This window comes from Leeuwenhoekiella aestuarii, assembly GCF_004104055.1.
Classification (GTDB): Bacteria; Bacteroidota; Bacteroidia; order Flavobacteriales; family Flavobacteriaceae; genus Leeuwenhoekiella; species Leeuwenhoekiella aestuarii.
The window spans coordinates 1,095,100-1,152,770 of sequence record NZ_QOVJ01000001.1; the positions used below are offsets into that span (position 1 = coordinate 1,095,100).

At 42.9% G+C, this 57,671-nt stretch carries 38 protein-coding genes (2 of these 38 only partly in view); 18 read left to right on the plus strand and 20 right to left on the minus strand.

The window, feature by feature from the left end; genetic code table 11:
• The 4 genes from DSM03_RS04910 to DSM03_RS04925 all read right to left on the minus strand — a co-directional run.
• Positions 1-224: the beginning of a TlpA family protein disulfide reductase gene (locus DSM03_RS04910; RefSeq protein ID WP_201740405.1), read on the minus strand. The gene continues 460 nt to the left of window position 1, outside the view; the window shows 224 of its 684 coding nt (coding positions 1-224); it begins with the start codon at positions 222-224; its stop codon lies beyond the left edge, outside the window.
• A gap of 131 nt (positions 225-355) precedes the next feature.
• Positions 356-1,537: an aldose epimerase family protein gene (locus DSM03_RS04915; RefSeq protein ID WP_420813113.1), complete on the minus strand. Its 1,182-nt coding sequence runs from the start codon at positions 1,535-1,537 to the stop codon at positions 356-358.
• Positions 1,524-2,591, minus strand: a complete 1,068-nt coding sequence (locus tag DSM03_RS04920; protein WP_128759878.1) for a glycoside hydrolase family 2 TIM barrel-domain containing protein — start codon at positions 2,589-2,591, stop codon at positions 1,524-1,526. Before DSM03_RS04920 ends, DSM03_RS04915 begins: the two co-directional genes overlap by 14 nt.
• Before the next feature lie 26 nt (positions 2,592-2,617).
• Positions 2,618-3,649, minus strand: a complete 1,032-nt coding sequence (locus DSM03_RS04925) for a glycoside hydrolase family 43 protein (protein ID WP_128759879.1) — start codon at positions 3,647-3,649, stop codon at positions 2,618-2,620.
• 273 nt (positions 3,650-3,922) lie between these two features.
• Here DSM03_RS04925 and DSM03_RS04930 point away from each other — a divergent pair, with 273 nt between their 5' ends.
• Positions 3,923-4,207: a hypothetical protein gene (locus DSM03_RS04930; RefSeq protein ID WP_128759880.1), complete on the plus strand. Its 285-nt coding sequence runs from the start codon at positions 3,923-3,925 to the stop codon at positions 4,205-4,207.
• A 113-nt stretch (positions 4,208-4,320) separates the two neighbouring features.
• The gene (gene hemN / locus DSM03_RS04935; protein WP_128759881.1) at positions 4,321-5,685 is read left to right on the plus strand and encodes an oxygen-independent coproporphyrinogen III oxidase; all 1,365 of its coding nucleotides are present in this window, start codon (positions 4,321-4,323) and stop codon (positions 5,683-5,685) included.
• 658 nt (positions 5,686-6,343) lie between these two features.
• Here the strand turns inward: hemN and DSM03_RS04940 are convergent.
• The 9 genes from DSM03_RS04940 to DSM03_RS04975 all read right to left on the minus strand — a co-directional run bounded on the left by DSM03_RS04940 (position 6,344) and on the right by DSM03_RS04975 (position 15,368).
• Positions 6,344-7,051, minus strand: a complete 708-nt coding sequence (locus tag DSM03_RS04940; protein WP_128759882.1) for a sulfite exporter TauE/SafE family protein — start codon at positions 7,049-7,051, stop codon at positions 6,344-6,346.
• A gap of 2 nt (positions 7,052-7,053) precedes the next feature.
• Entirely contained in the window at positions 7,054-7,500 is a 447-nt protein-coding gene (locus tag DSM03_RS04945; protein ID WP_128759883.1) for a FixH family protein, read from the minus strand.
• 191 nt (positions 7,501-7,691) lie between these two features.
• Positions 7,692-7,841: a hypothetical protein gene (locus DSM03_RS18955; RefSeq protein WP_161567051.1), complete on the minus strand. Its 150-nt coding sequence runs from the start codon at positions 7,839-7,841 to the stop codon at positions 7,692-7,694.
• Positions 7,842-7,848: 7 nt separating this feature from the next.
• Complete coding sequence (ccoG, locus tag DSM03_RS04950) at positions 7,849-9,270, minus strand: cytochrome c oxidase accessory protein CcoG (RefSeq protein ID WP_128759884.1); 1,422 nt, start codon at positions 9,268-9,270, stop codon at positions 7,849-7,851.
• Between the two features lie 11 nt (positions 9,271-9,281).
• Entirely contained in the window at positions 9,282-10,265 is a 984-nt protein-coding gene (locus tag DSM03_RS04955; protein WP_128759885.1) for a cbb3-type cytochrome c oxidase N-terminal domain-containing protein, read from the minus strand.
• Entirely contained in the window at positions 10,262-10,450 is a 189-nt protein-coding gene (locus DSM03_RS04960) for a CcoQ/FixQ family Cbb3-type cytochrome c oxidase assembly chaperone (protein ID WP_128759886.1), read from the minus strand. Before DSM03_RS04960 ends, DSM03_RS04955 begins: the two co-directional genes overlap by 4 nt.
• 2 nt (positions 10,451-10,452) lie before the next feature.
• Positions 10,453-12,657: a cytochrome-c oxidase, cbb3-type subunit I gene (ccoN, locus tag DSM03_RS04965; protein WP_128759887.1), complete on the minus strand. Its 2,205-nt coding sequence runs from the start codon at positions 12,655-12,657 to the stop codon at positions 10,453-10,455.
• Positions 12,658-12,659: 2 nt separating this feature from the next.
• Complete coding sequence (ccoS, locus tag DSM03_RS04970) at positions 12,660-12,875, minus strand: cbb3-type cytochrome oxidase assembly protein CcoS (RefSeq protein ID WP_128759888.1); 216 nt, start codon at positions 12,873-12,875, stop codon at positions 12,660-12,662.
• 78 nt (positions 12,876-12,953) lie between these two features.
• A complete protein-coding gene (locus DSM03_RS04975; protein ID WP_128759889.1) occupies positions 12,954-15,368 on the minus strand; it encodes a heavy metal translocating P-type ATPase in 2,415 nt (804 codons plus the stop codon).
• Between the two features lie 103 nt (positions 15,369-15,471).
• Between DSM03_RS04975 and DSM03_RS04980 the strand changes: the two genes are divergently transcribed.
• Positions 15,472-16,176 carry a Crp/Fnr family transcriptional regulator gene (locus tag DSM03_RS04980; RefSeq protein WP_128759890.1) on the plus strand — a complete coding sequence of 235 codons (705 nt, stop codon included), beginning with the start codon at positions 15,472-15,474 and terminating at the stop codon, positions 16,174-16,176.
• A gap of 2 nt (positions 16,177-16,178) precedes the next feature.
• On the opposite strand, the gene DSM03_RS04985 is transcribed toward DSM03_RS04980, so the two are convergent.
• From DSM03_RS04985 to DSM03_RS05005, 5 genes are all read right to left on the minus strand, one after another.
• Positions 16,179-18,110: a family 43 glycosylhydrolase gene (locus tag DSM03_RS04985; protein ID WP_236638714.1), complete on the minus strand. Its 1,932-nt coding sequence runs from the start codon at positions 18,108-18,110 to the stop codon at positions 16,179-16,181.
• A gap of 11 nt (positions 18,111-18,121) precedes the next feature.
• A complete protein-coding gene (locus DSM03_RS04990) occupies positions 18,122-19,198 on the minus strand; it encodes a glycoside hydrolase family 43 protein (protein ID WP_128759891.1) in 1,077 nt (358 codons plus the stop codon).
• A gap of 160 nt (positions 19,199-19,358) precedes the next feature.
• The gene (locus DSM03_RS04995; RefSeq protein ID WP_128759892.1) at positions 19,359-20,414 is read right to left on the minus strand and encodes a mandelate racemase/muconate lactonizing enzyme family protein; all 1,056 of its coding nucleotides are present in this window, start codon (positions 20,412-20,414) and stop codon (positions 19,359-19,361) included.
• A gap of 8 nt (positions 20,415-20,422) precedes the next feature.
• Positions 20,423-21,502, minus strand: coding sequence for an N-acetyltransferase DgcN family protein (locus DSM03_RS05000; protein ID WP_128759893.1), 1,080 nt, complete (start codon positions 21,500-21,502; stop codon positions 20,423-20,425).
• 4 nt (positions 21,503-21,506) lie between these two features.
• Positions 21,507-22,568: a pyridoxal-phosphate dependent enzyme gene (locus DSM03_RS05005; RefSeq protein WP_128759894.1), complete on the minus strand. Its 1,062-nt coding sequence runs from the start codon at positions 22,566-22,568 to the stop codon at positions 21,507-21,509.
• A 1,240-nt stretch (positions 22,569-23,808) separates the two neighbouring features.
• On the opposite strand from DSM03_RS05005, the gene DSM03_RS05010 reads away from it, so the two are divergent.
• The 6 genes from DSM03_RS05010 to DSM03_RS05035 all read left to right on the plus strand — a co-directional run bounded on the left by DSM03_RS05010 (position 23,809) and on the right by DSM03_RS05035 (position 35,659).
• Positions 23,809-26,844 carry a SusC/RagA family TonB-linked outer membrane protein gene (locus tag DSM03_RS05010; RefSeq protein WP_128759895.1) on the plus strand — a complete coding sequence of 1,012 codons (3,036 nt, stop codon included), beginning with the start codon at positions 23,809-23,811 and terminating at the stop codon, positions 26,842-26,844.
• 20 nt (positions 26,845-26,864) lie between these two features.
• Positions 26,865-28,673, plus strand: a complete 1,809-nt coding sequence (locus DSM03_RS05015; protein WP_128759896.1) for a RagB/SusD family nutrient uptake outer membrane protein — start codon at positions 26,865-26,867, stop codon at positions 28,671-28,673.
• A gap of 68 nt (positions 28,674-28,741) precedes the next feature.
• Entirely contained in the window at positions 28,742-29,863 is a 1,122-nt protein-coding gene (locus tag DSM03_RS05020; RefSeq protein ID WP_128759897.1) for an alkaline phosphatase, read from the plus strand.
• A 4-nt stretch (positions 29,864-29,867) separates the two neighbouring features.
• Positions 29,868-31,628, plus strand: a complete 1,761-nt coding sequence (locus DSM03_RS05025) for an alkaline phosphatase (RefSeq protein ID WP_128763062.1) — start codon at positions 29,868-29,870, stop codon at positions 31,626-31,628.
• Between the two features lie 241 nt (positions 31,629-31,869).
• Positions 31,870-34,278: a TonB-dependent receptor plug domain-containing protein gene (locus DSM03_RS05030; protein ID WP_128763063.1), complete on the plus strand. Its 2,409-nt coding sequence runs from the start codon at positions 31,870-31,872 to the stop codon at positions 34,276-34,278.
• 19 nt (positions 34,279-34,297) lie between these two features.
• Complete coding sequence (locus DSM03_RS05035; RefSeq protein ID WP_128759900.1) at positions 34,298-35,659, plus strand: hypothetical protein; 1,362 nt, start codon at positions 34,298-34,300, stop codon at positions 35,657-35,659.
• A 74-nt stretch (positions 35,660-35,733) separates the two neighbouring features.
• Here the strand turns inward: DSM03_RS05035 and DSM03_RS05040 are convergent, their stop codons facing one another.
• Positions 35,734-37,077 carry a sensor histidine kinase gene (locus tag DSM03_RS05040; RefSeq protein ID WP_128759901.1) on the minus strand — a complete coding sequence of 448 codons (1,344 nt, stop codon included), beginning with the start codon at positions 37,075-37,077 and terminating at the stop codon, positions 35,734-35,736.
• A complete protein-coding gene (locus DSM03_RS05045; protein ID WP_128759902.1) occupies positions 37,067-38,413 on the minus strand; it encodes a sigma-54-dependent transcriptional regulator in 1,347 nt (448 codons plus the stop codon). The genes DSM03_RS05040 and DSM03_RS05045 overlap by 11 nt, the downstream gene beginning before the upstream one ends.
• 205 nt (positions 38,414-38,618) lie before the next feature.
• Here DSM03_RS05045 and DSM03_RS05050 point away from each other — a divergent pair, with 205 nt between their 5' ends.
• From DSM03_RS05050 to DSM03_RS05090, 9 genes are all read left to right on the plus strand, one after another.
• Positions 38,619-39,872 (plus strand): efflux RND transporter periplasmic adaptor subunit, encoded by a 1,254-nt coding sequence (locus tag DSM03_RS05050; protein ID WP_128759903.1) that lies wholly within the window; start codon positions 38,619-38,621, stop codon positions 39,870-39,872.
• A gap of 57 nt (positions 39,873-39,929) precedes the next feature.
• A complete protein-coding gene (locus DSM03_RS05055; protein WP_099645749.1) occupies positions 39,930-40,634 on the plus strand; it encodes an ABC transporter ATP-binding protein in 705 nt (234 codons plus the stop codon).
• Between the two features lie 93 nt (positions 40,635-40,727).
• On the plus strand, positions 40,728-43,085 hold the full coding sequence (locus tag DSM03_RS05060; RefSeq protein WP_128759904.1) for an ABC transporter permease: 2,358 nt from the start codon (positions 40,728-40,730) through the stop codon (positions 43,083-43,085).
• Between the two features lie 24 nt (positions 43,086-43,109).
• Positions 43,110-45,581 carry an ABC transporter permease gene (locus DSM03_RS05065; protein ID WP_128759905.1) on the plus strand — a complete coding sequence of 824 codons (2,472 nt, stop codon included), beginning with the start codon at positions 43,110-43,112 and terminating at the stop codon, positions 45,579-45,581.
• Positions 45,582-45,605: 24 nt separating this feature from the next.
• Positions 45,606-48,002: an ABC transporter permease gene (locus DSM03_RS05070; RefSeq protein WP_128759906.1), complete on the plus strand. Its 2,397-nt coding sequence runs from the start codon at positions 45,606-45,608 to the stop codon at positions 48,000-48,002.
• 64 nt (positions 48,003-48,066) lie between these two features.
• Positions 48,067-50,466 carry an ABC transporter permease gene (locus DSM03_RS05075; protein ID WP_128759907.1) on the plus strand — a complete coding sequence of 800 codons (2,400 nt, stop codon included), beginning with the start codon at positions 48,067-48,069 and terminating at the stop codon, positions 50,464-50,466.
• A gap of 24 nt (positions 50,467-50,490) precedes the next feature.
• Positions 50,491-52,902, plus strand: coding sequence for an ABC transporter permease (locus DSM03_RS05080; protein WP_128759908.1), 2,412 nt, complete (start codon positions 50,491-50,493; stop codon positions 52,900-52,902).
• Between the two features lie 63 nt (positions 52,903-52,965).
• Complete coding sequence (locus tag DSM03_RS05085; RefSeq protein ID WP_128759909.1) at positions 52,966-55,410, plus strand: ABC transporter permease; 2,445 nt, start codon at positions 52,966-52,968, stop codon at positions 55,408-55,410.
• Positions 55,411-55,497: 87 nt separating this feature from the next.
• On the plus strand, positions 55,498-57,671 hold the 5' portion of the coding sequence (locus DSM03_RS05090) for an ABC transporter permease (RefSeq protein WP_128759910.1). The gene runs 223 nt beyond the window's last position; the window shows 2,174 of its 2,397 coding nt (coding positions 1-2,174); the start codon lies at positions 55,498-55,500; its stop codon lies beyond the right edge, outside the window.

Consider the following 57,671-nt stretch of genomic DNA (forward strand, 5'->3'; position numbering starts at 1 on the left):
GTATCAGGTACTTCCTTAAGTTTAGGGTTCATAATCCCTGTTTTAAGAATGCCGCGTTGCACGGTTGCCATGATAGGTTTGTGTAAGCCTGTGGAATAAACCACAACCAGAACAGCGAAGAGGATTCCGTATTTGAGTAAGCGTTTTTGACGGGTATGCATAGCGCAAAAGTAGCGACTTTGAAGCGCTTTAAAGGTAACATAAGTAACAAAAAACCCTTTCATTGCTGAAAGGGCTCTTGATTGTAGATAAGCTGTTTCTGGTGAATTTTTGAAACTTAGTGAAGGATTAAAATTTCAAAAAAGACTTATCTACCTCAACACACACGAATAATTACGGTCACACCACAGGGTGTTTAGTTTGTTACCGAGAATTTATAGATCGAAACGGTCTCGTATTTTTCATCAGGATTCAGCACAATGCTGGGAAAATCAGGTTGGTTAGGTGCATCAGGAAAATGCTGGGTTTCCAGAGCAAATGCGGTTCTAAAATCATCAGTAGCACCAGACTTAAAGGTATTCTTACCTTCCATAAAGTTCCCGCTATAAAACTGTAAACCGGGTTCTTTGGTGCGGACTTCCATTGTGATTCCACTTGCATCTCCGGTGATCACAGCCGCTTTATGCAGGTCTTCAGAATCGGTTTCATTCAATACATAATTGTGATCATAACCTTTACCAAAAGTCAGTTGCTCATTAGGCGTTTCAATACGCTCGCCAATAGTATGCGGAGTCGTAAAATCAAACGGTGTGCCTGCTACCGAATCCAGTTTTCCAGTAGGGATCAATCCGGCATCAACAGGGGTATACTGTCCGGCATCAATCATCAGGTTATGATCAAGAATGCTTCCGCTGCCCTCCCCATTGAGGTTAAAAAAAGCATGATTCGTAAGATTTACCAGTGTTTTTTGATCGGTTGTAGCCTCATATTCCATCAGGAGTTCGCGGTCTGTGGTCACGCTATAGGTGACCGTTACCGCTACATTACCGGGAAATCCCATTTCCATATCGGGAGAGCGGTAGTTGAGGATCAAGGTTTGCGCGTCTGGCTGGCGTGCATCCCATACTTTGTATTGAAATCCCTGATCTCCCCCGTGTAGTGCGTTATCGCCATTATTGGTAGGTACCTGGTAGTCTTTTCCGTCAAGACGGAATGCTCCATTAGCGATGCGGTTACCCACACGCCCGATGGTAGCTCCAAAGTAGGGTTCGGTGGCATTTGCAAAGTCCTGTACACTGCCCATACCCACGACTACATCGGTCATCTTTCCATTTTTATCAGGAACCCAAAGACCCACGATGCGTCCGCCATAATTGGTAAACGCCACCTCAATATGCTCATTCTTGATCCAGTAAAGAGCTGTCTTTTTACCGGCTATACTGCTCTTAAAAGCCTGCTCGTTAAGGGTCATTTCTTGTGGGGGTTGGTGTTCGTTTTGCTGTGCTGTAGTTTCTTTACAAGAAGAAAAGCTTATGCCTAAAACAAGAAATAGGCATAAGCGGGTGCACAAATTAGCGGTTAGGTTAATGTGCATCATTTAATTTTTTAATGAGATCTACTTCGTCCTGACGATACGGAGTACCATCTTTTCTAAATACATCGTGAAACCATTCTACCGGCTCATCCCCATTAGCTATAGGCGTATTCCAGGCATAGATGGTGTTGGTTTTGCCATTTACGAGTCCCCAATTGATCGCTCCGATCTTGTTTTCAGCAAGCATCGGCAAAGTGTTCGAAAAACGGCTGTCATTGGTGCGCGCCATATATTCGGTACAGATCATCGGGCGGTCGTGTGTTTTTAAAAGTTCGATCACGCGGCGGTGCATAGCTTCATTTTCATAATCGTGATAGGTGATGATATCAGAATGTTGCGCCTGAAAGGTGTTGAGTTCTTTATACCCCCAACTCCATAAACCTACAGAAAGCGGCTGACTCGGGTTGACCTCACGCGCCCATTTAAAAACGTTGGTCAGCAAAGGAAGACTCTCGGTGTTCTTATCGTTATTTCCGGGTTCATTGTATAAATCCCAGAACAAGACGCGCTCATCGTCTTTAAAGGTTTTGATAATATCCTGCACATAGGTTTTAAGTTCCGGGGAGTTTGCCAGCTCCTTAGAAGCCGGGTAGCCGGGATCTTGCATCCATCCACTGTTGTGCGTTCCTGTTTTAGGTTCGCGTTGTTTCCCGATCTTAGGATTGGCATCCCAGACGTCATCAAAGATCACAAAGATGGTTTTGATGTGATGTTTGTCGGCGATGCTCAGGTAATCATCCACCCGATCTTTAAACCCTTCTGTATCGGCCTTATACGCCAGACTGTGTAAATACACCCGCATCGTATTGAACCCAATACCTTCAGCATAACCCAGTTCGCGGTCTATAGTTTCCGGGTCATAGGTGTCTTTTTGCCACATTTCCAGTTGGTTGATTGCAGTACTGGGTATAAAATTGGCGCCGGTGATCCAGTCGTGCTCAGCATACCATGCTTTTGCCTTTTCTTTAGACCATTTGTTAGCGTCTAGATTTGCACCGCTCTGGCTAAAGCCAAAAAAGCCAAGAGCGAGCGCAAAAATTAAGATGGTTTTTTTCATAATAAATAGCGTTAGTGTCCTTTAAATTATTTTGAGGGTATGGGTTGTATCACTGAAGTAGGAAAGGGGGTACCTATATACGGGGTGCCATCCTCCTGCCAGTACAGGCGTTGCATGCGCGGGGAGCGTTTGTTGCCACAGCCTTCTCCGGGATTGGAATTGGCGTGGTATAAGATCCAGTCTTCTTTTCCGTCAGGAGATTTAAAAAATGAATTGTGCCCGGGGGCGTACACGCTGTTTTCTGGAGTTTGTTTAAATAGGGGAGCTTCTTTTTTGCTCCAGGCAGTGGCATCCATAGGATCGTTTCCTGTAAGGCTCAGCAGACCCAGCGCATAGTGATCGGTCCAGCAGCCACTCGCCGAAAACACAATAAACAGGTTCCCGTCGTGCTCTAGAAACTGCGGCCCTTCATTTACGCTTACGTGCGCGGGATTACCGGCAGTACCCAGATCTCCGTTCAATTCCCAGGGGTAGGTAGGCGAACTGATCTTAACCCGTTTTCCTGAAATAGTGAGGGGATCGCTCATCTTTGCGATAAAAATATCCTGCTGCCCGTTCGTATCTCCTTCCCAACCTGACCAAGCCATATAGAGTTGGTCCTTATACATATACACGTTGCCGTCTATAGCCCATTTGTCTGAAGGTGCTGCGAGTTTACCTTTAAATTCCCAGTGATCATTTAAAGGGTCTGCAGTAGTATTCTCCAATACATACATGCGGTGGTTTTCATTAGTGCCGTTATCTGCAGCTACATATACATACCATTTATGGTCTATATAATGAATCTCAGGCGCCCATATATCCTTGCTATACATCGTATTTGCAGGAGGGGTCCAGATGGTTTTAGATACTGCATCCCTAAGGTTTGCAAGATTTTTGGTTTTCCAAAGCACCACACCGTTGCCCGTCGTATGGGTGTAGTAGTAATAGCCATCTACATAAACGCTAAACGGGTCTGCCCCTGAATCTAATAAGGGATTCTGAAAAGTTTGCGCCTGATTGCCCCACGAAAAGAAGAGGGACAGGATCACAATGGTGTGACTGATATAGTGTTTCATAAGTATTAAGTGCAACCGGCAATTAGCCGAAAACGTTATAGTGACGAAATTCAGAAAATACAGATTATTGGGGGGCTTGGCTTGGCTCATTCTTGCAATAGATTGTTTCAAAATGCCTGATTTTTCTAGTAAACGGGCATAATGAGACGATTTGATGAGCTTTGAGATGAAATTTTCTGAAGAAAAAATGGTGAACTGACAAAAGTCATAAAATAGGCTGAAGCGGTCTGGTACTTTTACCGGGTAATTTGATAACCATTAAATTTTTCAGGTATGACCACTTTTTCAAAACTTCAAAACGATTTTACCCATAACATCATTGGGTATTCTGCAATAGGAATTATTCTAAGCACCTGTTTAGGTTCGGTAGCTGTGATGACTACATTGATGCACGGGCATCATATAGTACCCATGTTTTTTGTGATGCTTAGCGTCGTTTTTTGCAGTTTACACAATGCTTCGATCCTTACGGTTCAAAAACCCGGATTGATCTTTAAACTATTAGTCACAAGTACTGTAGTTAATGTGTTGATAATTATTGGAGGATTGATTCTTTGACAGGGGTGAGAGCAACGAAGCTCTTTTAAGGATCAGTTGATTCAATTTTTTTTAACCAGGCTTCCGGAAATCTGAAAACAGATCTCCGGAAGCTATTTTTGATTTTTCGAGTTATGCATATTCCCTTAATAACCAAATACAATGTTCCCGGTCCCCGATACACCAGCTACCCAACGGTACCGTATTGGGACAATGAGAACTTCAGTCTCAAAGACTGGAAAGACACCTTTAAAAAAAGCTTTTCAGCAAGTAATAAAAAAGAAGGGATCAGTCTGTATATACACTTACCCTTTTGTGAATCCATGTGCACCTTTTGCGGATGTACCAAGCGCATTACCAAAAACCACAGCCTCGAAGCCCCGTATATTAAAGCCGTATTGAAAGAACTCACCTTGTACCGGGATTTAGTAGGAGAACGCCCGGTGATACAACAAATACATTTAGGTGGAGGTACTCCTACCTTTTTTTCAGAAGCAAATCTGGCTACGCTCATGACGGGTATTTTTAAAGTAGCGGATAAAGCTGCAGCTTGTGAGATGAGTTTTGAAGGCCATCCCAATAATACCACGCTGGAGCATTTAGAAACGCTGGCTTCGTTTGGTTTTACACGGGTGTGTTATGGGGTACAGGATTATAACGAAACCGTTCAAAAAGCCATCAACCGTATTCAGCCCTTTGCCCACGTGCAGCGCGCAACCGATCAGGCGCGACAAGCGGGCTATACCTCAGTGGGGCATGATATTATTTATGGACTCCCTTTTCAAACCCTGGACTGTGTAAAAAATACTATAGAAAAAACCATACAGTTATTCCCAGATCGCATCGCCTTTTACAGCTATGCACACGTGCCGTGGATTAAAGGCAACGGGCAGCGCGGTTATGATGCCGCCAATTTGCCTACGGCGGAAGAAAAGCGGGAGCAGTATGAGACTGGTAAGCAATTGCTGCTCGAAGCCGGTTATGTGGAGATCGGAATGGATCATTTTGCATTGCCTACTGATGATCTGTATCACGCCCAACAAGAAGAACGCATTCACCGTAATTTTATGGGCTATAATGCTTCTAAAACCCAGGTGATGCTGGGGTTGGGTGTTTCTGCTATCAGTGACAGCTGGTACAGTTTTGCACAAAATGTAAAAGGACTCTCTGAATACTATCACCTGCTTGAAAATAACATACTGCCCATTTTTAGAGGACATATGCTAACCGATGAAGATTTGAAAATCCGTAAGCATATCCTGAATCTGATGTGTCACTTTAAGACAAGCTGGAACGGACCTGCACTGTACTTTGAGGAGTTACCAGAAGTGTTGATCAAGCTGAAAGAACTGGAAGCAGACGGATTGCTGGTTTTTGAAACTAAAGCACTTCGCGTAACTGAAAAAGGAAAGCCTTTTGTACGCAATATCTGTTTGCCTTTTGATTTGCGTTTGCAGCGTAACAAACCGGAAACTAAACTGTTTTCCATGACGGTTTAGAAGATTACCTTTCATTTAATTTTAGTTGGTAAAACCTGTCTTGAATGCTGATTATTTAGTGTTTGAGACAGGTTTTTTTTAACTCGCTGTCGCTTATTGGTTTTGGAGCTCATGAATCTCCTGCCGGAGATTCGCACATTCGAGTTTCTTTAGGATATTCTGTTCATTTTCTTTGCTTCTCCAAAGAAAACGAACCAAAAGAAAAGAGCCCCTCGCTTAGGAATTTTTCGCCTTATGGGCGAAAACCGCCTTGTCAGCTCCGCGTCGCTATCGCTCCTGTCCTTCGGAGCTTCCTGTAGCTATTCTGAACCGAGGTAATTTACAATTCGTTTACCCTTCGGGTATGAATACGTATAATTTTATTCTTGTATCTATAATCTCAAGTCTAATGGAATGCTAGTACCGGCCTATCAGGAGGTTCTCGTTAAATTTGCGGTGAGCGCAGCGTAGCAGGCGGTTCTGTTTGAGGCCAGCGGCCGAGTTAAGCGCATGCAGCGGAGCGAACAAAAAATTTAGAGAAGCTCCTGTCAGCCTAGATTTTTTTGGTTCGTTTTTTCATCGATGGAAAAAATGAACAGAAAGATGAATAGAAGTTAACAGTTCACTCGCATACAAACTGTGGTAAAAAAGAAAATACGACATGTAAACCTCATAGCCTTCAATGACAACTATGCCTCGCCTCCACCTGGGCAACCGTTACTTTTTCGGAGGGGGAAACATAGGGAATACCCAATCCGAGGCCGCGAAGTATAAACAAGCAACCCATTAGGATCACCAGTGCCGGAATGAGTTTGACGATACGTCTTTTGGCTTTGCCTTTTAGAAAATTACCCAGATAAATCGCGGAGGTCATCAGGGGGATGGTGCCTAAACCAAAGAGCAGCATATACAGACTCCCGTTAAATGCGCCGCCGGTACCCAGAGCACCAAACACCGCCATATATACCAGCCCACAGGGAAGCAAACCGTTTAGTAAGCCCAGCGTAAAAAAAGTGCTTTTGCGTTTGTTCTTGAGCTGTTGTCCCAAAGCCGATTTGATTTGGCCCACCAGTTTGTAAGCCGGTTTTGACAGGTTATAGCGGTTAAAGATGCGGGTAGGGATTACCACTGCGCTAATCATCAATACCCCTACGGCAATAGAGAGTTGTTGTTGCAGCCCAAACAGATTGAGGCGTTCACCCACGGCTCCAAACAGAAAACCGATGAGCGCATAGGTGAGTAGCCTCCCGCTGTGGTAGCTGAGTATCTGCAGAAACTTTTTAAACGGATTGCGGTGATCTACCGGCATTAAAAATGCGATAGGCCCACACATCCCCACGCAGTGCAAACTGCCTAAAAGCCCAAAAAGTAATGCCGTTGCGATCATAATCAATAGGTTATTTCATCCTCAAAGCGGTATTTTTTACCAGCGTATTCCCAGGTGATGGTAATGTTCCAGCGACCGCCTACCAGGCGTTTGTCAGGTATGAGCAAATTAGAAGATGACAGGCGTATGGGCATGTCAAAATCAAGTTGCCGGGCAGACGGTCTATACAGGAACACTGTGCCGGTAATGGCTTTAGGATCTAGATTTTGAGGAAATGCAATGAGGTAACCTGCTTCGGTTTTGGTGCCGGTTACCGGTATTTCAAGCTTACTGCTGTTTGCTGAGGCGTCAATGGCCGCCTGCAGATTCATCTCATGCTTGTAATAATCTTCGATGACCAGGTCGTAGCTGTACTTCTGGTCTGTTGACATGGTAATCACAAAGTACATGATAAAGCTCATAAAGCCTACCATCCCAATGACGAGTCCGGTTCCCCAATTGAATTTCATAGTTTCAGTATTTTAAATAATTAATGCTTTCGCCAAAACATATTACATTAGATTGTCAGTCTGAGCCTGTCGAAGACTATTTGGCTCTCAGTGTATTGAGAACTTCGACTCCCGGAATATCGGGGCAGTTAGACACCTTAAGGTTACTTTTGCGACCTCTTCTATTTCGTTAAAAATCGTCCCCGCCAGGATCAGTCATACTTTTTAGCCAGTTCCTCCTGACTCAGGGCTTTTTTCTTTTTTTGCTCCTCCTTGATTAAACGCACTTTGCAGTGTTGATTTTGACCGGGGTTTCCGTTTTTGCAGCCCATGCAGCAATTGTGTTTTTTTGTAGTTTCCATAATCGTATTATTTATAGCTTCTGGGGCCCAAAAAGATGGTGCTGGTGGTCTCTATAAGACGCGCACCACTGTAGACTCCTATTTTTAGTTTTTCCTTTTCGCCTTCAAGCGTGTAGGGATTGATCTCGATAAAAAGCGTGCCTTCAGCAAGTCCCTGGGCCGGTACGTTGAGCATCTCCTGAGAGACCACTCGAATGCTTCCGCTGTGCGAAATCAATTCAAAGTGCACGTCTTCAATCTCCTTTGTGGTTTTATTGATGAGCTTAAAAGTGTACACATTGCTGATGAGGTCATCGGCCTTATGCTCATACAATTGCCCCGGTAAGCGCAGCACATTGGCTTCTACATCATTTCGTAAAAACAGCATTCCGCTCAGCACCCCAATGAGAATAACCAATACGGCGGTATAACCTTTAAGCCGGGGGGTGAATTGAAACTTCGTCTTCTTTTCAATGTGTTCTTCACTGGCATAGCGGATAAGATCTTTAGGCAGATTTACGGCCTCCATCATCTGGTTACAGGCATCGATACAGGCGGTACAGTTCACACATTCCAGCTGGGTGCCGTTGCGGATGTCTATCCCCGTAGGACATACGTGCACACACTGAAAACAGTCAATACAATCGCCTTTTCCGGTAGCTTCACGGTCTTCGTTCTTTTTAAATTTAGCCCTGCCGGCTTCTTTCTCTCCGCGTTTGTAATCGTAGGCTACCACGATAGACTTGGTGTCGAGCAGCACACCCTGCAGCCTGCCGTAGGGACAAACGATGATGCATACCTGCTCGCGAAACCAGGCAAATACAAAATAGAATACCGCCGTAAAAATCAACAGGGAGACCAGGGTGCTGCTGTGATTTGCAGGTCCGTCTACGATATACTGCAGCAAGCGGTCGCTGCCGATGAGATAGGCCAGAAACACGTTGGCAATGAGAAACGAGATCACAAAGAATACCGACCATTTAAGCAGGCGTTTACGGATTTTCTCGGCATTCCACGACATATTGTTGAGGCGAATTTGTTTCCCGCGATCGCCGTCAATCCAGTACTCAATTCTGCGGAAGACCATTTCCATAAAAATGGTCTGGGGGCACACCCACCCGCAAAAGAGGCGACCAAAGGCCACTGTAAACAGTACGATAAATACAACTCCGGTTATCATAATGATGACAAAGAGGTGAAAATCCTGCGGCCAGAATGGAAATCCTAAAATGTTGAAGCGTCGCTCCAGCACGTTGAACATCAGAAACTGATTGCCGTTGATGTGAACAAACGGAGCGGCAATTAAAAAGATCAGCAGGACATAGCTCACCAGTTTGCGGTACTCGTAGAGTTTACCCACCGGTTTTTTGGGATACACCCACGCGCGTTTACCCGACTCGTTGATGGTACCTATACTGTCTCTAAAATGTTCCTGATCCTGAGAAGCCATGGCTTTGTTTTTTAGTTTTCGTCTGTTAGGATGTCGCCGGTTACCGGTTCCGTTTCCAGAATGACTTCAACACCCGTAGAATCTTGTTGTACCTGAGCATCTTCTACCGGGGCATTTTCATCGATATAGATTTCCCCTTCCGGTTCTTTGGCATCTGCAGGGTTGGTACCGTGCAGGCTCAATACATAACTGGCTACCTGCGCAATCTCGCTCGGTTTCAAATCGGTTTTCCAGGAAATCATCCCTTTACCGGCGCGGCCCCCTTCAGAAATGGTGTGAAACACGTTTTTAATACCACCACCCAGAATCCAATAGTCATCGGTCAGGTTTGGGCCTATTCCGCCAGCCCCACCTGCTTTATGACAGGCGATGCAATTGCCGGTGAAAATGGCTTCCCCTGCTTTAATATCTGATGCATCGGTAAGCAGTTCTACCGTATTGGCGTCAACCAAATCCTTGGCGGTTTTCTTATATTCTTCAAGATCGATTTTAGCCTGTGCTACCGCCTGCTCATACTCGTCTATCTGGTTGTAATCTTCAAAGACTTCAAAGCGCAGCAAATAGATCGCAGCAAACAGGATGGTAGCATAAAAGCCGTATACCCACCATGGTGGCAGGCGGTTGTCAAGCTCTTTAATGCCATCATAATTGTGATCGAGCAGGATTTCCCCTTCCTCTTCAACGGGTTTGGCTTTCCAAAGTTTGCCATAAAGGCCTTTGATCCAAACCTTGCGTTGTTCTTTTTTTACAGCGACCTCAGCCTGATACTGTGCCTGTGCTTCAGGTTTCAGGGTTTTAAAAAGAACTGCGCGTAAGCTTTCGATACAAATCTCAAAAGCGATGTACATAAAGACGAGCACCGCATAAATGGCCCAAAGCCAGTTTTGGGTGGTAAATACCGAAGCTTCATCTTCAGGGGTGCCTACGTAATTGAGAAAGAGATAGGCAAACCCTGCAAATAGTAGAATACGTAATAAGGATGCGATACTTCTCATGGCTGGTTTGGTGTTTGAGGATCTTCAAGCGGAAGCGCACTCACTTCCTGTAAATACTTTTTCTTTGCTGTGATTACCCAGGCAAACAGGGCGACAAAAAAGACAAAGAAAATGAGCAGGGAGATGATGGGATAGATGGCTACCCCGTCTATGTTCTCCAGATTTTGTTTGACAAATTTGAGCATGGTTATTCGGTTTTTGCGGTTGCGTTTTCGGCTCCGGTTTTAATTTTGATGTCGGTTCCCAGACGTTGCAGGTAGGCGATTAGCGCTACGATCTCGCGGTTGCGCATTTCGACAAAATCGGCTCCGTTTTGAGCAGCGGCCTTTTTATCGGCTTCGTATGTTTTAGCGAAATCAGGATCTGCATACAGGTTTTTTTCGATCTGTTCTCCCTGTTCGCTCATCCATTGCTGCGCGCGCTCGATGTCTGCCACAGTATACGGCACGCCCAAGTTTTGCATAGCCTTCATTTTGTCTTCGGTTTTAGACTTGTCGAGTTCGTTGCGTATCAACCAACTGTAAGACGGCATAATGGAGCCTGCAGAAGTACTCTGCGGGTCATACATATGGTTGAGGTGCCAGTTGTCTGAATACTTTCCGCCTACGCGAAATAAATCAGGCCCGGTACGTTTACTACCCCATAAGAAGGGATGATCGTAGACATACTCGCCAGACTTGGAGTACTCACCATAGCGTTCTACTTCACTACGGAACGGTCTGATCATCTGCGAGTGACAGCCCACACAGCCTTCGCGGATGTAGAGGTCACGACCTTCAAGCTCCAGCGGAGTGTAGGGTTTTACCGTAGAAATCACGGGTACATAATCATCTACAATCAAAGACGGAATGATCTGAACCATACCTCCAATAAGGATGGCGATGGTAGCGAAAATGGTAAGCTTTACCGGGCGACGCTCCAGCCAGGTGTGATACCCTTCTTTTGACGTACGCTTGCTGGTTACGGGTGTAAGCGGAGCAGCTTCGGCCAGTTCGTCGGTCACTTGGCTTCCGCTTCTTACGGTTTTGATGATGTTATACAGCATCACAAAAGCACCGGCGATATACAACGAACCACCTATAGCCCGCATCCAGTACATCGGGATGATTTCGGTCAAGGTCTCCAGGAAGTTCCCGTAAGTAAGCGTTCCGTCAGGATTGAATTGTTTCCACATAGAAGCCTGAACAAAACCGGCTACATACATGGGCAGGGCGTACATGATGATTCCCAGAGTGCCTACCCAGAAGTGTACGTTTGCCAATTTGGTAGACCAGAGTTGTGTTTTAAACAGGCGCGGTACCAGCCAGTATACCATTCCAAAAGTGAGGAAGCCGTTCCAGGCTAAAGCACCTACGTGCACATGTGCAATGATCCAGTCGCTGAAGTGGGCAATGGCATTTACATTTTTAAGCGAAAGCATGGGGCCTTCAAAAGTGGCCATCCCGTAACCGGTAATGGCAACTACCATAAATTTTAAAACCGGATCGGTACGTACCTTATCCCAGGCGCCACGCAGGGTGAGCAAACCGTTGATCATACCCCCCCAGGAGGGTGCGATAAGCATAACCGAAAAGGCAACCCCCAGGTTTTGTGCCCATCCGGGTAGTGCGGTATACAACAGGTGGTGTGGCCCGGCCCAGATGTAGATAAAAATGAGCGACCAGAAGTGCACGATAGACAAACGATAGGAATACACCGGTCTGTTTGCTGCTTTAGGTACAAAATAATACATCAGCCCCAGAAACGGAGTCGTGAGGAAAAAGGCAACGGCGTTATGCCCGTACCACCATTGTACCAGCGCATCCTGTACCCCGGCGTAAGCCGAATAACTTTTAAGTGCGCTAATGGGAATCTCAATACTGTTTACGATATGCAGCACGGCTACGGTTACAAAAGTGCCCAGGTAAAACCAGATGGCTACATACAGATGGCGTTGTCTGCGTTTAAGGATGGTACCGATGAGGTTGGCCCCAAAAGCCACCCATACCAGAGCGATCATAATATCTATAGGCCACTCCAGCTCAGCATATTCTTTGGAGGTGGTGTAGCCCAGCGGCAGGGTGATAGCTGCAGCGACAATAATCGCCTGCCAGCCCCAGAAATTGAAGCTGCTCAGCCAGTCTTTCCACATACGGGCTTTAAGCAGGCGCTGAGAAGAGTAGTATACCCCTGCAAAAATAGCGTTACCCACGAAGGCAAAGATCACGGCATTGGTGTGTAACGGACGCAGGCGGCCAAAACTCAGCCAGGAGATCCCGTCTGTGACGTTGGGGAATAAAAACATAAAGGCCAGCAGTAAGCCTACGCTCATCCCGATGAGCCCCCAAAACAGGGTGGCGATGATAAACTTTCTTACGATTTTGTTGTCGTAATAAAACTGTTCTGTTTGCATAATTACTTCGATTTGCGATCTGAATGATTGGTACTGGATTGTTGAGGTGTTTTTGCCGAAGACTTTTTGGTTTTTACCAGTTCGTCTTCAAAAAGCATGCGCACCGAAGGGGTATAGGTGTCATCGTACTGCCCTTTGCGTACCGAAAAAATAAAGGCTGCAAAAAAGACTAACGCCACAACCACGCTTATCGCGAGAAGCATATAAATGATACTCATACCTACCTGAATTATGGTGTAAAATTACCGGTGCAGTTTTCCTTAAAAGATGACATAAATCAGCTTTTGAAATTCTTATCATTTTTTTTCTACAGCCTGCAGTTTGCTTCCGTAATAGTGGGTGCAAAGTGTGGTAAAGGCTACGATACTTATGGAGCTCAAGGGCATCAAAATGGCGGCATAAACGGGTTTTAGGTTGCCGCTTACAGCCAGCGCGATGCCTACCACATTGTAAAGCAGGGAAAAAGCAAAGCTCCATTTGATGATCTGCCGTCCCTTTTTGGCTAACCGGATAAAAGCCGGTAATTGCTCAAAACGGGAAGCATCGAGAATACCGTCACAGGCCGGTGAAAAGACATTGACATTTTCAGAAATGGCGATACCCACATCGCTTTGTGCCAAAGCCCCACTGTCGTTTAGTCCGTCGCCCAGCATCATCACTTTTTTACCCTCTTGCTGCAGTTTTTTGATAAACTCGAGTTTGTCTTTGGGTTTTTGATCAAAATGCATGGCTACGGGCATCCCAAGCAATTGGTTCAATGGGTTTGCTTCGCGGTTATTATCTCCCGAAAGGATAATGAGTTCGGCATCGGGATTTAGGGCTTCAAAAACAGGTTTTAAAGCTTTACGATAGAGGCTTCGAAAGCTGTAATAGCCTTTATAGCCGTTTTCTGTGGCGATATGTACGCTGGTGTGAAGGTCAGCCGGTGGTTCTGCATCTGGTGAAAGTTGATTGACAAAAGCATACGAACCCACGCGTATCTGTTGCTTCTGCTTCGTACTGGTGATGCCCTGGCCGGGTTGCTCTTCAAAATGGTCTAAAGTCTGAATGTCATAGTCCTGCAACAAAGCATAAAGGCTTCTGCTTAACGGATGGTTTGATGCCCGAAGGGTACTGGTGAGCAGCGATTCTTCCCGTTCGGTAAGGCTCTGACCCGTATAGCGAATATGTTCTTTAGAAGCGGTGGTCAGGGTGCCGGTCTTATCAAAAACCAGGGTGTCGACCTCGGCAAGCTGCTCGAGAACCCCCGCATCTTTTAAGTAGAATTTGTTTTTGCCGGTGATGCGTAAGAGGTTACCCAGCGTAAAGGGAGCAGACAGTGCCAGTGCGCAGGGACAGGCCACAATAAGTACGGCCGTAAATACATTCAGTATTTTTGAAGGGTCTATAAACCACCAGCAAAGGGCGGCTGTTAGGGAAATGCTTAATATACCCAAAGTAAATTGTTTGCTTATTTTGGAAGTCAGTGATTGGAGCTCGTTTTGACGTTTTTTCTGGAACACTTCATTGCTCCACAGCTGGGTAAGATAGCTTTGTTCTACGGCTTTGGTCACGCGCAACTCGATGAGGCCTCCCTGTTGCATACCTCCCGCATACAGCATACTCCCGGCTTTTTTAGCAACAGGTTCTGCTTCCCCGGTTACAAAACTGTAATCGATAAGTCCGTGCCCGTTGATCAGGACTCCATCAACCGGAATGAGTTCGCCATTGCGTATAAGAATGTGGTCTTTGGGTTTGATCTGATAAACAGGAATTTGCACTTCACGGCTGTTGTCATCCGGAGAAGCCGAAGCTTCAAGTTTAGTAATTGCTATGGGAAAATACGATTTGTAATCGCGTTCAAAGGAGAGGTAGGCGTAGGTTTTTTGCTGAAAGAATTTCCCCAGCAATAAGAAAAAAACCAGTCCCGCCAGACTGTCAAAAAAGCCGGTTCCTGTATTGGAAATCACTTCATAGCAGGAGCGTATAAAAAGCACCAGAATACCCAGGGCGATGGGCACATCGATGTTGAGCATTCGTGCGCGTAGAGACCTCCAGGCAGACAATAGATAATCATGGGCCGAGTAAAACACGACTGGAAGTGAAAACAGCAACATCAGGGCTCTAAAAACCGACTTATACTGATCCAGCCAAAATTCTTCTACTTCAAAATATTCGGGGAAGGAGAGAAACATAATATTCCCAAAGGCAAAGCCGGCAACCCCCAGTTTGTAGAGGAGCGAGCGGTCTGTTTTGCGCTCTTTTTTATCAAAATCATCAAGTGAAATCACCGGTTCGTAACCCAGCATACACAAAAGTTCCACTACCTGTCTGAGACTTAAGGCATCGGCGTTGAAGGTGATCCTTACCGTTTTTTCGGGAAAATTGACCTGCGTATTGGTGATTTCGGGTCGCAGTTTGTTGAGGTTTTCAAGAACCCAGATGCACGAACTGCAATGAATAGCCGGAATGGTAAACGAGACGATTTGCGTAGCCTGTTCGTCAAAATCAAGCAGTTTGCTCTTGATTTCGGGGTTGTCGAGAAAATCAAATCTTCCCTTAATCTCCTTTGGAGAGGTGCCGGGATTAGCATCTAGATCATAGTAATACGACAGCTCATTATCTTGTAAAATATCATAAACTGTTTTGCAGCCGTTGCAACAAAACGCCTTGCCTCGGTGTGGGAATATGCCGTTCGTACACGGGTCACCACAATGATAACACTTGCTCATCTTACTCTAATTTGCTTAAATACCTGATGCAAAGGACTGAAAGCGGTATTGGATAAAAGATGACTTTTGTCAGTTGGCCAAAAAATTATGCTAATTTTGAAGTATGGCAGAACACGAAGAATCCCGGTGTGAAAATTGTATTATCAGAGAGCTCAATTCACTTAAAGCACTTAAGAAAGAAGAGCTTAAGGCGATTTCTGATAGTAAGGTTTCGCGTAGCATAAAAAAAGGAGAAGCACTTTTTAAGGAAGGAGAGAAGCTTGGGGGTGTCTATTGTGTGCGGAATGGTGTTTCTAAACTGTCAAAAATAAGTGATAACGGTAAAGACCAGATCGTAAAGATCGCTTCTAAAGGTGAAGTACTGGGACAACGTTCGATGATTTCTGAAGAAGGCACAAATTTAAGTGCTGTTGCGCTTAACGATATGGAGGTGTGTTTTATTCCTAAAGATCAAATTACAGGTCGTATTCAAGATAACCCCGCATTTACACAAGCTATTTTAAAGCATATGGCTCATGAGCTTAAAATCGCCGATGACTTTATCGTGAATATGGCTCAGAAAACAGTCAATCAGCGTCTTGCTGAGGTACTCCTTTATCTGAGTACGACCTTTGGTACTGATGAGGAAGGTTATTTAGTACTCATACTCTCCCGAGCAGATATCGCTGATGTAGTAGGTACTGCAACCGAATTGTGCATACGCACGCTGGCTAAATTTAAAAAGCAAGGTCTTATAGAGACTAAAGGCAAACGAATCAAAATTTTAGATCAGTCTGGTCTGGAGAAGCTTAAAGATGGCTTTCAGTAAAGCTATTCGTTAACAGGAGCTATGCCTTCGGAGGTCATTTGCACACGTTTTAAACTTCCGTCTTCATTGTAAATCAACTTGTCAATACATACCGATCTGCTGTAGCTCCCACCATCTGTCTGAATACCACCGTTGTGGTAGATAAAATACCAGTCGTCTTCAAATTCAACAATGCTTTGATGGTTGGTATTGCTGTTTCCTGCTATTTCGTTTAGAATTCCACCGTAAGTATAAGGTCCATCTACCGCATCTGCCGTAGCGTAGGCAATTTTTTCGGGAAAACCGGTGGCGTAGGTTAAATAGTAGGTGCCGTCTTTTTCGTGAACCCAGGGAGCTTCGGTAAAGTCAAGACCTTCAAAATCTATTTTTTTGATTTCGCCATCAATCTCGATCATGTTGTCTTTCAGCTTGGCGTAATAGCAAACCCCGTTACCCCAAAAAATCCATGGCTGATCGTCTTTGTCTATAAAAATCGCAGGATCAATACAGGTCCACGCGTGGCTGGAAGCAAAACAATCTTCATTGGTCAAAAGCGGTTTCCCCAAAGCATCTTTATAAGGACCCTGTGGCTGATCGGCCACTGCAACGCCTATCCCGTTCCAGTTGGTGCTGATGTACCAGTAGTATTTGCCGTTTCTTTTGGCTACGTGACCGGCATACGCATCACCACTGGTTGCCCAGGTGAAGTCGGTAATTTTTAAGGGAACCGGATGCTCGGTCCAGTTTTGCATATCGGTGGTTGAAAACACCAGCCAGTCTTTCATGTTATAACCCTTTTGTCCGCCCTCATAATCGTGACCGGTAAACAACCATAAGGTGTCATTTTCTACCAATGCCGCCGGGTCTGCAGTGTATTTGTGCGTAATTATAGGATTCCCTGTTGATTGGAAAGGAAAGGTTCCGTCGGCTTCGGTTAATAGCGCTTGAGGTACGCCGCCCCATGTTGCATTTAGGCGTTTGGCTTCTTCTTTGGTGATGCTGATAATACTGCCATGACGCGGGAAAAAGTCTTTGGTAAAGGATTCGGTTTCCGTAGTGAAATTGTACAAATCGGTACTGCGTTGAAACTCATAACGCCCGCTGGAATACAGGTCATACATCAAAATGTATTCATCGCTGTCGTTGAGTTTAAAGACCGAACTTCCTTCAACTGTGGTATTTTGATCGGCATACGCATCCAGATATTCAAAGCGTTCTTCATAGGGTCCTAAAAGCTTTTTACTCGTAGCCTGCTTGATTCCGTTTTTGATTTCTTTGCCGTTTTCATCTTTAGTATTTCCCTTATAAAACAAATGGTACAGACCGTCTTTATAGATAATATCGCCATCTATAGCCCCGTCTTTTGCACTATAAAGCAGTTTTGGAGTAGACTCAAAAGCTGTAAAGTCTTTGTTGGCATAGGCTGCATAAAAGTCAAGCTTGAGATTGTCGTAGGAGCGCACGGTAAAATAGACGAGGTATTTTTTCTTTTTGGTATCGTAAAAAGTCTGTGGAGCCCAAACCCATTTGTTATTTTTAAATTTTTCGGGGTAGGTTTCTTCGAGATTAATTGCGGAAGATTTCCAATTGATCAAATCATCAGAGTGCATTAAAACGATTCCCGGATTATAATCCCAGCCATTTTTACGCGTGTACATATCGGTTGCTACCATATAGAAACCATCCTTTTTACCACCACGTAAAATATGCGGATCGCGAACCCCGCCGGTACTGGAAATTTCAGCAGAAGATACGATGGGTTTATTTCCGTTTAAGGCTTTCCAGTGTATGGCGTCATCACTTACGGCAAAGCGTATTTGCTCTTGTTTGTCTCCGTCACCCTTACCCTCAAAATAGGCGAAAAGATAGCCGTCCATCTTTGGGTTTTGGCCAAACATAAGATTTAAGGAAAGGCTTAAAAAAAGTAATGCTGTGGTTGTTCTAAAGGTTTTCATATCTAATTCAGTTAGAATTTTAAATCCATTGAGTAGTGTGCGGCCAGTGCCTTGGCTTCTGTCTGGCTTAGTTGTATAACTGCGCCGTGTTTAGGCGAAGTGAAATTGGTTGTTTTCATCACGCCTTCGTTAAAATGTCCCAGATTTTTAAAGGTTTTAAAATCGGTAGTTTCTAAAAATCCAAAATTGTGCGGATTGATGCTGAAAATATCATACATCAAGACCCATTTATCTTCGCCGATGCGCTTCCACACATTGGGAGCTTCGCACGAACCCGGTTCCTGATCGATCCATTCTGCATCGTAGGCATAACCGCCATTGGCGCGATCTGAAAATGCCAGCTTAATCCCGCCGGGATTTTCCTGAGCGACGTAGGTCATCACATATCGACCGTCTTCCAGTGGGGCGATGTCTGCATCCAAAACCTGCACTTCAGGATTGGGATAGGTAAATAGCAATTCGGGTTTGGTGATGATTTCCGTAAAGTCATCATTGGTATAAGCGTAATACATTTTGGTAAGACCGTGGCCCAATCTCATCGTAAAATAAACCATCATTTTATCTGCTTTGGGATCGTAAATGGTCTGCGGAGCCCAGGCACAACCAATGTTTTTCAGTTCGGGGAAATGCTCGTCAAAAAGAAAATTGCTGTTCGTCCAGTTGATTAAATCATAGGATTTCATCAATACAAAGCCGCGGTTGTTGCCCCAGTCGTATTCGTCCTGTGGTCGCTCCCAGGTGGTCTCACGATAACCTTTTTGTTTAGCAAAAATATGCAGATCGGTCATCGCGACATAAAAAGCACCATCGGGACCGCGGGTGATGTGTGGGTCGCGTATTCCTTTTTGACTCGCAATGGTATCTCCGGCAACAACGGGTTTACCCGCATTTACATCAGTAAACGTATAACCATCTGTACTTAAAGCCAGATGCAGACTGTGATCATCGTCTTTAAAGTAAGTCATCAGATAGGCACTCCTGCTCGACTCTGAGTCTTTAACGGCTTGGTTTTTAATGCTGTTGCAATTGGCTAAAAGAAGTGCTAAAACCGTTAGAGCAAAGAAATTATTTCTAAAAAGGAATACCATAAATACGAAAGGTTAATAGGATTATTCAAAGCCTTATACTTTAAATAAATAATAAATGTAAATAAAACATTTATAACTAAAAAACCTATTTTATAAAGCAGCTGAAATATTTCAGATCAACGGTATGTATTTTATTGGAAAGGAAACCTGTTTGAGTTAATCAAAGTACCCCGAGGCCGGGAGCTTCACTCGGATATAATACACCTTTTTTAAGCGAGAAAATTCCGGAAAAAGGATCATCTAAAATATCCAGATGTCCATCGAGATCAGCATATTTGATATTTGCTCGTGAAAGTGCAAAATGCAAACCTGCTGAGATACCCAGGGCACACTCATCGATACAGCCCACCATGGCTTCAAATCCAGCTGATTTGGCTACTGAATTGATGTGCATGGCTTCGCGGATGCCGCCCACTTTCATGAGTTTGATGTTTACCATATTGATCCTGCTGTTTTGCGCAAGGCGAAAGGCATCTTCCAGATTTTTCAGGCTTTCGTCTGCCATCACTGGCGTCGCGGTACGGTGTGTGATTTGCCCCATATTGTGATCTTTTCCCACTGCGGTGGGTTGTTCAAATATTTCGATTTTTGCAGTTTCAACCTGTTTTAAAAAGAGAAGCGCTTCGGCCACCGAATAGCCCTGATTGCCATCAAAGCGCAAAACCATGTCGGGATACAATTCGCGTATGCGGATCATTTTCTCAACATCCTCATCAACAGACAGCCCCCCTTTGACTTTCAATATAAAAAATCCTTGTTTGTGATATGTTGCAGCTGCTTTGAGTGTGTCTTCTACGGTGAGAATACCAATGGTCATGCTTGTGGGAATGCTGTGCCGGTAACCGCCTAAAAACTGATAGAGCGGCACGTCCATTTTTCGGGACTTGAGATCCAGAAGTGCCATATCGGTCATTGCTAATACCGAAGACGAAGTAGGAAGCAAGGTTTTTAGCTCTTCCAGAATTTGAACAGACATCATCGCATTTTTACCCAGCAAAAAAGGGATAAGGATATTTTCAATACTTTCTTTAGCCTGCGCCGGACTTTCAAGGGTTACTACTACATCAGGAGCAGCACAGCCAAAGCCGGTAAGTCCACTACTGGTGACTATTTTGAGTATAAAATTCGTGGTATGCGCTATTGTCTCATACGCGATGGTATACGGCTCCGAAAGCTTAAGGTCCAGTTGTTCAAAAGTGACTTGTTTTATCTTCATCAAGTCGCTTAGTGTTTTTTAAGGTGTTGTTGCAATACACGGATCAATTTTTCTGATCCGTGGGCCAAAACATCAAAAGCCGGCAAACCGGTTTCTTGTGTAATCGCTTCACAGGCGGGAATGATTTCGTCAGGTGTCATCCCCTCGTGATTTACGGTAACGGCAATTACTTTTCTCCCTGAGATCACCTCAATGGCATTGATTTGTTCTTTCAAAGAATGCAGACGATACCCCGGGAACCCATCATATTCCACCCGTTTTGGAGCGTGCTGAAGCACTACGTAATCGGGTCTTCCTGCAGCCAGAATTTCAAAACCGCCGGGATAAGCAGGATTCATCAAGCTACCCTGACCTTCAATCACGATCACGTCTGGCTTTTCGTTTTTATAAGCACTCACGACAGCATGCTCGATCTCACCCGAAACAAAATCGTTGATGCAACTGTCCATCACCATACTGTATTTGGCTCCCTGCATCCATGCAGTCTGTCCGGTACCTATCATCTCAGCCTTTAATCCCGCATGACGAAAACCGTGCACAATGATCCACGCGGTGGTGCGTTTCCCTATAGCCGAATCGGTACCTAATACCGCCAATTTTAAGCAGTCAACCTGCTCGATGTCCCCTGTAAAAAAATGCAGTTTATCGCGATCGGGTGTTTTGCGTATATCGCGGATTTGCGAACCGTTCTCAGCTGCAAGTTCGACCAGGTTTTTATCATGGGTTAGAAAATCATGAAGTCCGCTGTCTACATACCAGCCTCGCTTCAATGCTTTTTGGATAGTTTCTTTAGCGATGGCTGGAAGTCTTCCGCCGTCAGGCGCAAGGCCTATCACCAGAGATTTGGGTAAGTTGTTTTGAGATTCCAGGGCACTGATCGCTGCATCAAAGTTTTCAAAAACAGGAATGCCGTTTGGTTTTTGGTCTAAAACTTCACCGGCATCTTTACCTGCGTATCTGTGATCGATCACGCCTACTACATCGTAGCGTTCGGTAAACCGTACGAGACCGTGTGCTGTTTTTCCGTTAGGGGTGTTGAAGGCGCCGTCACAATATACCAGGGCTTTGCCATCTATAGTTTGTTTCATAAGATCAATATTTTGCAGTTAGTACCGCTACAAAGCGGTCTGGTTCTAAATTTAGTTTTTCGTCCAGTTCGAGTAAGCCAATAAGCCCGGCAGTAGATGCCGGCAATACGCGCATACTTTCTTTTTGAAGCAAAAGTGAGGTCATTTTTTTCAGTTTTGCATCGCTTATATTGAAAGCTTCCCCACCAGATTCTCGTAAGGCATAGAGGGCTTCTTCACCGTCAAAGCTGTGCCAGTTGATAAGCGGTTCGTTGTATTTGGTTTCTTTAATCGCCTCGGGTTTGAGGTCTTTGCATGCCTCAAGACCCAGTTTAAAAGACTGAATGATCGGATTTTTATGCGTGGAAGAAGCTGCGATCATTTTAGGGATTCGTGAGGTTTTCCCTCGTTTATAAAGACTCACAAAACCACGGTAAATACCGGCGAAAAGAGTTCCATTAGAAACCGGTGCCGCGCAATATTTGGGTGCATCGCCCAATTCTTCTACAATCTCATTTGCAATCTGCGCATAAGCTGTAATTTGTAACGGCGTATTGGATCCGCCGGGATTGGCGTCGTACCAGTCGTTTTGCTGTGCCAGCAGGCTGCTGGCTTTTACGACGTCTTCATAGCTGCCCGGAAGTCGTACGATATGGGCATTGAGCTTTTGCATTTCGGTAATGCGCTCAGTATGATACGTTTCCGGTATGTAGATCTGGCACTGTATTCCTGCCAGGTTAGCGGCCAGGGCCACTGCTACTCCATAATTACCACAGGTAGCCAGGGAGACCATTTCGTATTCCCGCCGCAGCGCATCGTAAACCTGAGCAAATGCAATGCGGTCTTTTTGTGTACCCGTGGGATTGTCACCTTCATATTTGATGTACAATTGTCTGATATCAAACTCACGCTCTAATGATTTTGCACGATTGAGTCCGGTATCACCCACTTCAAGATTTATAATGTCTTCAAAACTTTCCAGGCGGTCCACCAACGATTTGCTCTTATCTTTGACAAAATCACTGAGTTTTTGCGTTTCTGAAGATACTTTTAAAGCTGCAGATTTTACACCATCACGTAGTAGCACAGGTTATTTTAAATTTAAGGTAACGACTAGTTAGTTCTATAATATAAGAACTAATGTAATATAATTTTGCAGTTGAGCTCGAAAGTATTTTGCTAAGGTTTTGTTAGCTTTTAGGAGGTAAATACATTATTTACAGAGTGGTTTCCGTGTCTAAGATAAATTGCCAGAAGTGTGAAATTACGCAGCAAGTAAGATTAAGAATTGATTTTACGATAACTACTTTTTCTATGAGTGCAATGGTTAGTGAAGCAGCACTTGTGTAAATTTCATTTTTCTATGGCGATGGCAAGAATAAAATCACCCCTATATATAAAGATGTATTTAGGACCTTATGAGACTATAGTGGTTGAAAGATCAAGCGCTCCCGGTAACGGAAAAAGTACAAGAGGTACTAATGGGTTACCCAATGGGTACCGCCTCAGTGACCCACTCGAGGGCAACCCGTGATATAGCATTCAAAAACATTATATGCAGGTTCTGGTATAACTTCAGGAACCTCTATGAGCTGTAAGATGGCAAACAGCAGTGGACCGGCAATTTAGAAAATACGCTTATCGATTTTCATAACTTCTAAGTAAATAAAATGCTAAGTTGGAAAAGCTATTTTGAACTACATACAGGAAGTTCAAAAATAAATCCTTCAGTCATGGTCCACCTCAGTAGGCAATATTTTGGGCGAATCAGATGAATTAAGCTGATTAAAGACACCGGAAAGTCTTAGGATAGTATCTGAATAACGGGAAACTTTTTTCAAAAGCAGAGGTATTCGGTAAATACTTTTTGACTCTAAAAATAGGGGAGCTTTTCCAGAGGTATACGTAAACTTAAAAGGGTCTAAGTCGTCCCTATACCCGAACAAATTCTTTACAGTTACTTTAATTAATTATTAAGGATAGCTAATCTGTGTTAACTAAGATCATAAAAAAAAACCTTGCCTAATATGCAGCAGATTGATTTTACTTGAATTGCAAAACGTTATAATACAGATGCTATACTGCTGCAAAAGCAAGTTGAAGCAGTATAAAGAGATTTAGCGTCTAAAACAATCCTGAACCCGCTTATTTAACCCACGCGTAACCTTTAAGTAAAACCTTTTATTGAGAAATTCAATTATTTAGCACTGCGAAAAGAAATGCATAAAACCACTAAAATATGTAGCACAAATCCACAAAAAAACGCAGTTGCTACCAACAACTGCGCCATCCATTATTAAGCATTGTGTCCAATCAATTACTTAAACATGAATTTTAAAAATAATACTATTACATGTAAGAATATAGTTGCCCTCGCCTCAATTGTATTTTTTTCTACCCAAACCCAGGCGAAAACACCGCTTGTAGAATTTAAAACGTCAGCAGTTTTAAATATTGAAGAGCTAGCTGTTCAACAAACCATAACCGGAACAGTAACCGATAACGATGGGGTTTTATTACCAGGAGCATCGGTTAAGGTCAAAGGAACTTCAAACGGAACCATTACAGATTTTGATGGTAATTTTAGTATTGTTGCCAATCCTGGTGATGTACTTGAAGTCTCTTATGTAGGCTTTGAAACCACTACAATTACCGTTTCTCAACAGACCAATTATACTATTAACCTTTCGGCAAACACTTCAGAACTTGATGAAGTTCTGGTGGTAGGCTATGGGACTCAAAAAAAATCTGATTTAACCGGAGCTGTAAGCTCTGTGGTTGCCGATGAGTTCAATAAAGGGGTAGTCAATAACCCGGGTAACTTGTTACAAGGTAAAGTCTCTGGTCTTAATGTTACCAATACCAGTGGTGAACCGGGAGCCGGTCAGGATATCATCATTCGTGGTGTAGGAACCTTGCGTTCAGGAACCTCTCCCCTTTATGTGGTTGATGGCTTTGTTTTAGATAACTCCGGAAACGGTTTGGCAACAAACCCGCTAAACTTCATCAATACCCAGGATATTGAGTCCATCAACGTATTGAAAGATGCTTCGGCAGCTGCGATCTACGGTTCGCGTGCAGCAAACGGGGTGGTGGTCATCACAACTAAAAAAGGAAAAGCAGGAAGAACCCAAATGAACTTTTCGGCTTCAACTGCAATTTCTAGTATCGCCAATAAGATCGATGTGTTTTCTGCAGAAGAGTTTAGAACGGTCATTCCTCAAATAGGCGGGAGCTTAAGCGATAACGGTGCTAATACCGACTGGCAGGACGAGCTTACTCGTACGGCAATTACCAATAACATCAACTTCTCGATGAGTGGTGGTACAGCAAGTACATCATATTTTGCTTCGATAGGCGTTGATGATCAAGAAGGAATCATCAATAATAGTGATCTCAAACGCTATTCTGCACGTGCTAACGTCACTCAAAAGGGATGGGATGATCGTCTCAAGGTTGATCTGAACCTAACTGCTACCCGTACCGAGAATACCCGACCCAATACCAGTTCTATAGTGAGTAATATGCTGAGTTTAAATCCTACTACTCCGGCCTATACAAATGGGGAACCTACGGTTTTTGGTACAGGATTGAATCCATTGATCCTTGAGGATATTTATGGAGATTTTTCAAACAACAACCGAATGATCGCTAAAATCTCACCTTCTTTAGAGGTTATAGATGGGTTAACCTATAAGCTGAATCTGGGGGTGGATTATTCTACAACAGACCGGGATATTCAATATATGCCGTATTCAGCAGATCCTGATTATGCTGAAGGTTCGGTGAGTTCAGCGTATACCACAAATAGAAATACACTCGTTGAAAACACCCTGACGTATGTTACCGATTTTGGCGATCACGGACTTACGGTTCTGGCAGGACATTCCTACCAGAAATTCTTTATCCATGCCAAGAATTTTTATTTTGAAAATTTCCCCGATAACGGAATCGAACCGCGTTACCAATTGGGGCAAGCGCGGGGTGATAATTACAGTCAGTCTTCTAGCGCAACCAGCAATGAATTGCAGTCGTTCTTTGGTCGTGTAAACTACGATTACAAAGACAAATATTTGGTGACGGCTACCTTACGTTCTGACGGTTCGACCAAATTTGGTGAAAACAACCGCTATGCTACTTTCCCTTCTTTGGCTTTAGGATGGAATATTTTCAAAGAAGATTTTATGGCAGATTCAGGGATCAACAATTTAAAGTTGAGAGCGAGCTGGGGGAAATCAGGAAATCAGGAAATCCCTTCTAAACAAACACGTTTAAGCTATGGCGAAAGTTTTGCAGATGATGATATTTATCCCTTAAATGATGCTATCACTACCCGGGAAGGTTATGATTACGGTTTGGTTTTCGCCCGTACGGCAAATCCTGATTTGCAATGGGAAGAAACGACACAAACCAATATCGGTTTAGATTTTGGTTTTTTGGATTATAAACTAAGCGGATCGGTAGATTACTTTTTGAAGGAAACCAATGATGTATTGCTGTATTTCTCAACGCAAGATCCTATTGATGAGGTAGGCTATAAGTGGCAAAACATACCGGGGATGAAGATCAAGAACAGCGGTATCGAGTTGGCTTTAGATTACCAGAGCGATCGCAGTCGGGATTTTTCTTATAATATAGGAGGTAACATCTCATACATTAAAAATGAGATAACAGATTCTCCTTTTACCATTGTAACTACCGGTACTGCCAGCGGTGCAGGACAAACCGGAGCGACCATCAACGGGTATATGAATGATCAACCTATAGGTAATTTCTTCCTTAGAGAATTCAATGGGATTGGAGCTGATGGTCTCAGCCAGTTTACCGATGTTAACGGCGACGGTCAAATAGATGATAGTGATCGTATTTCAGCAGGAAGTGCGGTGCCCGATATTCTGTATGCATTCTACCTTAAATTCAAGTATAAGAACTTTGATCTGGGATTGAACTTTAACGGGGTTAGCGGCAATAAAATTTACAACCACACCCGTATGAGTTTGTTCAATAAAACACAGATTGCCAATTCGCTGAACACTACAGATCAGGCTATTGAGTATGCTAATGAAGATCCCAGTAACTCCAATACGGTTTCTACGCGTTATCTGGAGAACGGTGCTTTCTTGCGCTTGAATAATGCCACTTTAGCTTACAGCTTAGACCCTAAGGTAATCGGGTTGGAACAATGGTTGACGAATGTGCGTTTATCAGTAACCGGACAAAACCTGTTTACCATCACCGATTACACCGGTTTTGATCCAGAATTAAACACGGGTAGCTCCAGCGATTCAAAATCGTATGGTATTGACTACTTCACGTACCCAAAAGCACGTACCGTTGTGTTCGGGTTAAATGTATCCTTCTAAAAAATTAAAAACTGCTTAAAATGAATTATAGAATTCTCACGCTGGTTGTAGGGCTTAGTGCCTTACTGTTCTGGAATTGTACAGACCTCGAAGAAGAAATATTAGACGAATCGCTAACCGGAACTGACGGTTTAGCAGAGCCTGTCTCCGGATCGATCTCTGCGGCTTACGGTATTTTACCGCAAACGTTTAGACATACCCGCTATTTTGGGCTGCAGGAAATTCCTTCAGACGAAGCGATCTTACCCCCGCGTACCGGGCTGGGTGGAACGCAATGGGCAGATAATGATACCTATACCACCGCACACAGACACCTGATGTCTTCAAGCAACAGTTTGGTTACCGAATCATGGAGTTATCTCACTACCGCATTGTTTAGAACCGTAGCGGCAATAGATGTATTAACACCGCTTGCCGAAGCAGGCGATGCCGAAGCCATTCAGGGATTGGCAGAAATGCGGGCCTTACGCGCTTATGAAAATATGCTGTTTTTAGACAGCTGGGGACTTACTTTTAAAAAGGAAGCTACTTCAGAAACTTCAGAAGTATTACGAGGTGCAGAAGCGGTAAGCTATATCGAAGAAGAGTTTCTGGCGGTGGTAGATGCTATCAGCCCTGGTAACGGTTCGGGGCGTATAACACCCCATGCAGTTTATGGATTTTTGGCTAAGTTGTATCTCAATGCAGGCGTGTATAGAGATCCTTACGGTACTCCCGTGTTCACAGATGAAGATATGACTCAAGTGATAAATTATACTAACCGAATCATCAATGACGGAAGTTATGCACTTTCTTCAGAATATTTTGACCTGTTCAATGATGAGAATCACGACAATGCAGAGTTGATTTTTGCTTTAGATTTACGAGGAGTATTGAATAATGATCACAATCGTTGGGCCTACTGGTCGATGTCGGGTTCTTTATTTCCAAGACCGGGAGATTTTTATCTAAGTATGGATGGTACAGACGGTCCTGCCGCAACACCTGATTTCTATCAGTATTGGGTTGATGCTTATGGAAGTGTAGATCCTGCCGATGCCGATGCCCGTTTCTATAAGAAAAATGCACAAGTCCCTGATGACTTGGAAGATATTTCAGGATTAACGCCATATAAACGGGATACGTTAGGGTTCAAAACAGATAAAGACCATTACTTTGTCGCAGGTTCTGATTTTGAAATCGATCGTGGAATCATTCGCGGTACGATGTGGGCACCTAGAAAAGAAAACTACCGATCAGGAAATTTTATGACCGGTACCGATGCTAATGGCAACAGCGGCTATAGAATTTATCCGCTTGCTGAAGCACGTGAAAATGGTTCAGATCCTGAAGACATTACCTATTATGTAGACCATACACTAGCTATTAGTCTGGATGGAAGCGCAGGTTATGCAAGCGGTTACCGTTTTGCGAAGTGGCAATTCAGTAAAACCTCAGATGATGGTAACAATTACAGCAGTGTAGATCTTATTCTATTGCGTCTGGCTGACGTGTATTTAATGCGCGCTGAAGCAAAACTTAGAATGGGCGATAACGCCGGAGCACTAACAGATGTTAATACCCTTAGAGCTTCCCGTAATGCAAGACCAGATCAAACCCCTCCTGCTTTAACCAGCATTACCTTAGAAACCTTATTGCGTGAGCGCGGTTTTGAATTCTACTGGGAAATGTCACGTCGTAGCGACCAGATTCGTTTCGGTACATACGAAGATTCATGGACTTCAAAAACCGATAGTGATCCAAACCATCGATTATTCCCGATTCCTCAGGAAGCGATTGACGGGGCTTCTAATACTCCCGGTTATCTGGAGCAAAATGCTGGATATTAATATGTAGTACATTATTTTTGAAACGGCGGAACGCAAGTTCTGCCGTTTCAAATTTTTAAAATTACCGAATGATGAATGTAACGAAGAAAAGTCTTGTTGTGCTTGGCGCGCTGCTTGTAAATGCTTGTTTATTAGAACTTAATGCTCAGGAAACTCAAACCGAAGAATCCCTGAATGTGATCCTGATGATTGGAGATGGGATGGGTATTCCGCAGATTTCGAGTGCGTTTTATTTTGGAGAAAGTAGACCCAATTTTGAACGCTTTGAAGAAATAGGCCTGCACAAATCTTATTCTACCAGTCATAAAATTACTGATTCGGCAGCCGGGGCAACTGCTTTTTCCACCGGGCAAAAAACCTATAAGCGTGCGATAGGAGTCTCAAAAGACACGATTCCACAGGAAACGATTTTAGAGAAATTAAAAAAGGAAGGCTATCAAACCGGCCTCATCTCGCTCACCTCAATCACCCATGCCACGCCGGCTTCTTTTTATGCACACGTTAAAGACCGGGATATGCATGAAGAAATTGCTGCGCAGCTCGTTACCGCCGATGTAGATTTTTTAGCGGGCGGTGGTCGTAAATTCTTGAGCAACCGGAGTGACGGAAAGAATCTGTTTAGTACGTTACTGGAACATAATTACAATCTGGACACCCTTAAGCTGAGCAGTTCAAAAGCCGGGATGCGCAATGCATTTATTGTTGAAGACGAAGGGCTTCCGTCAAAAATAGATGGGCGTGGTGACTTCTTGAAGGAAGCTAGTTTAGAGGCGCTTGAATATTTTGGAAAAGCCGAAAAACCTTTTTTCCTGATGATTGAAGGATCGTATATAGACTGGGGCGGACACGATATGAACCCAGAAATGATGATTGAAGAAGTAGCTGATTTTGATACAACCATCGGTGCTGTTTTAGACTATGTAGAAACACACCCCAACACGCTTTTGGTCATTACTGCAGATCACGAGACAGGAGGGGCAAGCATTGGAAAATACTATGAGGTAGACGAAGAAACCGGTGAGAAAACTGAAGTTCCGGAGAAGGTTGCGGTTTATTTTATCACAGATCAGCACAGCGGGGAGTTAATCCCTGTTTTTGCGGCAGGAAAAGGTGCTGAAAATTTTAAAGGAATTTACCAGAATAGCGCCATTTATCATAAAATTTTAAAAGCCATAAATGCCAAAAATTAACAGCATGAAAAATAGAGTTCTAATCTTTTTGTTATGTGTCAGCATCCAAAGCTTTGCACAACAAAAAGCATCATATAATGTGCATTCACATAACGATTATGCACAAGAATTTCCTTTTTGGGAGGCTTATATAGGTGGGGCGAGCAGTATTGAAGCCGACGTATTTTTAAAAAACGACACCCTTTTTGTTACACACACTGAAGATGAGATCTCTACAGAGAACACGCTAGATCAGTTGTACTTACAACCGCTAAAAAAGTTGAGTGAAGAAGGTAAACTCAGAAGCCTTCAGGTGCTTATCGATATTAAATCTGATGCTGAAACTACTTTAGAAGCAGTAATAAAAGCAATTCAAAGCCAGGAATTGGCCCATACAGATCAACTTACGTTTGTGATTTCGGGCAACAGACCGGCAGCAGAAACCTATAAGAATTATCCTGATTTCATTCAGTTTGATTATCAGGATTTAGAGGATTTAGATCAGGTTGACCTTAGTAAAGTAGCGTTGATCAGTGTGAATTATAAAGATTATTCGGTATGGAATGGTTTTGGGAATATGGTCGCTCCTGAACTCAAAAAGGTAAAAGCAGCAATAGCAAAAGCGCACGCGGTGAATAAGAAGTTTCGCTTTTGGGGCAGTCCGGATACTAAGATTGCGTGGACGCGTTTTGCAGATCTTGGAGTAGATTTTATCAATACTGATACTCCGGGAGAAGCGGTTACTTACCTTAAAACTCTGGATCAAAACACTTATGTGAATACGCAGAAAATCGAAGTCTATCAGCCGGAATTTCAATTCGATTATGAGACTACTCCGGTCAATGTGATTTTGATGATTGGTGACGGTACTGGTTTGGCGCAGATCACTTCGGGTCAAATAGCAAATGGAGGCGTATTGACGGTTACCCAATTGAAAGATATCGGCTTTTCTAAAACTGCCTCGACAGACGATCTGGTTACCGATTCTGCTGCGGGAGCTACGGCGATGGCTACCGGTACCAAAACACATAATCGGGCGATAGGCGTAGGACCTGATGATCAACCGCTGCAAAACATCACTGAAATTCTGGGAGCTAAAGGCTTCGCTACTGGTTTGGTCACTACAGATGCAATAGATGGGGCTACTCCGGCATCCTTTTATGCACACCGTAAAGAGCGTGATGATGCTCAGGGAATTCTTGCTGATTTAAAAGGAAGTGAGATTGATTTCTTTATTGCCGGTGGAAAGTCTAAAGCGGCATTGCTACCCGATTCGTATCTCATAAAGGACTTAACCGACTTCAATACGATAAACGAAAAAACAGCGGTTTATGTGGGTGATGGAAAAGTACCTTCAATTGCTGATGGACGCGGAGCACTCTTGCCCAATAGTGTAAAACAATCACTCCAAATTTTAGAGAACACTAAAAAACCCTTTTTTATGATGATTGAAGCAGCTCAGATAGACAGCAACGGACACGCGAACAATACAAGCGGAATCGTACAGGAAATGCTTGATTTTGATCAAACCATCGCTGAAGTTTTAAAGTTTGCAGATAAAACAAAAAACACATTGGTAGTCATAACAGCAGACCACGAAACTTCGGGGTTTGGTATTATAAGTGGAGATCTGAAAACGGGTAAATTGCATGGCGAATTTTTAACGACAAATCATACGGGAATTATGGTGCCGGTTTTTGCTTATGGACCGCAAGCGCAAAACTTTAGAGGTGCTTATGAGAATACTGAGATTTTTGATAAAATTTTAAAAGCCCTTCACCCATAATACACTTGTTTTTTACAAAATGAAAGCCTCTTCTAAAATACAGGAAGAGGCTTTTTTTTATAGAGAATTGACGTTTTAATACGTGTTTATTTAGTTTTATTAAAAATAATTTTTCGTTTATAATTCACGTAAAAGGTTTTAATACCTGAATATATAGGGCTTGCGAAGGAGTTCTATTGTTCTTTATTTTTATTTGTACTTAATCTAAATAAGTATAAATTTGCTGGCAACAAACCTATAGATGAAACAAAAAATACTCCTTCTTTTCTTTATAATTCCATTTGCTGTTGCGGCTCAATATGATTTGAGCGGTTTTATTCAAGATGCGAATGGCTATGTCGTTTTAGGTACTCAAATCAAACTAAGCGGCGGGAGTCTCTCCCGTACAAAAACCGTTAATGGGTCGGGTAAGTATGAGTTTAAGGATTTGCCTTCAGGTACATTCAATCTTGAAATTACCAGCGGCAATTATATAGAATTTGATCAGGTTGTTATTACCAATGCTGATGTGCGTCACGATATTCAAATTAAAAATGACAAGGATTATGAATTGAGCGAAGTAGCAATACGCGGCGAATCTGCTAAAACTAAAATGGAAAAAAAGGGTTTTGCTCTCAATGTAATAAAAACCGATGAAGCTGCTCAGCGCAACATTCAAACAAATGAATTATTAAATACTAGTGTAGGTGTAAAAATTCGTCAAAACGGAGGTCTGGGCTCTAATGTGCAGTATTCTTTAAACGGTTTATCTGGTAGTGCGGTGCGTATTTTTATAGATGGTATTCCCATTTCTACTTTTGGATCTTCTTACAATTTAAACAGTATTCCGCCTTCAATGATAGAGCGTATTGAGGTGTATAAAGGTGTAGTTCCCGGATATTTATCTGATGATGCTTTAGGTGGAGCAATAAATATTGTACTCAATCAAGCGACTAATACAAACTTTAATGCTTCGGTTTCCTACGGTTCTTTCAACACCTTGCAAGCTAGTGTAAGTGGTTTATACCGTTTTGAAGATTCGGGCTTCACTATAAAAGCTTCCGGTTTTCATAACTATTCTGATAATGATTATAAAGTTTCAGGAAGAAGCGTTGTAATAACAGGTTTGGGAGGTGTGCAAACGCCTATCACGGCCAGAAGATTTAATGATGCTTACAGGTCTACAGGTGGTATGGTTCAGGTCGGGTTTACGGATGTAAAATGGGCAGATCAGTTTTTTTTGGGCTTCACCGGTTCAGATGATTACAAAGAAGTACAACATGGGGCATTTATGACCATTACGCCTTATAAAGGTCGGTTTTTTGAGTCAGATGCCAGTCTAGCCAACTTGACCTATAAAAAAGAAGATCTTTTTACAAAAGGCTTAGCTTTAAATGTAAATGGCTATTACGGGAAGCGTAACCGTCAGCTGAATGATACAGTTGCTGCGGCTTATAGTTGGAATGGAGAGCGCGCTATCGATTTTAGAGGAAATGAATTTGATTACACTTGGGGTTCTCAACAGGAAGGCGGACCAACACTTGCTAAAATAAACAGAAATGTAGCTTCTGTGCGTACTGGACTATCGTATGCTTTTAACGGCAATCATAAGATTTTGGCGAATCATGTTTACAGCAGTATAGACAGGAAAGACAGCGATGCGCTTCGCTCGGTGTTAGAAAACACCTTTGTGGGGACGCGTGATTTACTCAAAAATATAATCTCACTTACCTATGAATTAAACGCACTTGAAGACCGTTTACAAGCGAGCTTTTTTGGGAAGTATTACCAGCAGAAAAGCATTAGTAAGGACCCTGCGGTTGAAACAGATGCAGCCGGAAACAGCCAGATTGTTGATGAGGTTGTAAGCAGTACTAAAAAATATGACGGGTATGGTTTTGCGCTTTCGTACGCGGTAGTTCCTCACGTCACCCTGTTAGCTTCTGCAGAGAAAGCAGTGCGTTTACCTAATGAGACAGAAATTTTTGGGAATGACGGGGATAACGTGGTTGCCAACTCTAGCATCAATCCGGAGCAGAGTAAAAACTACAATCTGGGATTTAGACTGGGGACTTTCAATCTGAAGAAAAATCAATTTACGGTTTCAGCCAATTTCTTTACCCGTAATATAAAAGACAGAATAGGCTTACCTATCGAGACTTCCCTTAATGTAGATGATGAGCTGATCTTATATGTGAATCAAGGTAGCGGTACTTCAAAAGGTTTTGATACGCAATTCAATTATACCTATAATACCAATTTTAGATTCAATTTTAATGCTTCAAAATTTGATTTAAAGATAGAAAACAGAGGGACGGAAATTGATGTGCCCAACACACCATTTTTTACCTTGAACGGAAGCTTGCGTTATTCCTTTAAAAATTTAATTCAAGATAATTCAAGCTTAAATCTCTTTTACACGCTCTATTATACAGATGAATTTTCCTATCTGGTACCGCAAGGCTCTAATACAGTAGGAGACGATTTCTTTAAAGTCCCAGAACAACTCGTTCAGGATCTAGGCTTGAGCTACACCTTTCCTAACAACAATTTTGTGGTGAGTTTTGATGTCAAAAATATCTTTGATAAGCCCGTTTACGACAATTTATCAGTACAAAAACCCGGGCGAGCATTCTATTTAAAACTTAATTATTCAATCAATAAATTTTAACTGAATAACATACTAAACAATGAAACACGTATATCTAAATTTTAAGGCTTTTACAGTACTCACACTTGCTTTAGGGCTTACAACAGCCTGTAGCACTGATGAAACCGTAACAGAAACCGAAACCGGAGAAGAAGCAGATTCTAGGTGGATTACTGTTGCTGCTGCAGCAATGGGAGAAAATCCTGGAGACGGTAATGGAGGAACCTTGATCTATGCTGTAACTAGCGAAGAAGCAAAAGATCCTACGGTATCTATTGAACCTTTTGAAAGCGGATTTATCGTGCCTTCTAACCGTACCGCAAGATTGCAAGCATCAGAAGATGGTACAACCATATTCAATATCAGCTATGCGGGAGATACGGGCGGAAATTACACTAAATATAACGTTGAAGGCGGACAGGATTTTGTACAAACCGGTTCTGCGATAAGCATTGCGCCCTATGTAGGCTCGGCTCCCAGATGGATCAAGTTGTTTGACGGAGATCAAACCGGTGCAGCTGTATATGTATCTACCGAAAATGAAATTAGTGATAACGGTACTCCAGACGATGCAACTGATGATTTTTATGTGCGTACCGAAGCAACTATGGGAATCGTGACTTTAGATCTCGAAAATTCGTTAATTAGAGAATTTCAAGAGCATAGCGTGCCGCTTTCTGCTGAAGAAGAAGCGCAAGGGTATTATATCTCAAGAATTGATATGCCAACCTTAAATGCTACCGGTGATAAATTATACATAGGAGCGCGTTTAAGCAAAGTAAACCCTGAGACGGGAGAGAGTGACCGTAATGGTGAAATTCTAGCATCAAAATCTATTGTGTTAGATTACCCATCTTTGATGAACCCTAAAGTGATCACATCAGGTGTAGGTATGGGGAATACAAACGGTTACCGAAGTATTAACGCTTTTGAATATAACGGTGCAGTGTATCAAGCCAATCAAGGAGACCCACAGGGATCTCACATTTTGAGAATAGGTTCTGACAATGAGTATGATGATTCATACCAATTCAATCTTGACGATGCATTAGGAGTTGAAGCTGCTTACATACTAGCGTGGAGACCGGCAGCAAACGGAAAAGCAATCGTTGCTTACCGACACGCAGGTTCTGCAGAAGGACTAGCAGGCGCTCAAGGATTTTTTGCCTTAGTTGATCTAAATGCTAAAACAGCAGAAAAAATTGATGCGATTCCTTACGATCCTGACTTTTACCTATTCCAGTATCAAGGTTTTGCTGTAGATGGCGATGATATCTATGTTACACAGGCTCCGGTAGGAAAAAATGGTAATATCTATGTTATAGATACCGAAACAGGTGATGTAACTAAAGGTGCCGAACTGGTAAATAAAGAAGGAAGCCATTTTATTGGAGTATTCTAAAAACTGAAAAAACAATATCCCCTATAAAAAACCCTCGATTTATCGAGGGTTTTTTGATTGATATAAATTGATTATTAAAACTGCAGTGTAAAGTCGGTCCCATTCTCGGCATCACTCTGCAGCTGAATTTTACCTTTATGTAGGGTCATAATCTGCTTGCTGAGGCTAAGACCAATGCCACTCCCGGTCTTTTTTGTGCTGAAAAAGGGAATAAAAATACTTTCCCTGATTTCTTCAGGAATACCGCTACCATTATCTCTAACCTTGATTTGCACTTTGCCTTTGCTGTTTTGAGAAGCCGTGACGACGATTTTGGCATTTTTAACCTGTTGGGTTGCGTCAATCGCATTTAGGATCAGGTTGATCAAAACCTGTTCAATAAGGTAACTGTCAATCTCAAAAAGCATTTCAGGATTTTCAGTCTTAAAATGCAGCGTAACATTTTTGTCTGCGAGTGAGGGCTGCATCAAATCGCTGATGCTTTTAAAGAGTTCACCTACCTTAACTGTCTCGAGGTTGAGGTGCGTGACTTTACTGAGGCTTCGGTAAGTCTTGGCAAATTTCATCAGGCCTTCGCTGCGTTTTTTTATGCTGCTGATACCCGCATTGAGATCGTCCAATTCCAGCGGATGTAATGCTGCATTTTGCTGGTTGTTTTGAATGTGGTTTTGTAGAGTTTCGGCCAGCGACGAAATGGGTGCAATGCTGTTCATAATCTCATGGGTCATCACACTCAGGAGTTTTTTCCAGGCATCCGATTCGGTTTGGTTGAGCGTATTTTCAATATTCTGAAGCACCACAAGTTTAAACGCATCTTCTTCCACCTGAAAAACCGTTTCTGAAATAAGGACTTTTAAGTTCTCGTGGCGCAGGGTGATTTCTGTTGAAACCGCTTCGTTGCGGTAGGTGTCAAAAAGTTCGTCATACAGCTGAGGTCTGCGTTTTTCTACAAAACCGATGTTTTTAAAGTTGGGCAAATCGAGGGTATTGAGCAGCGACTCGTTTGCCCATAGCACCTGGCCGCTATCCAGATTGTAAGCGATAATGCCCACATCTACCATTTCCAAAATTTTCTGCAAGTACACGAACTGTGCCTGCCGCTCGTTGTTGATGTTCTTGATCGTCTTATTGACATTGTTAAAGCCTTTATGCAACCGGCGAATGTCCTGCGGACCGTGTTTTTCAGAAAACCAGCGTGAAAAATCGCGGTATTTTACCGCTTCAAAAAAATCATCCATGGCAACAAAACGCCTGGTCAGATACCGGTAGAGGTTAAACAGTACAAATAAGGTAAAGCCCCCTCCTCCCAAAATAAAATAGATATTGGCATTTACAATACCCCAGGCCAGTCCCGTAAGTCCCGCCAGTAAAAGCAATACCCACAGCAATAAGGCAGCGATGTAGCTTTTATAGATCATACTTGTTGAGTCTGCGGTAAAGCGCGGTACGCGTGATACCCAGTTCTTTGGCCGATTTAGAAATGTTACCCTTATTTTTCTCAATCACGTTGAGGATGGTGTTTTTTTCCACAGCATCCAGATTGGTGGTTTTGAGTTTGAGTTCGGTTTCCGGTTGTTGCTCTATGGGCGAAAAGGCTAAATCTTCGGCACTTAAGACAGAACCTTCAGCCATAATCACAGCGCGTTCCAAAGCGTATTGCAGTTCGCGAACGTTGCCGGGAAAAGCATGTTCTTTTAGTTTTTTTATAAAACCGGAATCAAGACTGAAGTTTGCTTTGCCATACTTTTCGGCATAGCTTTTTACAAAATATTGAGCCAACAGACTCAGGTCCGTGCCGCGATCACGCAGGGGCGGAATCATAAGGTCTACGGTGTTGATGCGGTAGATCAAATCCTTGCGAAACTTACTTTCGTCAGCCAGATCGGTAAGGCTAATATTGGTTGCACAAATGAGCCTGATGTCAATGTGTACCGGCTCGTTTGACCCCAACGGAGTTACCTGCCTGTTTTGTAAAACCGTGAGCAGTCTGGCTTGTTGCCGCAGGCTGATGTTTCCAATTTCATCCAGAAAAAGGGTGCCGCCATGTGCGGCTTCAAAACGACCTTTGCGGTCTTCACGTGCATCGGTAAAAGCCCCTTTTTTGTATCCAAACAATTCGCTCTCAAAGAGACTTTCGGTAAGGGCTCCTACATCCACTTTTACAAAAGGCTGGTTTTTACGCAGTGAATTTTCATGAACGGAGCGGGCTATTAGATCTTTTCCGGTCCCGTTTTCGCCTAAAATCAACACATTAGCATCGGTAGGCGCCACTTTTTTAAGCTTTACAAACACCTCTTGCATAGGTTCGCTATCCCCTATGATTTGAGTATCAGACTCCAGTTTGATTCGTTGACTACCGGGTTTTTTCTTTTTGGCCAGGATTTCGGCCATGGACTCAAGCAGTTTTTCGTTCTTCCAGGGCTTTACCAAAAAGTCAGAAGCACCTTCTTTAAGCGAGCGAATAGCAAGGTCTATATCGCCATAAGCCGTAATGAGCATCACGTCTGTGGCCGGTTTCCAGCCTTTGATTTTGTTGAGCCAAAAAATACCCTCGTTGCCGGTGTTAACGAGTCCGTTGTAATTCATATCGAGAATCACCAGGTCAAAATCCTGTTTGCTCAGAATTGCCTGCAGGGCATTTGGATTTTTTTCGACCACAACCTGTTTGACCTGTGGTTTGAGTAAAAGCCGCAGGGCAGTAAGAACGTCTTCATCATCGTCAATAACCAGGATATGAGCGTCTTTGAGTTGCATACGTACAATATTACGATTTTCGACTTTTGAGTAACCCGTAGAACCGGGCTAATTTTTAGCTGTACCAAAAGTGTATCGGCAGCGTACATGAAGTGTATCAAAACCGAACACTTTTAAATTTAATTAAATAATTATGGTTCTGAAAATCAGTTATTTATAGTTTTGGCACAGTATTGCTTAATAAACAGGTGCAAACAACTATTTTATGGACATCCCTTTAGAAAAGAAACGCTTTACCACTCAAAAAATACTGATGATCGCAGGCGGTATTGCCCTGGCTGCACTTATTGTTTTTGTGATCCTTTCGACTACAGGCAATTCAAAACTCAACGTTCAAAAAGAGCGCCTGAGCATTGCAACGGTTAAGCAAGATGTTTTTCAGGAAAACATTCCGGTAAACGGGGTGGTGATGCCTATTACCACCATTTACCTGGATGCGCTCGAGGGCGGCCGCGTAGAAGAAAAGTTTGTAGAAGATGGCGCGGTGATGAAAAAAGGCGAGCCCATTTTACGCCTGTCAAACACCGATCTGGAATTAAGCCTTGTGAATCAGGAAACTCAGGTGTACAACCTGCTCACCCAAATGCAGATTTCGCAAAATGCCGCGCGTCAAAATACCATTGTAAAACTCAATCAATATACCGATGTGGAGAATAGCCTGATCGAGGCTAAACGGGTATATGATCTCAATCAAAAGCTTTACGATAAAGACGCGATAGCAAGACAGGATTTGATTAAATCAAAAAATGACTACAACTACCAGAAAGAACGTATGCAGCTGGCAGAGCAAATTTTGGCTCAGGATTCTATAGCTGTGAAGCAGGAAAAAAATCAGGTTTCAAGCTCCTATGCGCGAACTCAGAATGCTTTAGAATTGATGCGTCGTAAGGTAGCCGATTTGGTAGTTCGGGCACCGGTTGACGGGCAACTCACTTCACTTGATGCTGAGATTGGCCAGTCTAAAAATAAAGGGGAGCGTTTGGGACAGATCGATGTGTTGAGCGGGTATAAAGTGCGTGTTGATATAGACGAACATTACATTTCCAGAATTTATACGGGTCAAAAAGGCTCCTTTGATTTTGACGGAAAAAACTACACGCTGGTAATTAAAAAAGTTTTTACGCAGGTGACAAACGGAAGGTTTCAGGTTGATATGGAATTTGAATCTGAAGTTCCGGAAGGCATACGCCGCGGGCAAACGCTACAGATTCGTGTTGCACTGAGTCAGGAAAAGCAGGCTTTACTCATTCCAAAAGGCGGATTCTTTCAGGAAACCGGTGGTAACTGGATTTTTAAAGTAAGTGAAGACGGAAATGCCGCCTATAAAGCAGACATTTCATTGGGTAGCCAAAACACCGAGTATTATGAAGTCTTAAGCGGACTGGAACCTGGCGACCGGGTGATCACCAGCAGTTATGATAACTACGAAGAAGTACAGGAATTGGTACTTCAGGATTAAAACTAAAAAACGATGATAACACTAATCTTAGCATTTATAAACCTAATTCTTTCTTAGATGATTAAAATAACAGACTTAGAAAAGTATTATGCCACCGAAGAGGTGCGCACCATTGCCCTCAATAAACTGTCTTTTCAGGTGCAGGAAGGCGAATTTGTTGCCGTGATGGGCCCTTCAGGTTGTGGTAAATCAACCTTGCTTAACATCCTGGGACTTCTGGATGACCCGGACGGCGGCAGTTTTATTTTTAACGGTATTGAAGTAGCCGGTTTTAATGAGCGTAAACGTGCCGATCTGCGCAAGCACAACATCGGTTTTGTCTTTCAAAGCTTTAACCTGATCGACGAACTCACCGTTTTTGAAAACGTAGAGCTTCCGTTGATTTATACCGGTGTGAAACCTGCAGAGCGTAAAAAACGCGTAGATGAAGTGCTAGAAAAAATGCAAATCATGCACCGTCGTAAACACTTTCCGCAGCAATTATCAGGAGGACAGCAACAGCGTGTAGCCGTAGCCCGAGCCGTGGTGAATAACCCAAAATTAATTCTTGCCGATGAACCTACGGGTAACCTGGACAGCAGCAACGGGAACGAGGTGATGGATTTGCTTACCGAACTCAACGAGGCCGGTACCACGATCATTATGGTGACACACAGTGAGCACGATGCTAAATACAGCCACCGCATCATCCGGATGCTCGACGGTCAAAAGGTTACTGAAAATGTACTCTCAGAGTATAAAAGCAAAACCTTGGAAGTTTAAGATTTCCTAACGGGGATTCATTCATCAACCCGATGCCTATCGGGACCAATCAATCAAAACCGGGACTTAATCACTCCCACTATTTTATCAGTTATGCTCAAAAATTATTTCAAAATCGCGTTTAGAAACCTTTGGAAAAACAAGGGTTACAGTGCACTGAATATCTTTGGACTGGCCATTGGGATCACCTGTGCCAGTTTGATCCTACTTTGGGTAGAAGATGAAATGAGCTTTGACACCATTGTCGCAGATCAGGAACTGGTTTACAGCGTACCTACCAATCAGGTCTATGAAGGACAGAAACGCACCTTTTTTCAGGCAACTCCGGGACCTTTAGCCGCAGCTTTAAAAACTGAAATTCCGGAAATTACTAAAGCTGCAAGATTGCGAAATAGAGATTTCCTGTTTACCGTAAACTCTTCTTCAATAAGTAGTTCCGGTTCTTATGCAGATCAAGATATATTTGATCTGTTTAATTTAAAATTTATAGAGGGCAATGCTACTGATGCTTTCAAGATGAAAGAGAGTATTGTAATTACAAAAGAGGTAGCGCAAATTCTTTTTGAAAATCCAACCAATATTTTAGGAAAAGTAATCCGGGTTAATCAGCAGGACAATTTTAAAATAACTGGTGTGGTTGAAACCCTGCCGGTAAATACGACCTATAGTTTTAACTGGTTGGTTCCATTTGAGAATTTTACATACGACAAACCCTGGACGCAGGAATATGGCAGCAATTTTACTGAGACCTTTGTAAAGTTAGCACAGGATGCTGACTTCAATAGCGTTAATGAAAAAGTCAAACACATCTTACCAGCCAAAACCGGCGATAAAGACACCCAGGCAATTTTACATAAAGCAAAAAACTGGCATTTACGATCAGATTTTAAAGATGGTGAAGTGGTAGGTGGTCGCGTAGAATATGTGCGGTTGTTCAGTTTTATAGCGCTTATTATTTTAGTTATTGCCTGCATCAATTTTATGAATTTAGCAACTGCCCGTAGCGAGAAGCGGGCAAATGAGGTCGGCGTGCGTAAAACCTTAGGTTCAAACAAGCAGCAATTAATTTTTCAGTTTATAACGGAAGCCTTGATGATTGCAATATTCGCAGCTTTATTAAGTGTTTTAGTTTTGATCCTCATTATTCCGGCATTCAACGCGTTAATAGACAAACAACTTGCTTTGGATTTAACTATACCATCGCATCTGCTTTCGCTTTCAGCTATAACCCTAATCTGTGGGATATTTGCCGGTTTATACCCTGCGTTCTACCTCTCTTCTTTTAAACCTATTGACGTGCTTAAAGGAACCCGAATCCAGGCTAAAGGTGCCGGGTTTATTCGTAAAGCTCTGGTCATTACCCAATTTGTGATTTCTATAGTGTTTATCATTAGTACGTTACTGGTTTACCAGCAGGTGCAACATGTAAAAAATCGTGATTTAGGACTTAATAAGGACAACCTGATCGAGATACCAGCAAATGGTGATTTGATCAAAAACCGAAAGGCTATAGCAGAAGGTTTGAAAAATACAGGGATGATTACTGGTTTAGGATTGTCAAATTCTAATATACTTTCTGCTGGGAATAACGGCTCTGGTTTAAGATGGCAGGGAGGGAGCAATACTGAAGATGTACTTGTTTCTTATAGATACATAAATGATGAGTATTTTAAAACAACGGGAATCGAATTGATTGAGGGACGTGGTTTTAGTCCTGTAGTTGCTCATGACAGTTTGCACGTTATCATTACCGAATCTTTTGCACAATTGATGGGCACCGGTAGTGCACTGGGCAAGACTATAGACCGATACGGGGATATGTATACCGTGATAGGCGTGACTAATGACTATTTATACGGCGACATGTATGGTACCAGTGATCCGGTTATGTTTTACAATTATCCCCCTGAAGCACAGTACATGTATTTAAAAACGAACCCAAAATACGCTACAACCGAGGTTTTGAAAAGCGTTGAGTCAACATTAAATGAGTATAATCCCGGGTATCCTTTTGAATTCCGTTTTGTGGATGATGCTTTTGATGCACGTTTTAAAAGCGAACAATTGATAGGGAATCTCTCCCGCATTTTTGCCCTGCTTGCAGTCTTAATTTCGTGTTTAGGCCTCTTTGGGCTTTCGGCTTATACCGCAGAGCAGCGTCGTAAAGAAATAGGAGTGCGTAAAGTTTTAGGATCTAGTGTTGCCGGTATAGTAGGCTTATTATCCAGAGATTTTATAGTTCTGGTATTGGTCGCGTTACTTATTGCCGTTCCGCTGGCGTGGTACTTAATGTACTCGTGGTTACAGGGATTTGCCTATCGTATTTCAATCAATGTCTGGGTATTTGCAGTTGCGGGTATTGCTGCTCTAGGAATTGCGCTTTTGACGGTAAGCTTTCAGGCCATTAAAGCAGCGATCGCTAACCCTATAAAGTCCTTAAGAACGGAATAATTCATCAATCAAAATCAAGCAGCCATGATTAAAAATTATATCAAAATCGCCTGGCGGAATATTTTAAGATACAAGACCAATAGTGTACTTAATATTTTGGGGTTAAGCATTGGTTTGGTATCGGTGATGCTCATTGCATTATACATCCAGAATGAACTGGCTTATGATACCCAGTTTGATCAGGCTGCGCAAGTCTACCGGGTGAATATGAAAGGCAAAATGGGAGATAACGCATTTTATGCGGGGTACACACCACCACCTGCCGGGCAGGCCTTAGTAGATCAGTTTCCGGAAATTGAAAGCGCAACGCGCATCTATCAATCCGACAATACCAAATTAGCATATACAAACGCGACGCGTTCAAAAGTCTTTAATGAATCTGAAATTCTTGCCGTTGATCCCAATTTCTTAGAAGTCCTAAGCTATCCCTTGCAAAAAGGGGATGCCGCTACCTGTTTGCAGGAGCCCAACAGTATTGTGATTACCCCACAAATCGCAAAGAAATATTTTGGCGATGCAGATCCTATGGGTAAAACATTAGCATACGGGGACTCCGGGAAACCCTTACAAGTGACCGGTGTGTTTGAAGATCTCAGCAACTATCCGGCTTCGTTAAAATTTGACATCCTGATGCCGGTAGCCAATTTTAATGAGGTCACCTATTTCAATTGGAGTTGGGTATGGCTCAATATGGCGACCTATGTAAAACTCACGCCACAGGCAAGTGCGAATCCAGCGACCCTGGCGAATCTGGAATCCCGATTTCCAGAGATGCTCAAGGTACAGGCAGCACCCGCGTTTGAGCGTATAGGGCAACCCTTTGAGGAGTTTATTGAGAAGGGAAATTACTGGGAGTTGCACTTACAGGCTTTGTCAGATATTCATTTGTATTCTGATGGAATTACGTCTTCCATAACCGAGCAGCACGATGTTAAAAGCCTCTATATTTTAGGCATCATCGCCTTTTTTATCATCATTCTGGCCTGTGTGAATTTTATGAATCTTTCTACCGTTCAGGCTGTAAAACGCAGTAAGGAAATAGGGATTCGTAAAGTCTTAGGATCGCAACGGAAACAACTCGTTAAGCAGTTTATGACCGAAGTTTTCTGTTATACTTTTTGTGCTACACTACTGGCTTTTATCACAGTGCTCTTGATTTTACCGATGTTTAACGGGTTGACCGGAAAAGAGCTTGATATTCAGGCATTTTTTAATAGAAATCTAATCTTGCTAATACTCGCTGTTGTAGTCCTTACCACCCTGTTGGCGGGCATTTATCCTGCATTTTTCCTCACGTCATTCAATCCTATACGAGCCTTAAAAGGAAAAGTGGGTAAAACAACCCAATCCAGTTTTATCCGTAACGGGTTGGTTGTTTTTCAATTTTCTATTGCGATCACCCTGATCATTTGCACCCTGGTGGTGTTTAGTCAGTTGCGTTATGCACAACAAAAGGATTTGGGTTTTGAGAAAGATCATGTTCTGGTTATTAACAATGCCGAAACTCTGGGGAACAGTTTGGCTAGTTTCAAAAAAGAACTTACAGCATTAACCGGTGTAGAAGCGGCAAGCAGTTCGAGTGGAATGCTCACTCGCGGAAATTTCGGGGATTTCTACACCCCAAAACCCACAGCTGACGAACCCAATATTGCAACTGATATTTCCCTGAGTTCGTATCTGATAGATGACGCATTTATACCAACGCTGGATCTGGAAATCGTTGAAGGGCGAGGCTTTGACAAGCAGTTTAAAGATTCGCTATCGGTTATTCTTAATGAAACAGCTGCCGCTCAAATAGGTTGGGAAAATCCTATTGGACAGCAAATACGCTATCCCGGCGGTAATATGGAGTATTACACGGTAGTAGGTATTTTAAAAGATTTTAATCTCGAATCCCTGCATACGCCCATTGAGCCATTTGCCCTTTTTGCTGAAGAATCAAAGAGTTATGATACCCGCACCACCTTTATCAGCCTTAAAATATCCGGGGAGCATACCAGACAGGTAATCGGTCAGGTGCAGGATTTGTGGGAAAGTTATTTGGAGAGTACTCCGTTTGAATATTCGTTTTTAGATGAAGATCTGGCCTATGCTTATCAGGAAGATCAACGCTTAGCTTCCTTATTTATGGGCTTTAGCATACTTGCCATTTTTGTTGCCTGCCTGGGATTATTCGGTCTTATCGCTTTTACAGCCCAGCAACGCACGAAAGAAATAGGTGTGCGCAAAGTATTAGGAGCCAGCGTAGGCAGTATCGTAAAACTTTTGGCTATTAACTTTTTGAAGTTGGTTATGCTAGCGTTAATCCTGGCGGTACCGGTAGCCTGGTTGGCGATGGATAGTTGGCTGCAGGATTTTGCCTATCGAATAGATATACCCATCTGGGCATTTATAGCAGCAGGTGTCTTAGCACTGGCTATAGCATTAATAACCGTGAGTGTTCAGGCCATTAAAGCGGCAATTGCCAACCCTGTAAAGGCATTGAGAACGGAATAAATCATTAATCAAAATCAATCAGCTATGCTTAGAACTTATATCAAAATCGCCTGGCGGAATATCTTAAAACATAAAGGTTATTCAGCGATCAACATCTTTGGTCTGGCGTTGGGTATGGCGGTAACGCTTATGATTGGGCTTTGGGTCGCAGACGAACTCAATTACAACGATCTTTATAATAACAAGAATCAAATTGCGCAGGTTTATCAAAACACAAATTACAATGGTGAAATAGATACCGATAATGCAATTCCGCGTCCACTTGAATTTGCCTTAAGAGAAGAATTTAAAGACAAGTTCAAAAATATAAGCATGGCTTCCTGGAAAGGAGAGCGAATTATGAAAGTAGACGACAATATTCTCGTGATGCGCGGATATTCGGTACAACCGGAATTTGGGAATATTATTGATTTACAATTTATCAGCGGACAATCTGAAGCATTGAGTGATAGTAATTCGTTGTTGCTTTCTCAAACCGCAGCAACCACCTTATTTGGCAATGAAGATCCAATAGGTAAAACGGTTACCGTTGACAATCAAAATAAAATGATGGTTGCCGGTGTTTTTAAAGACATTCCGACGGGAAATGATTTTGCAGGTTTAGATTATTTAATGCCTTGGTCCCTTTACGCAAACCGGGAGTGGGTAAAGAATGCTGCAGATCAGTGGGGAAACGATTCTTTTCAGCTATTTGTAGAAGTTGCCGATGGGGTAAAGCTTAGCGAAGTTTCAAAATTAATCGCACCTGTAAAGAAGAATAGAGACCTTGAACAGGTAAAATACAATCCAGAGTTTTTCTTATGGCCTATGGACCGCTGGCATTTGTATACGCATTTTGAAAATGGTCAACAAAGCGGAGGACCTATAGAAAATGTGTGGCTGTTCAGTATTATTGGCATTTTTGTTTTGGTACTGGCCTGTATTAATTTTATGAACCTCAGTACAGCACGTTCCGAAAAGCGAGCAATGGAAGTAGGCATTCGCAAAGCTATAGGCTCCACAAAAAATCAACTCGTCAAGCAATTTTTAGCCGAATCTTTTTTGGTAGTGATTCTGGCTTTTGTACTTGCTGCGGGGCTGGTGGTACTCTTTTTAAATGCCTTTAATGAGCTATCCCACAAAAGCATTGATTTCCCTTGGGATAGCTTGCTTTTTTGGGCTTCAATACTCGTATTTATAAGTGTTACAGCCCTGATTTCAGGCAGTTATCCAGCCCTGTATTTATCTTCATTTAAACCTGTAAAAGTTATAAAAGGAACCTTTAAAGGGGGTAAAATGGCTGCGTTACCTCGAAAAATTCTGGTAATCATACAGTTTAGTGTTTCCATAGCCTTGATTATCGGCACTTTGATTGTGATGTCACAAATTGAATTCAGCAAAAATAGACCTATAGGTTATGATACCAGTGGGCTGATACAGATACCATTGAGGAGTGCTGAGTTTTGGGGCAAAAGCGATATGATGCGCAATGCTTTTATAGCCTCTGGGGCGGTAACCGAAATGGCTTCTTCAAGCAGTCCTTCTACAGAGGTGTGGTCAACACGGTCTGGCTTTAGCTGGGCAGGCAAACCTCAAGATTTTCAAGCAGATTTTAGCTACTCGATGGTTTCTTACGAGTATGCAGAAACCTTAGGCCTTGAGGTGATTGCAGGAAGGGGGTTCTCCAGAGCGTTTCCCTCAGACTCCAGTGCTGTACTCATTAACGAGTCTGCCGCCCGATATATGAATATGCAAAATCCTCTAGGTAAAGTTTTAGCTGCAGGTGAAAAGGGTGTTGACTATACCGAATATAAAATTGTAGGAGTTGTAAAGGATGTAATTGCACAGTCACCCTATAATTCTGTAAAGCAGGCTGTCTATACCTTTGATAAGTATCAAAGTGCGAGTTACTGGAATTTAAGACTCAATCAAAACCAAAGTATGAGTACAAACCTGGCTACCGTAGAAGCAGTTTACAAAAATTATTTTCCCGATGCTCCATTTTCCTATGATTTTGTAGATAAAGAGTATGCTAAAAAGTTTGCTGAGGAAGAGCGTATTGCGAGCCTGGCCAAAGTGTTTACGCTTCTTGCGATGCTTATTAGCTGCTTAGGCTTGTTTGGGTTAGCCTCATTTGTAGCCGAACAACGCACCAAAGAAATAGGAGTGCGTAAGGTGCTAGGTGCATCAGTACCTAATCTATGGCTCTTACTGTCTAAAGATTTTGTGTTGCTGGTAATTATCGCATTGCTCATCGCATCTCCTATTGCTTTTTACCTGATGCAACAATGGATTCAAAAATTTGTGTATAGAACCGATATTTCAATATGGATTTTTGTAGCTGCAGGCATAGGAGCCTTAGTGGTTACCCTATGTACCGTGAGTTTTCAGGCTATCAAAGCCGCATTACAAAATCCGGTAAAATCCTTAAGAACCGAATAGTCCTCTCAGCCCTTTGGGAGTCTCTCCCCAAGGGAGAGAAGTAGATTATAAAAAAATAAAAATTATGCTTAGAAACTATATCAAAATCGCCTGGCGGAATTTAAAAGCAAACCGCTTGTTTACGGTGTTAAACATCATAGGACTGGTAGTGGGCTTATGCGTGTGTATTGTGCTTTTTTCGTTTGTAAATAGCGAACTCAGCTTTGATAAAATGTATTCGCACGCTCCGGATATTTACCGGGTAAATATGGAGACTTCTGAAGAATACAACTTTGAGACCTGGGCCGAACTACCCAACGCAGTAGGACCGGCGATGGTAAAAGATATTCCACAAGTCAAAAAGATGACCCGCCTTATCAAAGATGATTTTGGGGTGACGGCATCTTTAAAAATAGGGGACAAGAATTTTACTGAAGACAGACTTTACCTCGCCGATTCAGCCGTCTTTGAAATGTTTGACTTTAAGTTTATAGAAGGTGAGGCTGAAAATGCTTTTACAAACCCAAATTCTATTGTGATTTCTGAAGCTTCGAAGGAACGGTTTTTTGGAAAAAAATCAGCTTTGGGAGCATTCATAACGGTAAACAACCGGGATACACTTCAGGTTTCAGGAGTGTATAAAGACCTGCCCGAAAATAGTGTGATAGACTGTGATATGATCTATCATATTTTGGATTCCTGGATGGGTACTGATGTATATTGGAGCAATGCCAGTTATGAAACCTACGTACAGCTGCAGCCACAGGCTCAGGTTGCTCAGGTTGAAACTCAGGCTACCCAATTAATCGATACCTATGTGCCTAAAGAAGGACAGTATTTTACGCAGTTTTACCTGCAACCCCTTACAAAAATACACCTGTATTCGGCAGGTATACGCGATGGCTACGCAACCCGGTTGGGAAGCATCACGACTATAAGAAGTCTGATATTCCTGTCTGTTTTGGTCCTATTAATTGCCTGCATCAATTATATGAATCTGGCTACTGCAAATTCGAGAAAGCGTAGAAAGAGCATTGGGGTAAATAAAGTTTTGGGCGCTACTCAAAAGCATATGCTTGTGCTGTTTTATGTAGAGACAGCGATCCTGGCTTGTATAGCAGTGGTGTTGGCCTATGCACTTTCATTCCTGATATTACCATGGTTTCAAAGTTTTACCGGGAACGCTATGAATTTCGGGGATTTGTTGGCTCCGCCCATTTTAATTGGACTGGCTTTAATCTGGCTGGTCGTCACACTCTTTGCGGGCAGTTATCCTGCGCTATCGATGACCGGTATTTCGCCGCTTTCTCTGGTAAATAAATCCAGGAAAAAGCATACCGTTTCTGAATTTGTGCGAAAAGGACTTGTGGTTTTTCAGTTTGCGGCTTCTATCGTTCTCATTATTGCGGTTACGGTAATCATTCAGCAAATGGATTTTATAAAGAATAAAAATCTGGGTTACAATCCTGATGGAGTGGTGGCAGTTTCTGTAAAATCTGCCGAAAGTAAGCAGCAGATCAGAAATTTAGAACATGCTTTAAACCGAAAAACCTATGTTGAAGGTATTGCTGCTGTGCAATCCATACCCGGAGCTGATGAGAGCGGGAGGTCTGTACGCCGGTTAAGTACTGACCAAACTGGAATGCCCATTGCCAGTTGCCGCACCGAAGGTAACGTGGTTGAAACCTTAAAGTTGAAGCTTCTTGCAGGCGCTGAACTACCTCAAAACATTCCCGAGGGCGATTCGCTTGTTTATACTCTGATCAATGAAAAAATACTCAGCTATCTCAATTATAAATCTCCTGAAGATGCAATAGGAAAACCGGTAAATACAGAGTTGGGTGGGGAAGCGATCATCACCGGGGTCGTTGCGAATTTCAACTTCAACTCACTCAAAGAAGACAGCGGCGGATATATGTATTATAAAGCCAATGACGCTCCGGAAGGGATACGCACCTTGTTGATACGATACAATACTCCGAATTTGCAGCAATTGATCAAAGGTCTGGAACAAACCTTTAATGAAAATCTACCCAACACGGCTTTTGATTATGCCTTTGTAGACAAGCATGTGGCGCAGTTGTATGCTTCAGAAGAGCGTACGGCTCGTACCGCGACACTATTCTCGGTTTTGGCCATCTTCATTGCCTGTTTGGGGTTATTTGGCTTGGCGGCATTTATGGCAGAGCAACGCACCAAAGAGATCGGTGTACGTAAAGTATTAGGCGCGAGTGTTGCCGGGGTCACTGCACTGCTTTCCAAAGACTTTTTAAAACTGGTAGGTATTGCCTTTGTGCTGGCATCCCCTTTTGCATATTGGATTATGAGTGAATGGTTGCAGAATTTTAATTACCGCACCTCTATACATTTTTGGATTTTTGGACTTGCAGGGCTGGCAGCTGTACTCATAGCCTTTGTTACCGTAAGCTTTCAGGCGATCAAAGCCGCATTACAAAACCCTGTGAAATCCTTACGCACCGAATAACTCATCAATCAAAATCAATCAGCTATGCTCAGAAACTATATCAAAATCGCTTTAAGAAATTTGTGGAAAGACAAAAGCTTTACCCTGCTGAATGTTTTAGGGCTAAGCATTGCCTTTACGGCTTCGCTATTGCTGGGGATGTATGCCTTTTTTGATCTGTCTTACGATCAGTTTCACAAAAATAAAGAAGACCTTTTTCAGGTTTACTATGCAGAGCAGAAACCGGGAGGGCAGGAAGTGGCTACCTCGATGCCGGTGCCTTTTGCCCCTGCACTTCAGCAGGAATTACCTAACATTAAGCACATCTCGCGTTACATAAGCGATCACGCACTGAATTTGGAAGCAGGCAAAGAACTGGACCTGAATCTGATTTTTGTGGATCCAGACTTTTTCCAGATGTTTAGTTTTGAAACTGTTTTAGGGACAAAAGAAGTCCTGAAAGACAATGCCCAAATCAGCATTACCGAAGAAACGGCTCAAAAGCTATTTGGAAAAACAGAAGCACTTGGTGAAACACTCGATTTGCTTATCAATGGCCGCAGGGAGGTATTTACGGTAGGGAGTATTCTTAAAGATCCTCCGGTAACGAGTGGGCTTCGGTTTGATGTAGCAGTCAATTTTAGCCATTCCCCCAACTATACCGAAAATTTAGATCGCTGGGACTCGCGTAATCACAGTGTTTTTATCCAGTTGAACAAAGATGCTACCGCTTCCGATATCACCCAAAGCGCCGTATCGTTTACCGATCTGCATTATAAAGGAAACATCGAAGACCTCAAACGCGATGGGGCACAGCCCAACGCCAACGGAAATTATTTAGAACTTCATTTACTGCCCTTTAAAGACATTCATTTCGCAGATTTTAAGGGCCATTCTTTAAAAGTAAGTAGGGCGTATCCCTATATGATTTTGGGTATTGGTCTGCTCATTTTGTGTATTGCGGGGATCAATTTTGTCAACATGAGCATTGCCCGAAGTGCCCAGCGCCTTAGGGAAATCGGGATGCGCAAAACTTTGGGAGCTGCAAAGAAGCAATTGTTTTTTCAGTTTTGGAGCGAAAGCGTCTGGGTTTTTATGATCGCACTCCTGCTGGGGATTGGGATTAGTATGGCATTAGAGTCCTCTTTTCGCCAGCTCTTCAATACCCCGGCTACCCTAAGTCACTTAAGTTCGCCGGTTTTAATAGGCGTACTTGTCGGGTCGTTTGTAGTTATTACGTTTATCGCCGGGGGCTATCCGGCCCTGGTTCTGAGCAAATTGGGTACTCTAAAAGCTTTAAAAGGTAAACTCGATTTAGCGGGTAAAAACCGGGTGCGCAACACCTTGATGGTAGTGCAGTTTAGTATCGCAATCGTCCTGATTTCAGGGACCTTGGTTTTAGGGAAGCAGCTTGATTTTATGCGGAATAAGGACCTGGGATTCAATAAAAGTCAGGTGGTGGCCGTGCCTTTAAACGGAAAGCACGCAAACCGTCAGGATGTGGCTTTACTGCGCAACGAACTTGCCGGAAAACCGGGTATTCATTCAGTTACCGCTTCAGATAACAATCTGGGTCTGGGCAAAGACGGCAGCACCTACTTCAGCCGAATGGGTTTTGACTATAAAGGCCGTGGAGTCCATACCAATATGCTGGTTGTTGATTACGACTATCCCGAAACTTTAGGGCTTCATTTAAAAGAGGGGCGCACATTTAGCCGAAGTTATTCTGGCGATAGCCTGTCTATCGTAATCAATGAAGCGATGGCTCGCGAACTTCAGGAAAAAGACCCAGTAAACAAGCAGATTATTTTAGACGACTCCATCAAATACACGATTGTAGGCGTGCTGAAGGATTACAATTTTCAATCGCTGAACAAAAAAATTGAGCCCATAAGTCTGTTTATGAAAAGCGACTGGGACCTGTATTATGCCTTCGTTAAGGTAGCTCCCCAAAATATGGCACAGACTTTTGAAAGCATCGAGGATGCCTGGAAGCGTATTGAACCCAACGCCGAATTTCTGGGGTCTTTTTTAGATGAAAATATCGACCGCACCTTTAAACGCGAACGCACGATGACTACGATCATAACCAGCGGATCCCTTATTGCGATCATCCTGAGCTGCATCGGACTTTTTGCAATCTCGATGCTGGTGGTGACGCAACGTACTAAGGAAATTGGCGTGCGTAAAGTAGTAGGCGCCAGTGTCGCGCAAATCACAGTTTTGCTGACCAAAGACTTTGTAAAACTCGTAGGCATCGCCTTTGTGATTGCCGCACCGGTAGCCTGGTGGCTGTTGTCGCAGTGGCTGCAGGACTACGAGTATCGTATAGAATTGCAGCTTTGGATTTTTCTGGCTGCCGGCCTGCTGGCGGTTTTTATAGCTCTGGTAACCATAAGTTTCAGAACCATACGGGCAGCCCTGAAGAATCCGGTAGAATCATTACGAACTGAATAGCCCTCTCTGCCCTTTGGGCATCTCTCCCAGAGGGAGAGAAGTTGCAAACTAAAAACTAAAATTATGCTTAGAAACTATATCAAAATCGCCTGGCGGAATATCTGGAACAACAAGCTTTTTTCAGCCATAAATATCATCAGTCTTGCTATTGGTTTAAGCGCTGCTTTTGTGATAGGGCTTATGGTGTATTATGAGTTTACGTTTGATACCTTTCACCAGGATGGGGATCGTATGTATCGCGTTGTGACCGATTTTGAAACCCCTCAGGGTAATATGAAAAACGGAGGAGTAACGCCACCTATGCGGCTTGCAGTACGTGAAGAATTAACCGGAATTGAGCAATCGGCTTATTTTTTTAATTGGTGGATCAGTGAAAGTAAGGCTGCCTCCAGCAAACAGATTTTTAAAGATCCTGAGAAAATCATACTCACTCAGGCGAGTTATTTTGATCTTTTTCAATACAAGTGGATTGCCGGTTCTAAAGAAACTGCACTACAGAAACCCAATCAGGTGGTGCTTACCCGTAAACGTGCTTTAGAATACTTTCCCAACCTACCCTTAACAGCAGTAATGGGCCAGTCTATTGAGTATAATGCTGATATTCAGGCTGTCGTTTCCGGTATAGTTGAAGATTTTGACAAGCGCTCAGATTTCTTCTTTGATGAGTTTGTCTCTTTAGCAACCGCAAAGCAAACGGGAAGTAAAGATCAGATTCTAAGCGATAGCTGGGGGATGACCAATAATGCCTCGCAACTCTATATCAAGATTTCTGAGCATAGTACAGCAGCACAAATAAAGAGTCAGTTAGTAGCATTAAGTGAGCAGCACGTAGATGCTGATATGATAAAATATAATAATAAGCGCACATTTAATCTTCAGCCACTTGCAGATTTGCATTTTGATCAGGAGTATGGTGTTTACAATTATTCGCGGCCTGAAGCCAATAAGAATATATTGATCAGCCTTATTTTTATAGCAATCTTTTTGCTCCTTTTAGGAAGTATCAATTTCATCAATCTCAATACAGCCCAAGCGACGCAGCGTGCAAAAGAAATAGGTATTCGTAAAACTCTGGGAAGTTCAAAAAGACAGTTGATTATTCAGTTTCTGGGAGAAACCTTTTTGCTAACCTTGCTTGCAGCGCTGTCTTCGGTTATTTTATCAATCTTCGCTTTAAAGGTATTTGATGATTTCATCCCTAAAGGGGTTGATGCTACGCTTATGGCAAGTCCGTGGTTTGCCGGTCTGGTGCTTGGCCTTATTACGGTCCTCACGTTCTTATCCGGTTTTTATCCGGGGCTTGTTTTGTCTCGATTTAAACCATCTCGGGCACTTAAGGGTGAGCTTATAAGATCTGAAAATAAAGGTTCTTTACGCAAGGTATTAACCGTTTCGCAATTTGTAATTGCTCAGGTTTTTGTGATCGCCACCCTGCTGGTGAGCAAACAAATATACTTTATGATGCACAGCGATCTGGGTTTTAGAACAGATGCTGTTGCATACCTTCAAACCCCGTGGGAAGATCAGAAGGTCGATAAACGCCTCGTTTTAGAACAGGAAATCAGGGATTTACCAGGGGTTTCCAGGATTAGTTTAGGGGGAATGCCTCCGGCATCTCACAATATGGCTACCCGAATGGGAATTTACAAAACCAAAAATCAGGAAGTCATTCAGGAACTTCAGGTTCTCAACGGCGATGGCGATTATTTGGATGTTTACAGCATCGATATTTTGGCGGGAAGAAAACCGCTCAACGACACCATAGAAGAATATATCATCAATGAAACCGGAATGCAGGCTTTTGGTTTTCACAATCCCGAAGATATCGTAGGAAAGTATATTGAGCTGAACAGCAATAAACGACTGATTGTGGGAGTAATGAAGGATTTTAAGCAACGCTCACTCAAAACCGGAATAGTACCCTTAGTCCTTACGGGAGATACCGGTAGAGAACGCCGTACAAATTTCAGAACTGTGCATTTGGTATTGGGTGATAAAGCCTCCGGCTGGAGCGGAACACTCGCTCAGATTGAGCAGATTTACAAAAAAATATATCCGGGTGAAGATTTTAAAATGACTTTTTTAGATCAGACGATTGCCAACTTTTATGAGCAGGAGCAACGCATTGCAAGTTTGCTCAACTGGGCTACCGGATTATCGGTGTTGATTAGTTGTCTGGGGCTTCTGGGATTGGTTATTCATACTACAGAGCGACGTAATAAAGAAATAGGCGTTCGCAAGGTTTTGGGAGCATCTCTGGTACAACTCAACCTGTTGTTGTGTAGAGACTTTTTCAAGTTGGTGCTTTTAGGCTATCTCATTGCCATGCCTTTAGCCTGGTGGGGATTACACAATTGGCTTCAGGATTATGCCTACAAAACCGAAATGAGCTGGTGGGTTTTTGCCCTAAGCGGAATAGGAATGGTCGTGCTCGCTCTGGCAATAATGAGTTTTAAAACCTTAAGAACAGTCTTAAGAAACCCGGTAGAATCGTTACGAACTGAATAGCCCTCTCTACCCTTTGGGGCATCCCTGCCTTTGCCGGCAGGCAGGTCTCCCAAAGGGAGAGAAATAGGAAACTAAAAAACTAAAATTGTGATTAAAAATTATATCAAAATCGCCTGGCGGAATCTGCTTAAGAATAAGCTCTCCGGTATTATTACCACTGGTGGCCTGGCAATTGGGCTTACTGCGTGCACGCTTATTCTGTTTTATGTGGCACACGAGCGTAGCTATGATCGTTTTCACGCAGATTCTGATCGTATGTATACCGTAGAAGCTCAGGTAAACATGGGCGGCGATACGATCTATATGAATGCGATGAATGCAACCGTTGGGGCACTCACCGAAAATGCGAGTCCGGCGGTTGCCTCCAGCCTGCGTTTAAAGGATGAGTATAAGCCGGTAATCCTGACCAATACACAACAACCAGGCGTCCGGTTTTCTGAAAAGGATTTCAGCTATGCTGATGCTAATTTTTTTAATTTCTTTTCTTTTAAACTGCTTAAAGGCAGCAAAACAGAAGCTTTAGCCAAGCCTTATTCTCTGGTGCTAAGTCAGGATATGGCCAAAAAATATTTCGGAAATCAAAACCCGATAGGGGAGTCGATATCGGTACGGAAGGATAGTACCTATCTGTTTACGGTAACTGGAGTTATGGAGAATACACCCAGCAATTCCAGTATTCACCCCGACTTTGTGGCATCGCTAAGCAGTATGCCTACCATGAATGACTATAAGCGTGATTTTGATTCCGAAGTCTTTAGATTAGGTGCGTTTCCAACCTACTTAAAACTGAACAACGCATCCGATGTGAAGATGGTGGAAAAAACCATGCAGGAATTAAGTACTCAAGGCAATGCAGATGCTACAGATGTGTATAGTCTGAATTTACTAACTGATAAGCATTTAAACGGAAGAGACGCTTCAAATACCCGATACATTAGTATTTTTCCGTTAATAGCGGTGCTCATTTTAATACTGGCGTTAGTCAATTATCTGAGTTTATCAACTGCACGAGCTAGCTTGCGATCCAAGGAAATCGGCGTGCGTAAAGTAAATGGTGCGAGCAGGAAAAGTGTTGCTTTTCAATTTTATATAGAATCCACGCTTTATGTATTGCTTGCGTTTGTGGTTTCGGTAGCGCTTAGTGTGGTTCTAAAACCCTGGTTTTTTGGTATTCTGGGCATTGAGATTGATGCTGCCTTTTTTCTCAATCCCACCTTTTTAGGCATACTCGCCGGTTTGCTGGTCTTCACCATTCTGGTAACCGGTTTTTATCCTGCATTGGTGATGTCAGCATTTAATCCGGTTGAAAACCTCAGAAGCAGTCGTGTCTCAAAAATGGGAGGGGTGCGTTTGCGTAAGGTATGTACCACCGTGCAGTTTGTGATCGCGATAGCCCTTTTAGTGAGTGGGATTATCATTCATCAGCAGCTTGATTTTGTGCGGGGTGTTGATACCGGTCTAAATCGTTCTGACGTCGTGATGTTACCACTGCAGAAAACAATGGGCACCAATAGCACGCCTTTTAGAAACGAGATCGAAAAGCTTTCACAGATAACCAACACGGCAGTAACTCAATATCCTATTTACAAAGGCTACAATATGTTTTTTGTTTCTTCCGAACAAATGCCTGATGCTATAGGCCTGCCTATTTTTGCAGTAGATGACGACTTCTTTCAAACCCTGGATGTAAACTGGGAACTAAAACCGGAAGACGAACATTATTATTCTAAAAGCGACCAGGTAGTCATTAACGAGGCGGCCATCAGCAAATTTAAACTGGGATCTAATCCTATAGGAGAAAGCCTGCTTTTCGGAAACAGCAAAAGGGAAATTATAGGAGTAGTTAAAGATTTCCATTTTGAAAACCTGGACGCTCCTATAAATGCGTTGGCCTTGTTTGTGAATTCAAAAACCCAAGCAACCACAGACATTCTGGGTAAAAGCGGAGGCTGTCTGTTTGTACGCTTTCAGCCGGATAGCGATGTATCCCAATTGCTGTCTCAAATGGAAGCCATTTATACCCAATACGATTCTGCTACTCCGTTTGAATATCAGTTTCTGGATGATGCCTTTGATGCGATGTTTCGCTCAGAAGAGCGGCTGTCACAGGTTTTTAATCTCTTTATCATCCTCGCCATGCTAATCGCGGGACTCGGACTTTTTGCCCTTGCAACCTTTAGCGCGCAGCAGCGAGTCAAAGAACTGGGGGTGCGTAAGGTTTTGGGAGCATCTGTGATACAGCTTACTACTTTGCTCTCTTT

Excerpts from the sequence above, each read along its gene's own strand:
- DSM03_RS04915 (WP_420813113.1), bottom strand. The coding sequence starts at position 1,537 with ATGATGCACATTAACCTAACCGCTAATTTGTGCACCCGCTTATGCCTA.
- DSM03_RS04920 (WP_128759878.1), bottom strand. The coding sequence starts at position 2,591 with ATGAAAAAAACCATCTTAATTTTTGCGCTCGCTCTTGGCTTTTTTGGC.
- DSM03_RS04925 (WP_128759879.1), bottom strand. The coding sequence starts at position 3,649 with ATGAAACACTATATCAGTCACACCATTGTGATCCTGTCCCTCTTCTTT.
- DSM03_RS04930 (WP_128759880.1), top strand. The coding sequence starts at position 3,923 with ATGACCACTTTTTCAAAACTTCAAAACGATTTTACCCATAACATCATT.
- hemN (WP_128759881.1), top strand. The coding sequence starts at position 4,321 with ATGCATATTCCCTTAATAACCAAATACAATGTTCCCGGTCCCCGATAC.
- DSM03_RS04940 (WP_128759882.1), bottom strand. The coding sequence starts at position 7,051 with ATGATCGCAACGGCATTACTTTTTGGGCTTTTAGGCAGTTTGCACTGC.
- DSM03_RS04945 (WP_128759883.1), bottom strand. The coding sequence starts at position 7,500 with ATGAAATTCAATTGGGGAACCGGACTCGTCATTGGGATGGTAGGCTTT.
- DSM03_RS18955 (WP_161567051.1), bottom strand. The coding sequence starts at position 7,841 with ATGGAAACTACAAAAAAACACAATTGCTGCATGGGCTGCAAAAACGGA.
- ccoG (WP_128759884.1), bottom strand. The coding sequence starts at position 9,270 with ATGGCTTCTCAGGATCAGGAACATTTTAGAGACAGTATAGGTACCATC.
- DSM03_RS04955 (WP_128759885.1), bottom strand. The coding sequence starts at position 10,265 with ATGAGAAGTATCGCATCCTTATTACGTATTCTACTATTTGCAGGGTTT.
- DSM03_RS04960 (WP_128759886.1), bottom strand. The coding sequence starts at position 10,450 with ATGCTCAAATTTGTCAAACAAAATCTGGAGAACATAGACGGGGTAGCC.
- ccoN (WP_128759887.1), bottom strand. The coding sequence starts at position 12,657 with ATGCAAACAGAACAGTTTTATTACGACAACAAAATCGTAAGAAAGTTT.
- ccoS (WP_128759888.1), bottom strand. The coding sequence starts at position 12,875 with ATGAGTATCATTTATATGCTTCTCGCGATAAGCGTGGTTGTGGCGTTA.
- DSM03_RS04975 (WP_128759889.1), bottom strand. The coding sequence starts at position 15,368 with ATGAGCAAGTGTTATCATTGTGGTGACCCGTGTACGAACGGCATATTC.
- DSM03_RS04980 (WP_128759890.1), top strand. The coding sequence starts at position 15,472 with ATGGCAGAACACGAAGAATCCCGGTGTGAAAATTGTATTATCAGAGAG.
- DSM03_RS04985 (WP_236638714.1), bottom strand. The coding sequence starts at position 18,110 with ATGAAAACCTTTAGAACAACCACAGCATTACTTTTTTTAAGCCTTTCC.
- DSM03_RS04990 (WP_128759891.1), bottom strand. The coding sequence starts at position 19,198 with ATGGTATTCCTTTTTAGAAATAATTTCTTTGCTCTAACGGTTTTAGCA.
- DSM03_RS04995 (WP_128759892.1), bottom strand. The coding sequence starts at position 20,414 with ATGAAGATAAAACAAGTCACTTTTGAACAACTGGACCTTAAGCTTTCG.
- DSM03_RS05000 (WP_128759893.1), bottom strand. The coding sequence starts at position 21,502 with ATGAAACAAACTATAGATGGCAAAGCCCTGGTATATTGTGACGGCGCC.
- DSM03_RS05010 (WP_128759895.1), top strand. The coding sequence starts at position 23,809 with ATGAATTTTAAAAATAATACTATTACATGTAAGAATATAGTTGCCCTC.
- DSM03_RS05015 (WP_128759896.1), top strand. The coding sequence starts at position 26,865 with ATGAATTATAGAATTCTCACGCTGGTTGTAGGGCTTAGTGCCTTACTG.
- DSM03_RS05020 (WP_128759897.1), top strand. The coding sequence starts at position 28,742 with ATGATGAATGTAACGAAGAAAAGTCTTGTTGTGCTTGGCGCGCTGCTT.
- DSM03_RS05025 (WP_128763062.1), top strand. The coding sequence starts at position 29,868 with ATGAAAAATAGAGTTCTAATCTTTTTGTTATGTGTCAGCATCCAAAGC.
- DSM03_RS05030 (WP_128763063.1), top strand. The coding sequence starts at position 31,870 with ATGAAACAAAAAATACTCCTTCTTTTCTTTATAATTCCATTTGCTGTT.
- DSM03_RS05035 (WP_128759900.1), top strand. The coding sequence starts at position 34,298 with ATGAAACACGTATATCTAAATTTTAAGGCTTTTACAGTACTCACACTT.
- DSM03_RS05040 (WP_128759901.1), bottom strand. The coding sequence starts at position 37,077 with ATGATCTATAAAAGCTACATCGCTGCCTTATTGCTGTGGGTATTGCTT.
- DSM03_RS05045 (WP_128759902.1), bottom strand. The coding sequence starts at position 38,413 with ATGCAACTCAAAGACGCTCATATCCTGGTTATTGACGATGATGAAGAC.
- DSM03_RS05050 (WP_128759903.1), top strand. The coding sequence starts at position 38,619 with ATGGACATCCCTTTAGAAAAGAAACGCTTTACCACTCAAAAAATACTG.
- DSM03_RS05055 (WP_099645749.1), top strand. The coding sequence starts at position 39,930 with ATGATTAAAATAACAGACTTAGAAAAGTATTATGCCACCGAAGAGGTG.
- DSM03_RS05060 (WP_128759904.1), top strand. The coding sequence starts at position 40,728 with ATGCTCAAAAATTATTTCAAAATCGCGTTTAGAAACCTTTGGAAAAAC.
- DSM03_RS05065 (WP_128759905.1), top strand. The coding sequence starts at position 43,110 with ATGATTAAAAATTATATCAAAATCGCCTGGCGGAATATTTTAAGATAC.
- DSM03_RS05070 (WP_128759906.1), top strand. The coding sequence starts at position 45,606 with ATGCTTAGAACTTATATCAAAATCGCCTGGCGGAATATCTTAAAACAT.
- DSM03_RS05075 (WP_128759907.1), top strand. The coding sequence starts at position 48,067 with ATGCTTAGAAACTATATCAAAATCGCCTGGCGGAATTTAAAAGCAAAC.
- DSM03_RS05080 (WP_128759908.1), top strand. The coding sequence starts at position 50,491 with ATGCTCAGAAACTATATCAAAATCGCTTTAAGAAATTTGTGGAAAGAC.
- DSM03_RS05085 (WP_128759909.1), top strand. The coding sequence starts at position 52,966 with ATGCTTAGAAACTATATCAAAATCGCCTGGCGGAATATCTGGAACAAC.